Origin of the sequence: Scleromatobacter humisilvae (genome assembly GCF_023231945.1) — a bacterium.
In the GTDB taxonomy this organism is placed as follows: Bacteria; Pseudomonadota; Gammaproteobacteria; order Burkholderiales; family Burkholderiaceae_C; genus Scleromatobacter; species Scleromatobacter humisilvae.
Genome location: NZ_JAJLJH010000004.1, coordinates 222207 through 279077, shown reverse-complemented (window position 1 = coordinate 279077; position 56871 = coordinate 222207). Strand labels below are relative to the sequence as shown.

The 56871-nt window shown below is 68.7% G+C and carries 54 protein-coding genes and 1 pseudogene (2 of these 55 running past the window's edge); 41 read left to right on the top strand and 14 right to left on the bottom strand.

What is annotated here, in order from left to right; genetic code table 11:
* Both LPC04_RS17115 and LPC04_RS17110 read left to right on the top strand, forming a co-directional pair.
* Positions 1–321, top strand: partial view of a hypothetical protein gene (locus tag LPC04_RS17115; protein WP_275683468.1) — the 3' portion only. It extends 255 nt beyond the left edge of the window; the window shows 321 of its 576 coding nt (coding positions 256–576); its start codon lies beyond the left edge, outside the window; it ends in the stop codon at positions 319–321.
* Positions 322–841: 520 nt separating this feature from the next.
* A complete protein-coding gene (locus LPC04_RS17110; RefSeq protein WP_275683467.1) occupies positions 842–1312 on the top strand; it encodes a hypothetical protein in 471 nt (156 codons plus the stop codon).
* A gap of 159 nt (positions 1313–1471) precedes the next feature.
* Here the strand turns inward: LPC04_RS17110 and LPC04_RS17105 are convergent, their stop codons facing one another.
* A complete protein-coding gene (locus LPC04_RS17105; protein WP_275683466.1) occupies positions 1472–4549 on the bottom strand; it encodes a S8 family peptidase in 3078 nt (1025 codons plus the stop codon).
* Positions 4546–5172, bottom strand: a complete 627-nt coding sequence (locus LPC04_RS17100) for a PEP-CTERM sorting domain-containing protein (RefSeq protein ID WP_275683465.1) — start codon at positions 5170–5172, stop codon at positions 4546–4548. The genes LPC04_RS17105 and LPC04_RS17100 overlap by 4 nt, the downstream gene beginning before the upstream one ends.
* A gap of 378 nt (positions 5173–5550) precedes the next feature.
* Here LPC04_RS17100 and LPC04_RS17095 point away from each other — a divergent pair, with 378 nt between their 5' ends.
* A complete protein-coding gene (locus LPC04_RS17095) occupies positions 5551–5751 on the top strand; it encodes a hypothetical protein (protein WP_275683464.1) in 201 nt (66 codons plus the stop codon).
* A gap of 93 nt (positions 5752–5844) precedes the next feature.
* On the opposite strand, the pseudogene LPC04_RS17090 reads toward LPC04_RS17095, so the two are convergent.
* Positions 5845–6342 (bottom strand): annotated as a pseudogene (locus tag LPC04_RS17090) (transposase); the annotation flags it as partial.
* A 572-nt stretch (positions 6343–6914) separates the two neighbouring features.
* On the opposite strand from LPC04_RS17090, the gene LPC04_RS17085 reads away from it, so the two are divergent.
* The 7 genes from LPC04_RS17085 to LPC04_RS17055 all read left to right on the top strand — a co-directional run bounded on the left by LPC04_RS17085 (position 6915) and on the right by LPC04_RS17055 (position 10888).
* Positions 6915–7181 (top strand): CPCC family cysteine-rich protein, encoded by a 267-nt coding sequence (locus tag LPC04_RS17085; protein ID WP_275683463.1) that lies wholly within the window; start codon positions 6915–6917, stop codon positions 7179–7181.
* A gap of 41 nt (positions 7182–7222) precedes the next feature.
* A complete protein-coding gene (locus tag LPC04_RS17080; RefSeq protein WP_275683462.1) occupies positions 7223–7678 on the top strand; it encodes a hypothetical protein in 456 nt (151 codons plus the stop codon).
* 46 nt (positions 7679–7724) lie between these two features.
* Complete coding sequence (locus LPC04_RS17075; RefSeq protein ID WP_275683461.1) at positions 7725–8147, top strand: hypothetical protein; 423 nt, start codon at positions 7725–7727, stop codon at positions 8145–8147.
* 439 nt (positions 8148–8586) lie between these two features.
* On the top strand, positions 8587–8922 hold the full coding sequence (locus LPC04_RS17070; RefSeq protein ID WP_275683460.1) for a hypothetical protein: 336 nt from the start codon (positions 8587–8589) through the stop codon (positions 8920–8922).
* Positions 8923–9029: 107 nt separating this feature from the next.
* Positions 9030–9428 (top strand): DUF4844 domain-containing protein, encoded by a 399-nt coding sequence (locus LPC04_RS17065; protein ID WP_275683459.1) that lies wholly within the window; start codon positions 9030–9032, stop codon positions 9426–9428.
* Between the two features lie 121 nt (positions 9429–9549).
* A complete protein-coding gene (locus LPC04_RS17060) occupies positions 9550–10170 on the top strand; it encodes a hypothetical protein (RefSeq protein ID WP_275683458.1) in 621 nt (206 codons plus the stop codon).
* Positions 10171–10390: 220 nt separating this feature from the next.
* Entirely contained in the window at positions 10391–10888 is a 498-nt protein-coding gene (locus LPC04_RS17055; RefSeq protein ID WP_275683457.1) for a DUF3291 domain-containing protein, read from the top strand.
* 312 nt (positions 10889–11200) lie between these two features.
* Here LPC04_RS17055 and LPC04_RS17050 read toward each other — a convergent pair whose 3' ends face one another.
* Both LPC04_RS17050 and LPC04_RS17045 read right to left on the bottom strand, forming a co-directional pair.
* On the bottom strand, positions 11201–11512 hold the full coding sequence (locus LPC04_RS17050) for a hypothetical protein (protein ID WP_275683456.1): 312 nt from the start codon (positions 11510–11512) through the stop codon (positions 11201–11203).
* A 687-nt stretch (positions 11513–12199) separates the two neighbouring features.
* Positions 12200–13501, bottom strand: coding sequence for an aspartate aminotransferase family protein (locus tag LPC04_RS17045; protein WP_275683455.1), 1302 nt, complete (start codon positions 13499–13501; stop codon positions 12200–12202).
* 97 nt (positions 13502–13598) lie between these two features.
* Here LPC04_RS17045 and LPC04_RS17040 point away from each other — a divergent pair, with 97 nt between their 5' ends.
* The 7 genes from LPC04_RS17040 (at position 13599) to LPC04_RS17010 (ending at position 19101) form a co-directional block, all read left to right on the top strand.
* Positions 13599–14456, top strand: coding sequence for a LysR substrate-binding domain-containing protein (locus LPC04_RS17040; protein ID WP_275683454.1), 858 nt, complete (start codon positions 13599–13601; stop codon positions 14454–14456).
* Between the two features lie 92 nt (positions 14457–14548).
* Positions 14549–15445 (top strand): dienelactone hydrolase family protein, encoded by an 897-nt coding sequence (locus LPC04_RS17035; protein WP_275683453.1) that lies wholly within the window; start codon positions 14549–14551, stop codon positions 15443–15445.
* Positions 15446–15676: 231 nt separating this feature from the next.
* Positions 15677–16474, top strand: coding sequence for a MotA/TolQ/ExbB proton channel family protein (locus LPC04_RS17030; protein ID WP_275683452.1), 798 nt, complete (start codon positions 15677–15679; stop codon positions 16472–16474).
* Between the two features lies 1 nt (position 16475).
* Positions 16476–16901 (top strand): ExbD/TolR family protein, encoded by a 426-nt coding sequence (locus tag LPC04_RS17025; RefSeq protein WP_275683451.1) that lies wholly within the window; start codon positions 16476–16478, stop codon positions 16899–16901.
* Positions 16902–16906: 5 nt separating this feature from the next.
* The gene (locus LPC04_RS17020; protein ID WP_275683450.1) at positions 16907–17344 is read left to right on the top strand and encodes an ExbD/TolR family protein; all 438 of its coding nucleotides are present in this window, start codon (positions 16907–16909) and stop codon (positions 17342–17344) included.
* 7 nt (positions 17345–17351) lie between these two features.
* The gene (locus LPC04_RS17015; protein WP_275683449.1) at positions 17352–18119 is read left to right on the top strand and encodes an energy transducer TonB; all 768 of its coding nucleotides are present in this window, start codon (positions 17352–17354) and stop codon (positions 18117–18119) included.
* Positions 18120–18186: 67 nt separating this feature from the next.
* Entirely contained in the window at positions 18187–19101 is a 915-nt protein-coding gene (locus LPC04_RS17010) for an MBL fold metallo-hydrolase (protein ID WP_275683448.1), read from the top strand.
* 504 nt (positions 19102–19605) lie between these two features.
* Here the strand turns inward: LPC04_RS17010 and LPC04_RS17005 are convergent.
* From LPC04_RS17005 to LPC04_RS16975, 7 genes are all read right to left on the bottom strand, one after another.
* Entirely contained in the window at positions 19606–20316 is a 711-nt protein-coding gene (locus LPC04_RS17005; RefSeq protein ID WP_275683447.1) for a lectin, read from the bottom strand.
* Between the two features lie 5 nt (positions 20317–20321).
* On the bottom strand, positions 20322–20801 hold the full coding sequence (locus LPC04_RS17000) for a c-type cytochrome (RefSeq protein WP_275683446.1): 480 nt from the start codon (positions 20799–20801) through the stop codon (positions 20322–20324).
* 20 nt (positions 20802–20821) lie between these two features.
* Positions 20822–21232: a hypothetical protein gene (locus LPC04_RS16995; protein ID WP_275683445.1), complete on the bottom strand. Its 411-nt coding sequence runs from the start codon at positions 21230–21232 to the stop codon at positions 20822–20824.
* 1 nt (position 21233) lies between these two features.
* On the bottom strand, positions 21234–21611 hold the full coding sequence (locus LPC04_RS16990) for a cytochrome c (protein ID WP_275683444.1): 378 nt from the start codon (positions 21609–21611) through the stop codon (positions 21234–21236).
* Positions 21611–23038: a DUF1501 domain-containing protein gene (locus LPC04_RS16985; RefSeq protein WP_275683443.1), complete on the bottom strand. Its 1428-nt coding sequence runs from the start codon at positions 23036–23038 to the stop codon at positions 21611–21613. The genes LPC04_RS16990 and LPC04_RS16985 overlap by 1 nt, the downstream gene beginning before the upstream one ends.
* Positions 23039–23052: 14 nt before the next feature.
* Entirely contained in the window at positions 23053–25653 is a 2601-nt protein-coding gene (locus LPC04_RS16980) for a DUF1549 and DUF1553 domain-containing protein (protein ID WP_275683442.1), read from the bottom strand.
* A gap of 175 nt (positions 25654–25828) precedes the next feature.
* A complete protein-coding gene (locus LPC04_RS16975; RefSeq protein ID WP_275683441.1) occupies positions 25829–28471 on the bottom strand; it encodes a TonB-dependent receptor in 2643 nt (880 codons plus the stop codon).
* An 82-nt stretch (positions 28472–28553) separates the two neighbouring features.
* Between LPC04_RS16975 and LPC04_RS16970 the strand changes: the two genes are divergently transcribed.
* The 8 genes from LPC04_RS16970 to LPC04_RS16935 all read left to right on the top strand — a co-directional run bounded on the left by LPC04_RS16970 (position 28554) and on the right by LPC04_RS16935 (position 42499).
* Positions 28554–28676, top strand: coding sequence for a hypothetical protein (locus tag LPC04_RS16970; protein ID WP_275683440.1), 123 nt, complete (start codon positions 28554–28556; stop codon positions 28674–28676).
* 161 nt (positions 28677–28837) lie between these two features.
* The gene (locus LPC04_RS16965) at positions 28838–29374 is read left to right on the top strand and encodes a rhodanese-like domain-containing protein (RefSeq protein WP_275683439.1); all 537 of its coding nucleotides are present in this window, start codon (positions 28838–28840) and stop codon (positions 29372–29374) included.
* An 18-nt stretch (positions 29375–29392) separates the two neighbouring features.
* A complete protein-coding gene (locus LPC04_RS16960; protein ID WP_275683438.1) occupies positions 29393–30190 on the top strand; it encodes a cytochrome b/b6 domain-containing protein in 798 nt (265 codons plus the stop codon).
* 300 nt (positions 30191–30490) lie between these two features.
* Positions 30491–31696 (top strand): sigma-54 interaction domain-containing protein, encoded by a 1206-nt coding sequence (locus LPC04_RS16955; protein WP_275683437.1) that lies wholly within the window; start codon positions 30491–30493, stop codon positions 31694–31696.
* Positions 31697–31807: 111 nt separating this feature from the next.
* Entirely contained in the window at positions 31808–32818 is a 1011-nt protein-coding gene (locus LPC04_RS16950; RefSeq protein WP_275683436.1) for a sulfate ABC transporter substrate-binding protein, read from the top strand.
* Between the two features lie 103 nt (positions 32819–32921).
* Positions 32922–39056, top strand: coding sequence for an alpha-2-macroglobulin family protein (locus LPC04_RS16945; protein WP_275683435.1), 6135 nt, complete (start codon positions 32922–32924; stop codon positions 39054–39056).
* A complete protein-coding gene (gene pbpC, locus LPC04_RS16940; protein ID WP_275683434.1) occupies positions 39053–41332 on the top strand; it encodes a penicillin-binding protein 1C in 2280 nt (759 codons plus the stop codon). The genes LPC04_RS16945 and pbpC overlap by 4 nt, the downstream gene beginning before the upstream one ends.
* Positions 41333–41413: 81 nt before the next feature.
* On the top strand, positions 41414–42499 hold the full coding sequence (locus LPC04_RS16935) for a fatty acid desaturase family protein (protein ID WP_275683433.1): 1086 nt from the start codon (positions 41414–41416) through the stop codon (positions 42497–42499).
* Positions 42500–42507: 8 nt separating this feature from the next.
* On the opposite strand, the gene LPC04_RS16930 is transcribed toward LPC04_RS16935, so the two are convergent.
* On the bottom strand, positions 42508–43128 hold the full coding sequence (locus tag LPC04_RS16930; protein ID WP_275683432.1) for a cadmium resistance transporter: 621 nt from the start codon (positions 43126–43128) through the stop codon (positions 42508–42510).
* Positions 43129–43390: 262 nt separating this feature from the next.
* Between LPC04_RS16930 and LPC04_RS16925 the strand changes: the two genes are divergently transcribed.
* The 15 genes from LPC04_RS16925 (at position 43391) to infA (ending at position 56085) form a co-directional block, all read left to right on the top strand.
* Positions 43391–45484 (top strand): 3-hydroxyacyl-CoA dehydrogenase NAD-binding domain-containing protein, encoded by a 2094-nt coding sequence (locus LPC04_RS16925; RefSeq protein WP_275683431.1) that lies wholly within the window; start codon positions 43391–43393, stop codon positions 45482–45484.
* A gap of 9 nt (positions 45485–45493) precedes the next feature.
* A complete protein-coding gene (locus LPC04_RS16920) occupies positions 45494–45652 on the top strand; it encodes a hypothetical protein (protein ID WP_275683430.1) in 159 nt (52 codons plus the stop codon).
* A 42-nt stretch (positions 45653–45694) separates the two neighbouring features.
* Entirely contained in the window at positions 45695–46870 is a 1176-nt protein-coding gene (locus tag LPC04_RS16915; RefSeq protein WP_275683429.1) for an acetyl-CoA C-acyltransferase, read from the top strand.
* Between the two features lie 28 nt (positions 46871–46898).
* Complete coding sequence (locus LPC04_RS16910) at positions 46899–47315, top strand: PaaI family thioesterase (protein ID WP_275683428.1); 417 nt, start codon at positions 46899–46901, stop codon at positions 47313–47315.
* Positions 47312–49123: an acyl-CoA dehydrogenase gene (locus LPC04_RS16905; protein ID WP_275683427.1), complete on the top strand. Its 1812-nt coding sequence runs from the start codon at positions 47312–47314 to the stop codon at positions 49121–49123. The genes LPC04_RS16910 and LPC04_RS16905 overlap by 4 nt, the downstream gene beginning before the upstream one ends.
* Before the next feature lie 20 nt (positions 49124–49143).
* Positions 49144–49971 carry an SDR family oxidoreductase gene (locus LPC04_RS16900; protein WP_275683426.1) on the top strand — a complete coding sequence of 276 codons (828 nt, stop codon included), beginning with the start codon at positions 49144–49146 and terminating at the stop codon, positions 49969–49971.
* A gap of 4 nt (positions 49972–49975) precedes the next feature.
* Positions 49976–50500 (top strand): PaaI family thioesterase, encoded by a 525-nt coding sequence (locus tag LPC04_RS16895; RefSeq protein WP_275683425.1) that lies wholly within the window; start codon positions 49976–49978, stop codon positions 50498–50500.
* A gap of 41 nt (positions 50501–50541) precedes the next feature.
* Positions 50542–51561: an NADP-dependent oxidoreductase gene (locus LPC04_RS16890; RefSeq protein WP_275683424.1), complete on the top strand. Its 1020-nt coding sequence runs from the start codon at positions 50542–50544 to the stop codon at positions 51559–51561.
* Between the two features lie 22 nt (positions 51562–51583).
* Complete coding sequence (locus LPC04_RS16885; protein ID WP_275683423.1) at positions 51584–52036, top strand: GNAT family N-acetyltransferase; 453 nt, start codon at positions 51584–51586, stop codon at positions 52034–52036.
* Positions 52033–53709, top strand: coding sequence for an isovaleryl-CoA dehydrogenase (locus LPC04_RS16880; RefSeq protein ID WP_275683422.1), 1677 nt, complete (start codon positions 52033–52035; stop codon positions 53707–53709). Before LPC04_RS16885 ends, LPC04_RS16880 begins: the two co-directional genes overlap by 4 nt.
* Before the next feature lie 31 nt (positions 53710–53740).
* Positions 53741–54652 carry an SDR family oxidoreductase gene (locus tag LPC04_RS16875; protein ID WP_275683421.1) on the top strand — a complete coding sequence of 304 codons (912 nt, stop codon included), beginning with the start codon at positions 53741–53743 and terminating at the stop codon, positions 54650–54652.
* 224 nt (positions 54653–54876) lie between these two features.
* On the top strand, positions 54877–55089 hold the full coding sequence (locus tag LPC04_RS16870; protein ID WP_275683420.1) for a cold-shock protein: 213 nt from the start codon (positions 54877–54879) through the stop codon (positions 55087–55089).
* A gap of 76 nt (positions 55090–55165) precedes the next feature.
* On the top strand, positions 55166–55423 hold the full coding sequence (locus LPC04_RS16865; protein WP_275683419.1) for a hypothetical protein: 258 nt from the start codon (positions 55166–55168) through the stop codon (positions 55421–55423).
* A 44-nt stretch (positions 55424–55467) separates the two neighbouring features.
* Complete coding sequence (locus LPC04_RS16860) at positions 55468–55824, top strand: hypothetical protein (protein WP_275683418.1); 357 nt, start codon at positions 55468–55470, stop codon at positions 55822–55824.
* 18 nt (positions 55825–55842) lie between these two features.
* The gene (infA, locus tag LPC04_RS16855) at positions 55843–56085 is read left to right on the top strand and encodes a translation initiation factor IF-1 (RefSeq protein ID WP_275683417.1); all 243 of its coding nucleotides are present in this window, start codon (positions 55843–55845) and stop codon (positions 56083–56085) included.
* Between the two features lie 86 nt (positions 56086–56171).
* On the opposite strand, the gene LPC04_RS16850 is transcribed toward infA, so the two are convergent.
* Positions 56172–56576, bottom strand: a complete 405-nt coding sequence (locus tag LPC04_RS16850) for a DUF1761 domain-containing protein (RefSeq protein ID WP_275683416.1) — start codon at positions 56574–56576, stop codon at positions 56172–56174.
* A 105-nt stretch (positions 56577–56681) separates the two neighbouring features.
* Here LPC04_RS16850 and LPC04_RS16845 point away from each other — a divergent pair, with 105 nt between their 5' ends.
* On the top strand, positions 56682–56871 hold the beginning of the coding sequence (locus tag LPC04_RS16845; RefSeq protein ID WP_275683415.1) for a sensor histidine kinase. 887 nt of this gene lie beyond the right edge of the window; 190 of the gene's 1077 nt are visible here — the first part of the coding sequence; its start codon is at positions 56682–56684; its stop codon lies off the right edge, out of view.

The window sequence follows — 56871 nt, the reverse complement described above, 5'->3', positions numbered from 1 at the left end:
GGCGACAGCTGCGCCGGCGTCGACCTGGCCTCCTGGGCCACGGTCTCGGGCGTACCCGCCGCGCAGGGCACGCGCATCCGCCTCTCGGACATCCGCGTCGAGGACGTCGGCGATGCGAACACCCGCATCGTGCTGAACTCCGGCCTCGCGCCGACGCTGCCGGGGGCGTTGGATCTGGACGTGCTGAAGGCCGTGCGCGCGATGTTGCAGGGGGCGAGTGGGCAGTTGCAGGCCGACGTGCAGGCGTTGAACATCGAGTCGGTGCGGGTGGCGGACAACCGCTTGGCGGTGCGGTTTGATTTCAGGGTGGTGGGGCGGTGACCGATTGGCGGCAAAGTGAAGTTGGATTGCGGTCAGCACCGGCCGGTTGCTGACGACAGCTTTGGGGTGGGCTACCTGTCATGAGAGATCCAGCTCGAATTGGCGACGTTCTGGCTGCGCTGCGCGCTGCATGGGCGGAATCACCCGACCTTCGGCTTGGTCAGTTGATCGTGAACGCTGTCCTACCCACCAACCCGTGCGCTGAAGTTTTCTACACCGAAGACGAAACGCTCGTTCGAGGATTGAACAGACTTCGGGAGCTTCTGCAGGCGACCAAGGTTGCCTGAACTGGCATCGACCGCCGCTGACGGCCAGAAGCTGTCCTTGACCAAGGGCCGCTTTCGGCTAGCCTCCTCGCCCACGGACCCCATCGTTTCATCCTCCTGCGAACACGTTGTTCAGCTTGCGGCGCTACTGGAGGGTCTGGCTGCGCACGGGATCGGCTTGTACGAACACCGCTGTGACGCGTTGGTGTTCGGCAGCTTCCAACTCACGCTGGGGCGACCGCTCGAACGCGTTCGTGGTCGCCTCGCCGTCCCTGCGAATCGACCCGGCCGTCGCCGGCGCCGCGATCGGGGTGCCTGCTGACCGCTTCCGTCACATCGAGCCGAGCGGTCGCGACGACCCCGGTCGCGACGACCCCGGCGGCGACGTGCTCGGGCCCGACCAAGGCTGGGCTTTCTACCTCAACCTTCCGTATGCCGACCCGACGGGCACGAGGCAAGGCGCGCGCTTCTCCTTCACCATGGAATGGCCCGTCCACCGCACCACGGCGCTGCCCATGTGCATCGACGCCGATCGCGCGCGCGTCGACATCACGGCCGCAGGCTGGGGCCATCTTGGGAAGACCCACGACTGGAGCGGCAAGCCTTGGCCGTCCTACATCACCGCACGTTCGAGCGGCAGGTTGCGGGCTCGAAGGAACAGATCCTTGTCTTCTACCACCCCGTCTCGGATGCGGATGACCGGCACGGTTGCCTCTTCCGCCTGAAAATCGACACTGACCTGATTCCGGAGGACGCGAACCGCTGAGGAACGGGGAGCAACGCGCCCAACTGAGTTGCGGCTGCTAGCCGCTGGATCGCGAGGGCGCGTTGCGAGGATGTCGGGGCGATCGAGATGTTCTGAGCCAACCGGATCGCCCCTCGGCTCATTGGAAAGGCAGCAAGGCGGCCTGGCTCGCACCCGAGACGTTGTCCGGTGCCAGCACCATGACGCCGAGCGCGGTTGAGTTGTTGATTTCGCTGTTCACGCTGTACGACGCCACCCCTGATCCGTTCGGAGCCACGGTCGGCGCCGCGCTGAAGGTGACGGCCGGCGTGAACGCATTGAACGAACCGGTTCCCGGCATCGACGCGCCGGTGCCGTCGGGGCCGAAGTAGTTCATCCTGTATTTGAAGCGAGGGTTGGCCGACGTCAATCCCAGCCCGGGAGTGCCTGTCGGAACGGGCAACAGCAGGGTGGAGTTGTCCGTTGGCTGCGTGATCGTGAACAAGACGGTGCCGCCACCAGTGATTGTGCAGTTGGCATCGGTGGGGAAAATGGCCGTCGCGAAAGTCGATTTGGCCAGGCTGCTGCTCAACAACGAGCCGTTGATTCCGATCAGAATCATGTTTGGCGTGAATCCCGCCCCGCCGCTGGTGTCGATGCACATGTCGAACTCTTGGAATCCCAAGGTGGTCGAGGTGCGGTTGTGCGTGTTGACGCCGAAAATCACAGTGCTTCCCGCAATTCTCGCGCCCACCGCCCTGACATCGGCTTGGGTGACGCCTTGAGGTGTGGGCTGGTACAGCCCCAAGGTATAGAACCCCGGGGTTCCCGCGATCGCCCCGCCCGCGTTGCTGAAGTTCAACGTGCCGCCACTCTGACTCACTGCCAAGTTGGAACGGCTGTGCGCGACCAGGTAGTACGGAACCGACAGTTTGACGTTGCCGTTGAGACGCGAACTGGAAGGCGTCAGTTGGACATAACCCCCGATGTCCTGGAACCCTGTACCCCCACCGACCGAACTGGCCGGCACGTTCAGGCTGACCGGGAACGTGGCGTCGCTGTTGGCGTTCACGATCACGGAAGGCGGCGTCGTCACGGTCGCGCCCGCGGGCCCGGAGACCTTGGTGGTCGTGATATTGAACTGGACCGCCTTGGGGCCCGTGTTGTGCAGCGTGAGGGTCTTCGTTCCGCTGAAGTCGGCGAGGAGATCCGCGAACCCGAACGACGCGCTTTCGTCCGCCGTGCGCACCACGGCTTGTGTGGTGGTCGCGCCCAACGCTTGCACCAGTCCGGCGCCCTCGTTGCGTTCCAGGAGGTCCAGCATCATGCTCGGGCTTGCCGTTTGCACGATGGCCGCCCGCAGATCCGCCTGCGACCAGGTGGGGTGGGCCTGCTTGGCCAGGGCGGCGACGCCGGCGACGCCGGGCGTGGCCATCGACGTTCCGGACAGGATTTCGAACCCGTTGCCGCTTCCCGAAGCCGTCGAGGCCACCGAGACCCCAGGCGCCGTGACGCCTGGCCGCAAGACGCTGTCGCCGATCCGAGGACCCTGCGACGAGAAACTGGCGATCCTTTCGAATCCGGGGTTCGCGAGGGTCGCGGTGTTGTTGGCGATGGCGCTGACCGCCGAGGGAGCACTCAGCGACGGGCCGTCGGCCAATGCGACGCCGAAGAACGGAATCGTCACCGGTTCGTAGACGTTTCCGGCGCTGGGGTCGGCGGCACCTCCCGGGATCGGACCTTCATAGGGCGGCAACCCCGCTGAGGAGTTGATCATCGCCGCGGCGGCGGCCCCGAAATGCTGGGCCGCACCGGCGCGATAGACGCGCGCACAATTGCCCCGCACAGTCACGACCATTTTGCCGGTGAGGCTGACGCCGGTCACCGCGGGGTCGTATTCATTCGGGTTACAGCCGAGCGACACCGTCCCGTCGGGATTTCGCAGAACTCGAATCGGGTAATTGCTGCCGTTCGCAAAAACACCGCTGTTCGAGTTCTGCACGGTCAGCGTGGGACCTCCCGAAAGCGCCAAGCTGGCGGTCGGAAGGCCGGGGAGCGCATCCGTGGCGGCGACCGAGATGGCGCCCTCGAAAACCGCTGGCGCACTCGTGATGTAAGGCACCGGGCCGGAGTTGCCCGATGCGGCGACGACCAGGATTCCGGCGGCAGTTGCATTGGCGACTGCGGTGCTCTCTGCCAGGCTGCCCGCATCGACACCGCCGGCATTGCCGAAATCCGACCCGAGCGACATGCTGATCACGTCCACGCCGTGGGCCACGGCCCAGTCGATCGCCTCCGAAACGACATTGGTATTGCCGGAGCAGCCAAATACCCGAACCGAATACAAATCGGCCTTGGGCGCCACGCCCGGGCCGATCCGGAACGCGCCGGGCGTGTAGGCTGCGGCGGTGTAGGGCCCGGTATAGGTTGTTCCGTCGGCCGCGACCCCGAAGCCCGTGGCCGTGCCCGCCACGTGGCTGCCGTGGCCGACGCTGCCGGAGGTGTACGCGCAATCGAGCGGATTCGGGTCCGGCACGGGGGTGTTGCTTCCGGTGTAGTCGTCACCCACCAGGTCGATGCCGCCTTTGACCTTCGGCGCACCGGGCCCGAACATCGACGGGTCGGCGGGCAAGGTATCCGTCGCCTTGGCGGCGTTGAAGGCGGCCACCGTACCCGGCCCCCCGAAATTGGCGTGGGTATAGTCGATACCGGTGTCGATGATCGCGATCTTCACCCCCTCGCCCCGATAGTTGCCCGGCGCTTGCCAAACCTGCGGCGCACCGATCAGCGGAATGGCGTTGACGTTGAGCCGCTGGTAAGTGCCCACGGCCTGGACGTCGACGACGCCAGGAAGCGCGCGCAGGGCCGCGATCCGATTCCTCGGGATCTTGATCTTCACGCCGTTCAGCGCGCTGTGGAAATGAGCGAGAACCTTGCCCCCCAGACGTTCGATGGACGGCCGCAGCGTTTCATGCTCCGAAGCGCGCGCGGCGATGACCGAATCGCGTTCGCCTTGGACAAGTTTTCTGCCGAGTTGTCTTTGTACCTGCGCCACAGGCTCGCCGCTCAACAGCACGACCACGGTGACCGGCGTCGAATCCGCAGAACGTGACACGAAGGGCTTGATCGGCGTGTTGGCGGGAACCGCTTGGAACAGCTCCGCCGACTGGGCCCCAGCGGTAGATCCCGTCACGACCATTGCGGCGCAAAGCCCCGCATTGCGAACAGAGCTTCTCATTTCCGGCTCCCTTGCTGACCTGAATGGCGGCGCACGTCGATCGCCGAACGCCGCTTGGAAACGACCAGGGCCAGCGCGCCGGCCAGGGCCACCAATGCGAAGGTGCCCGGTTCCGGAACCGTTCCACCCGCGGCGAGTTCGACGTCGACCGAATCGAAGTCCCAGAACGCAGCGGCCTGGCTGAACTTGAACGTCAGATCGGTCGATGGTGAACCGGCCAAGAGCGTGTATTGGTAGTTCGTGTATCCGAAGACAGGCGCATTGGTCAGCGACATCTCGGTCGCGCCGCCCCAATCGAATTCGAAGCTATTGGGCTGCGCGACACCGTTGACGTCGGCTTCGTTCATCAGCCAGAACGAGATGGTGTACGCCAGGCCAGCCTGCGTGGCCAAGGATTGGCTGATCGAACTGACGGAAGCGTTGCCGAAGTAAGCGGCATATGTTCCGGCTTGAGGCGCGAGTGTATCGACTGCGTCCCAGCTTGGGTCGATCGTTGTCGTCCAACTCGAGAAATCCCCGGTTTCGAATCCGCCGTTGCTCACTGGACCGGCAAAGGCCGGCCCGCAAACGAGTAGCGCGGCGACCCAAGCGGCGGCACGTGACGTCGATGTCCCAACTTCCATGGTTCATTCTCCGTGTTGGGACACCGCCATCGGCCCAAGACCAATTCCGAGGTCGGTGGTGTCCGGATCGAGCAACTGGCAATCGCCGAGACGTGCATTGCGATTACCGTGCCAGGCATTCAAATGTGAACGAGATCAACGGTTTAGCTGCGAGTGCTGGCATTGCGTGTGTTCACGCTGTAAATTCGGTCGACAACGGGTTAACCCGTGTCAAGCGCAATTGCGGCTGGCGGAGGGCATGGGGTTCGAACCCCACGGAGGGCGGGAGCCCTCAGCAGTTTTCAAATTTAAGCAAGGAGAGCCGGAGGAGACTTGGCATCTTGGCCAGGCCTATCAAACTGGAAATGGCGTACCGAAGAGCGATATCGAGGCATACGCTTGGTGCAGGTGTGCAGTGGCGAGTTCGCGCGCCGCTGGACCGACCAAGAGCTCGAGGCGGAAATTCTGAAGGACGCCAACGACTCGCTGTCGAAACTGATGGCGGAATTTCCTTCGGACAAGTTTCAAGCGGCCCAGGAAATTGCAGTGCGGTACGTTGCGACCTACGCCAAGAAACAGAGGGAAAACGGCGCTCATTGAACTGGACGTTGAACTTGGAGTCGCCCTTCGGCGGCGGATTCAACTGGTCAACGCAACACATTGGCTGAACATCTCAGCCGGGGTCTGGAAGCCGAGGGTCTCGTCGCTCGGATAAGTATGCTTGAGCCAACCTGCGATCTGTTCTGGCGACCAGAGCATCCTCAGCTTGTCAGCCACGATGCGGGCCAGCGCACGGTTCCTCGTCGACTTACAGCGCTTTGGGCGACGCGCTCGGTCCCATGCGGCCTCCTCAGCCTGGCTTGCACGATAAGCTTCACGGTCGCCGTTGCGTTTGATCTCTCGACTGATCGTCGATGGCGCTCGCTCAAGCGGTGCAGCAATTGATCGGATAGATTCGCCCGCCACGATCGATCGCGAGATTTCCTCGCGCTCGGCCGGCGTCAATGCTGTTGCTGCGCGACGTCGGTCAGCTGGCCGAATGCCGCCGGCTCGGGCGAGGATTTTCTGAATCGATGTGTGCGGTCGATCGAAGAGCTTGCCGATCTCCTGCAGCGTCCAGCCTTCTTTCCAGCGCTCCCACATCTGCGCCTTCTGGCTGTCTGAATAGTAGATCCGTGGTCGTCGCTTCATCTGCAACACTCCTACCGCCTACGCGGTGGCTAGTGTGTTGCATCGACCGGTTGAATCCGCCGCCAGGAGCAGACCTCGGCCAACGTCCGGTTTCGGGTAACCTAGCTCGATGACGAAAGCGCTTGTTGCCTGCCTCCTGTTGGCCATGCTCACAAAGGGCGCCTTTGCGGGCGATGAAACATGCGAAGAGGCTGCCAGGCGAGCCGGCGCTAACCCGACGCTACTTGTTCCACGCGTCTACTTCGCCGTGACAGACGGGCCACGCCTCTTCTTCTATTCAGCGCCGGACGCAGCGTGCAGGCTAGCAGACAAGTTTGTGATCGCCGGCGATTCACTAATTGGATATTCTGAGTTCGAAGGCTGGACTTCTGTGATGTTCACGAAGCCGAACGGTGATCCAGTCACGGGTTGGGTGCGCGGTGAGCGGCTCCGAGCAAAGGGCAGGCTTGGAGGCCAATAGGCCGCCCGACTGTGGCGCGCGTGTACCGTCTCGCCTGCAACCGGCCAGCAGCTGACGATCGCGAGAGTCAGCTATCGGGTAGGCTGGCAGGCCCCAAACGAAGAATCGACCTTTGACCTCTCCGCTGCTTCAGTGCCCCTGTTGTGACCATTTCAGCCTCGACGACGGCGATTGGGAGATCTGCCCGGTTTGCTTCTGGGAGGACGATGGCTTGGGAATCAGCGAGCCTGACGAAGAGTCAGGCCCCAATCACATCACGCTTCGTCAGGCACGGGCAAACTTCGCAGCCTTCGGCGCGTGCGATCGCCGAGTGCTTCCCAACGTCGTCACGATCGAGGAACGCGGGCGCTATGCTGTCGAACATCGAAACCTTCCGTAGACGAGCTTTCGGCCAGGAGCAGTCCTTCACCAGAGACGGCTTTGTGGCGCGGCAATTTCAGCGAACTGGATCGGTATTCGCTCTGGGAGGAGCAAGTGGAGGCTCACAAGATCTATCTCATCGGTGGAGATGACGATGAAGTCGCCACGATCGTCGAGCATGACGCGGACGAAGTGTGCAAGCTGGCCTGCAGCTACCGTGGCAAGGAGGTCTCCGCCAGCGCTTCCGATTTCTTCGAGGCGTTGTGCCAGATTCGGCTTCAACTTGAGACGGAGGGGCTGCGATTGTTTTGTTACGGCTCTAGCCTCAACGTCTATCCATCGCCGATGGCGCGTGACATGGGCGCTGGCCGGAAGGCCTACAAAATGCGCGATGGTCGGCATGCGTCAATTTCCGACCTGGTCGACATCTTCTCGGAAGGTCCGGATGTGATTCCCGCCAGCGTTTCCCAGCAGCGAGAATTCTTCGAACAATGGGTCGCCAGCGATCGCCGGTAACGGCCAGAAGCGGGCATCGGCTGGAGTCTGCTTTCGGGAGAGCAAATTGAAGGCTTGTTTCTGGGATCGAGAGGCCGCCGCGGTGTTGTCGCCAGCGGTCGGTGGCGTCGCGCCGGCGCTCTGGTTCTGGCTGCGCAACGGCGCGGGTTTCGATGCCATTTCTGTCGGTGGCCCGTGCGTTTGGGCAATCAGGGACATGCTCATCTCGTATGCCGTCGCACTCCCCGTATTGGTGTTGTGTCGGCGTTTTGGAATTCGAAGCCTCATCTCCCTATGGCTCGTCGCCGCGTTGATAGGTGGCCCGATGGGCTATGCGCTGGCAAATCCCGTGGAATTCGCATGGGCGCCAACGGAGGCGGACTTTACGCACGGCCCGTACTGGGGCCTGATGCTTGGTTACATGACACTTTTCGGCCTCACAGGGCTGTTATTTGCTGCGGTATCGAAGCGTGAGGCCGCGCGCGCGTAGGTCGCATTGCGGCCATGAGCAGTCGGTCACGAAGGTCGGCTTTGGGGCAGGCACAATCGAGCGATGGCGCGAACGAACAAGCATACGGATGGGACGCTATGCCCGGAGGGCACGGCGTTGTTGCCGTCCCGCTTCCGGGCCTGCTGCGATTTTTTCGAGGCACACACACGGGCTTGCTACTTCGATCTGCGGTTTGAATGGTGGCCGAAGGCACGCGGTTGGTTCGTCGCTGTCGCTCCACAAGCTGGCGGCGGCGGAGTCGCGATCCATTACTGCCCAAATTGCGGCTCAGCACTGACAGCAAAAGCGCGACGTGCTGCTACGTCGCGGCAAGACGGTGCGGAGCGGCCGTAGCCGGCCATTTGCTGCCGGTTGCGAATGGCAGCTTCGGAGCAGACTAGCAACTCGCGACAGCCCGATGCTGGCGGAGAATTGACCCATGACAACGCGCGCTCCTCGAATCGGAAAGAAACTGCATAGGCGCTGGCTGGCCGAGTGCGCCAGTGATGCAACCCAAGCGTCGTACTGGCGGAAGCGTCTGCTGGACTCAGCACCGGGTGAGGTGTTCGAACTGTCGCGAGCCGATTTGTCAGGGCTTTCGCGAGGCTCTGCGCTCGCAGTGCAAAGGTACGGCTTGCGTTACTCCGCAACGGTTGTCGACGCGAAAGAGGCAGAGCCGTGGCTGAGCGAGAACGGCTGCGTCGTATTCAGGTTCTGGGCGACCGACTTCCCGATGGTCAGCTTCTTCAGCGGGAACAACCCGGCGAGCCGGTAGCATCGAGCGGGGCGGCGCGGAAGTCGCTGACCGGCCATAACCAGTCGCTCGCGACTGGCTGCTATCGAGTAGGCTAGCTACCTTCTTCATGCCAGGACAAGTTGCACGTGGCTCAAGACCGAACTGAATCTGATCAGCATCCGAAGCGGTTGGCCCTGCGAGCTTTCATAGGCAAGAGAAAGTTTCTCGCTGAGCCTCTGTATCCCGGGGCAACCAACGAGGCTACCCGCGAGAAGTGCCAGGCGGTGATCGACGCTTTGGCGGAGAGGCTGATCCCTCTCGCTGACGCACCCGTCGATCAACGTATATTCGCCAAGGAGCTGACGCAGACAATGCTGGATTTCGGGTCTGCTGACTCCGAGGAGCGCGAACGCGCCGCCAGCTATGTCGAGGAAGTGATGGACATGCTCGAGATCGAATCTTCGGGCGGTCTGCTGAACATGTGGGCTTACGGCTTCGATCCTGCCGAGTTGCTCGCCAAGTCGCCCAATGTGCCGCCACGATAACCTCAGGACCGGCCAAGGAGCGGACCGAGTCGCTGCTGTCGGCCACTAGCTGTCATCGGCGAATGTCCGCTTTCAAGTAGGCATCCTTCACGACCGAACATCAAACCCAACTGAGTCAAGCGTGCGCGAATTCCCTCCGATTGACCGTGCGACCGAAGCGGCTGCGGCCCAGACGGTTTTCTTCACCGACGCGGAGTTCGAGGGACGACAAATTCGAAAAAGCAGGGCCAACTACCTCGCTTTCTTGTCAATGCGAGGAGCGGAGGTTGAGGGCGAGATCAAAAAGTTGCGAGCACTGTTTTCTGAGCACCCGGCCGAGGTGCTTGAGCGGGATGTTGTGTGTCTGCTTGCCGCGGTAAATTGGCGTGTCCACAACATCGCGTGTGCTGTTATAGCGGCGGGCTTCGTCACTGACCTGTCGTTGGCATCGCTTTGGCAGCGCATCCACGACGGAAGTTGGACATCCCCGCAGTTGGTCGCGACTGCGGCCTACGTAGACTCCGAGTTTGCGAAGAAGGCGCTACAGATGTTGTCCGATCGCTCGACCTACTTCAAGTCGATTGTCCCGTTGGCAGAACTACTTCTCGCCGAGCACGGCATGACCGAAGTAGACATCGGCGCGGCGGTTGCTAATGTGCAAGAGGCTCGAACGATTGATCGTGATAACTCTGGTGCCATCGGCTTGACTTGGCTGGCGAACCTGCGGACAGCATTCGGCTCGACGTTCGAGCGGCGGATCTGAACGACCGCTTTTCGGCGTCGAGAGCACCGACCCGAATGTCGCAGATGGGTCGACATCCGTCCACCACATCACTTCAAAGCAGTCATTGCTCCGGCTCGGAAACGCGAGATTCCAACCCATGCCCCCCCGTGCGAGCGGCCGCGCGTCGAGGCCCGTCCGCGAGGGGCGCGGATATTTCGATCCTGCTAGCCTCGCCGCATTCGATCCACGAAAGCCCTCCATGTCCGCCTACGAACTCGCCCAGCTGAATGTCGGAGTCGTGAACGGGCCGCTGGACTCTCCGGTCATGGCCGATTTCGTGGCGAACCTCGATCGCGTCAACGCGTTGGCGGAAGGTTCGCCGGGTTTCGTGTGGCGGCTGCAGACCGAGGAGGGGGATGCGACGGCGCTGCGGCCGATGGGGGACGACGTGCTGGTCAACATGTCGGTCTGGCGCGATGTCGAGTCCTTGAACAACTACGTCTACGGCTCGGCGCACGTCGAGATCATGCGGCGTCGCAAGGAGTGGTTCCAGCGCCTGAAGGACGCCTGGGTCGTGCTCTGGTGGGTTCCCGAGGGTCATCGTCCGTCCGTGCAGGAGGCGGTCGCGAAGCTCGAACTGCTGCGCAAGGCCGGGTCGACCGAGGCGGCCTTCACCTTCCGCCGCGCATTCCCGCCGCCGGATGCACCGAAGGCGGAAGCGGCTCGGGAATTCGGGGACGAGTGTCCGGCGACCTAGTCGCCACGCCAGCGAGGCGGCCCGCGAGGGCAACGGCCAAGGTGCGACCCGGCGAGACCTGGCGCCCACCAGAAGCGATCGGACGCCTGGCGGGAGTCGAGTTCACTCCAATGGCAACCAGTTCCACCGCGAGACCAATCAGTTTCACTCCGAGTGGAACTGGTTGGTGTCTGAGCGAGGCCAGTTGGTGTTTGAGTGAAACTGGTTGGTGTTCGAGTCGAACTGGTTGGTGTCTGAGTGGAGCGGATTGGTGTCTGAGCGGAACTGGTTGGTGCCTGAGTGGAACTGGTTGATCTCCGAGTCGAACTGGTTTCACTCAAACACCAACGAGTTGCCTCCCGAGTGCAGTCCGTTCCACCAGCCGGAGCCTGTCAGAATTTCTGTGTCCGAGGCATTGGATGACCAGGGGATGTCAGGATTTCTGTGTGCGAGGCGCGTCGACGCTACCCCCTGCTTCATCTGGCTGAGCCGGAGGTCGATCTCCGCATCACGGACCGTCAACGGCGGCACGATCCGGAATTCGCAGCCCCATGCCGGCAACAGCACGACCTTCATGCCGAGCCCCGGCCCGAGGATGGCGATCGTCGCTGTGCAGCGCCAGGCGAGGAACTCTTTAGATACCACGCGGCGTCATTTCGCTGGCTTGGCGCGGGTTCTCTGCTCAAATTGTTCGATCGCTGGCTGGTTCGTCGAATCGATCCCACGTGCGGGTGCAGGCGATCTCGCGAATCGCGACGAGAGCCAGGCAACGACGGTTCGCCCAGGTCGTGCTTCACCAGGACCCATGCTGCCATGAGGCGCACGGTCATCCGGTCGAGGCGCTGCGCCCTGCAAGTCCTGGCGGCGATGGTCGGCCCGGGGGCTCCTCTTGATGTCGACAAGGGCGCCCCCGAAGGGCTCGTCTTTCCATCAATCGACAAGGATTCCTGGAATGAAATGGTCACTGTGTACTGTCCTGCTCATGGGACTGGCGGCCTGTGCAGACCAGCCTGAAACGAGCGCGCAACCGGCTACGGAGGTCGCGTCAGTTCCCGCCGCCCAGGTGGTCTGCGAACGCATCTCACCCACCGGATCGAACCGCTTGGTGACGCGTTGCGCCCCGCCCGCCACGGCGTTCGACCACATGGACGCCCGAGATGCGGTCCGCGCCATGGCAGGACCGGGCGCGCCCGCTGCCGGTCCGAACGGCGCGACTGGCCACTGACCTGGATCCAGGCGCACGGACGCCGCCGTCAAGGATGCGACGCTGCCCCGGGGCGGCGAACGACAGCCCGGGATCGGCAGCGTCGCGACGGGACCTGCGCTCCTTGCTCAGGCCACCGACTCGATCGCCTGCTTCAGCAACCCCAGCCCGAGGTCGATCTCCGCGTCGCTGACCGTCAACGGCGGCGCAATGCGGAACACGCCGCCCATCGCCGGCAGCTGCACGATGTTCATGCTCAGCCCCAGCCGCATGCACTCCCGCGAGATGGCCCAACCGAGATCGGGCGCCGCCTGCCTGCCGGTGCGATCCTTGACGATCTCGACGCCCAGCAGCAGGCCGCGGCCGCGGACATCGCCGATGCAGTCGAACTCGCGCTGCAGCGCACGCAGGCCGTCCTCGAGGCGCTTGCCGGCGACGCGGGCGCGGTCGACGAGGCCGTCGCGGGCGACGATGTCCAGCACCTTCAGGCCGACGGCGGCGGGCAGCGGGTCGGAGATATGCGTCGTGTAGAACAGGAAGCCGCGGGCGTGGCAGTTCTCCTCGATCGCCTCGGACGTGATCACCGCCGACAGCGGCAGGCCGGCGCCCAGGGTCTTGGACAGCACGAGGATGTCGGGCACGACGCCGTCGCGCTCGAACGCGAACAGGGTGCCGGTGCGGCCGACGCCGGTCTGCGCTTCGTCGAGGATCAACAGCATGCCGCGCTCCTCGCACTTTTTCTTCAGCGCGGCGAGGTAGCCGAGGGGCAGGTCGATCAGGCCGCCGGAGCTGAGGATGGGCTCGGCGATGAAGGCCGCGAGGTTGCCGCTGGACTGGCGGTCGACCAGGTCGAAGCCGTAGTCGAGCTCGGCCTGCCAGTCGAAGCGACCGTCGCGCTCGAAGCGCGGGCGATAGGGGTAGGGCGCGTTGATCGCGAACGAGCCGACCGCGGCCGGGCCGTAGCCCTTGCGGCCGGCGCTGTAGGTGGCCGAGGCGGCGCCGCCGGTCATGCCGTGCCAGGACTGCGCGAAGCTCACGATCTCGAACTTGCCGGTGTGCAGCTTGGCCATCTTGATGGCGGCCTCGTTGGCCTCGGCGCCGGTGCTCAGGAGCATGGCGCGATCGAGTCCGGGCGGCGTGATCTCGGCCAGCCGCGTGGCGAGGTCGACGACCGGACGACTCAGCATGCCGCTGAACAGGTGGGCTAGGCGCTGCGCATGGTCGGCGACCACCGCGGCGATCTCCGGATGCACGTGCCCGAGCAGCGCGCTCATCTGGCCGGACGTGAAGTCCAGGATGGCGCGGCCGTCGGCGTCGTGCACGAAGCTGCCCTGGGCGCGCTCGATGATCAGCGGCTCGAAGACACCGCCGTAGCGGATCAGGTGGCGGCGGGCGTTCTGCCAGAAGTCGGGGTCGTCGTTGCGGGACATGGCGGGCTCCGAGGGGGCGATGCCTGCCAGCGTAGGCGCGAACGTCCTCGAAGAAAAGCTAATATTGTTGACTCCAGGGTTCAACGGAACTTATGGCGTGAGCGGCCACCTCGACATCGACCTGCTGCGCACCTTCGTGGCGATCGCGGAGGCGCGCACGCTCGTGCGGGCCGCGGAGAAGATCGGCCGCACGCAGGCTGCGGTGAGCATGCAGGTCAAGAAGCTCGAGGGCCTGCTGAACCAGCCGCTGCTCAATCGCACCGGGCGCGGCGTGACGCTCACGCTGCACGGCGAGCGCCTGCTGGCCCACGCGCGCACGATCCTGCGCCACCACGACGCGGCCCTGGCCGACATCTCGGGCTCCGGCCTGACCGGCACGCTGCGCTTCGGCTGCCCGGACGACTACGCCGCGGCCTTCCTGCCGCACATCCTGCGCAGCTTCGCGAGCCAGCATCCGCAGGTGCTCGTGGAGGTGCTGTGCGCGCCCACGCCGCGGCTGGTCGAGCGGCTGCGCAAGCACGCGCTCGACCTGGCGCTGGTGTCGACGAACGAGGCCGCCGACGCGAGCCGCGTGATCCGGCGCGAACCGCTGGTGTGGGTGGGCAACCGGCAGGACGACGCCATCGGCCGCGAGCCGTTGCAGCTCGCGCTGTCCGATCCGGACACGCTGGACCACCGCGCCGCCTGCGAGGGCCTGGCCGCGATCGGCCGGCCCTGGCGCGTGGCCTTCGCCAGCGGCAGCATGGCCGGCCTGCTGGCGGTCGTGCGATCGGGGCAGGCGATCGCGGTGCTCACGCAGGCGGCCGTGCCGGACGACCTGCAGGTGCTCGCGCCCGGCCGGCGCCTGCCCGCGTTGCCGGCCGTCGGACTGATGGTGAAGTTCGACCTGCCGCGCCCGCCGCCGCTGGTGGCGGCCTTCCACGAGCACCTGCGCCGCATCCTGCCGACGCTCTGACCGCGCGGGCCCGCGAAGTGCCCCTGGTCGCGACGTGCACCCACGCCCAGGTATAAACACACGCGCATCGACTCACGATGGAGACACGATCCATGCCCACGCAGACCGCCGGCGATTTCGCCCCTGAAGTCCTCAAGCTCTTCGACCAGTATGTCCACGGCGGCATCTCGCGCCGCGGCTTCCTCGATGGCGCCGGCAAGTACGCGGTGGGCGGCATGACCGCGGCGGGCCTGCTGGAGGCGTTGTCGCCCAACTTCGCGCAGGCGCAGCAGGTGTCGCCGGGCGACGCGCGGATCGTCGGCTCGACATTCGGCTTCGACTCGCCGCAAGGCCACGGCAAGGGCAGCGGCTATCTCGTCAAGCCGGCGCAGGCGGCGGGCAAGGACATCCCGGCCATCCTGGTCATCCACGAGAACCGCGGCCTCAATCCGCACATCGAGGACATCGCCCGCCGGCTCGCGCTCGAGGGCTACCTCGCGTTCGCGCCCGACGCGCTGTTCTCCCTCGGCGGCTATCCCGGCGACGAGGACAAGGCGCGCGAGCTGTTCGGCAAGCTCGACCCGGCCAGGGTCAAGGCCGACTTCCTCGCCGCGGCGCAGCTGCTGAAGACGCACGCCGGCACCAACGGCCGCGTCGGCGCGGTGGGCTTCTGCTTCGGCGGCGGCGTGGTGAACTGGCTCGCCACGCAATGGCACGACCTCAACGCCGGCGTGCCGTTCTACGGTGTCGCGCCCGAACTCGACGCGGTGCCGCGCATCCGCGCGCCGCTGCAGCTGCACTTCGCGGGCAACGACGACCGCGTCAACGCCACGTGGCCGCCCTACGAGGCCGCGCTGAAGGCGGCGCACGTCAGGTACGAGGCCTTCGTCTACCCGGGTGTCGAACACGGCTTCAACAACGACACCACGCCGCGCTTCGACGCCAGGGCCGCGGCGCTGGCGTGGCAGCGCACGCTGGCGTTCTTCGCGCAGACCCTGCGCGCGGACTGATATCGAGCGGCGCAACAGGCCACTGCGCCGATTGCAGCAGCGGCGGTTGCCGATCCAACATCCGGCCGGCGTCGTGACGGCCTGACGCGCGCGCGCCGCAGGTTCGCGGCGCGCATCGCCCGAGGGCGCGTGCGCGACCGCAAGAGCGCAGAAGCTCATGCACTTCGCGTGGCACGGAAGCTGCGACCTGCGAAGGGGTCAACCACCTCGACGCAGGCATTGCGCAGTTCCATGACCACGACCTTCTCCTCCCCATCCGCCCGCGGCCTCGTGGCCGTCGCGGCCTTGCTCGCCTGGCCGCTGGCGCATGCCCAGGGCGGCGCCGACAACCCGTACGGCGTCGGCGCCCTCTGGCAGGGCAGCGACGTCGTCGCCCGCTCGGTGCTGCTGATCCTGGCGGCGTTCAGCGCCGGCAGCTGGTACGTCATCGTCACCAAGGTGCTGGAGCAGTTCCGCATCGCCGGCCATGCGAAGAAGGCCTCGACGACGTTCTGGGACGCCGGCACCGTGCAGGCGGGCGCCGGCAAGCTGCACGAGACGAGCCCGTTCCGCGACATCGCCGAGGCCGGCCTGGACGCGACGCGCCGCCACGGCGGCCTGCATGCCAAGGTCGACTTCAACGACTGGGTCGACCTGACGCTGCATCGCGCCACGGAGCGCGTGCAGCGCCGGCTGTCGGTCGGGCTGAGCTTCCTGGCGACGGTCGGCTCGACCTCGCCGTTCGTCGGCCTGTTCGGTACGGTCTGGGGGATCTACCACGCGCTGACGGCCATCGGCCTGGCGGGGCAGGCGTCGATCGACAAGGTGGCGGGGCCGGTGGGCGAGGCGCTGATCATGACGGCGCTGGGCCTGGCCGTGGCCGTGCCCGCGGTGCTGGGCTACAACTTCCTCCTGCGGCGCAACAGCGCGGTGCTGGACGAGGTGCGCGACTTCTCGAGCGAGCTGCATGCGGTGCTGCTGGGCTCGAGCGCCGCCGCGGGGTCGCCTGCGAACGCCGGCGCGGGCGTCGCGGCAACAGCGGCGGCCTGACATGGCGATGAACCTGCCGTCGGCCGGCGGCGAAGACCAGGCGGTGTCGACGATCAACACCACGCCGCTGGTCGACGTGATGCTGGTGCTGCTGATCATCTTCCTGATCACGATTCCCGTCGCGAACTTCTCGGTGCCGGTGGCGCTGCCCAAGCTGCGCAACCAGGTGCGCGAGAGCACGCCCCGGGACATCGTGATCTCGGTGGACGCCCGCGGCGCCACGTTCTGGTTCGACAGCCGCGTCGCCGGCGACGAGGCCCTGGCCGACAGGCTCAAGGCCGTCGCCGTGCAGGATCCGCAGCCCGAGATCCACATCCGTGGCGACGCGCACAGCGACTACGCGCCCGTCGGCCGCGTGCTCTACGCCTGCCAGCGCGCCGGCATCCGGCACGTCGGCTTCATCACCGAACCGCCGCCCAAGGGATGACCGCGATGCCCAACAGGACTCGCGCGCGCCGCCGCGCCGTCGTCGACGACCTGCCGGTGGCCGACATCAACACCACGCCGCTGATCGACGTGATGCTGGTGCTGCTGGTGATGATCATCATCACGATCCCCGTGCAGCTGCACGCGGTCAACCTGCACCTGCCGGTGGGCGATCCGCCGCCGGCCGCGCGCAAGCCCGAGGTGGTGCAGATCGACATCGCGCCGGGCGGGGCGCTGAGCTGGAACGGCACGCCGCTGGCCGGCGCGGCCGACCTCGAGGCGCACCTCGTCGCCGCCGCGGCGCAGCCGGAGCAGCCCGAGATGCACGTGCGTCCCGACCAGGGCGCGAAGTACGACGCGTTCGCCGCCGTGATGGTGGCGGCCAACCAGGCCGGGCTGACCAGGGTCGGCGTCACCGGCAGCGAGCAATTCATTCCGAAATGAGGACGTCATGAGCGCTGTACTCGATTCACTGGAGCCGCGCGGCGTCGCGCTGCGTGCGCCGCTGCCCATCCCCGTGCGCGCGCCGCACGAGCCCGCCGAGGTGCTGGCGTTCCCGCGGCTGGCGCGCCCGGCCGCGCGCGCGAAGGCGCAAGCCAGGGGGCGCGGCACGGGCCTGGCCATCGTCGCGGGCATCCACGTGCTGTTCGGCTGGGCGCTGGTGTCGGGCCTCGCGCAGCACGTCGTCGACGCGGTCCGCAAGCCGATCGACATGGCCATCATTGCGGAGACACCGCCGCCCCCGCCACCGCCGCCGCCGAAGATCGAGAAGGTCGTCGACCGGCCGAAGGCCGCGACGCCGCCGCCGGCCTACGTGCCACCGCCCGAGGTGGTGCCGCCGCCCGCGCCGCCCGCGCCGACGATCACCGCGACGGCCTCGGTGCCGCCGCCCGAGCCGGTCGTCGCGGCGCCGCCGGCCCCGACGCCGGCCCCGGCGCCCGCGCCGCCGGCGGTCGTGCGTCAGGAGGTCAGCCTCGCGTGTCCCGGCTACCAGTCGGTGCTGGCCGCCGTGCTCGAAGAGGCGATCGACCGCGTCGGCATCGCCGGCACGGTGCGCACGCGGCTGACGGTACGCGGCGGGCAGGTGACGGACGTCGCGTTCCTGTCCGGGCCGAAGGAATACACGAAGTATGTGCAGGCGGCCGTCAAGCGCATGCATTGCTCCGCGGGCGGCGCGGAGGAAGTGCAGGTGCCCTTGGACGTCAACTTCGCGAGATAGACCCTGTGCTGACCGCGGACGCGGACTGCCGTAGCATGGCCGTCCCGTCCGCCAACACGCTTTCGACATGACACGCCTCGCTCATTCGTTCGCCGCCTTGACCCTGGGACTTTGCGCCGCGCTGCCGGCCCTGGCGCAATCCGACCCGGACTACAGCAAGATCGAGATCAAGACGACGCAGCTCGCACCGGATTTCTGGACGCTCGAGGGCCTGGGCGGCCGCATCAGCGTGCTGGCCGGGCCCGACGGCATCCTGCTGGTCGACTCGCAGTTCGCGCCGCTGACCGACAAGCTCGTCGCCGCGATCCGCCGCGTCTCGGACAAGCCGATCCGCTTCCTGGTCGACACGCACGTGCACCCCGACCACGTCGGCGGCAACGCCAACTTCGCGAAGCTGGGCGCGACGATCTTCGCGCGCGACCAGCTGCGCTGGCGCCTCGAGCACCCCGCAGCGGCCGCCGACGGCACGCCCGGCAAGCCGGCGGCCGAGGAGGCGCTGCCCGTCGTCACGTACAACGCGTCGCTGTCGATCCACATCGATGGCGAGGACGTGCGCCTGCTGCCGGTCGAGGCCGCGCACACCGACGGCGACACGGTGATCTCGTTCCCGCGCCACGACATCCTCGCCGTCGGCGACATCTACCGCAGCGTCGGCTATCCCTACGCCGACCTCGCCAACGGCGGCTCGCTGGCCGGCATCCTCGAGGGCCTGAGCGAGATCGTCGACCGCGCAGGTCCGACCACGAAGATCATCCCCGGCCACGGCCCGATCGTCACCCGCGACGCCGTGCTGGCGCAGCGCGACCTCATCGTGGCGCTGCGCGGCCGCGTGCAGAAGCTCGTCGAGGAGGGCAAGACGCTGGACGAGATCATCGCCGCGCATCCGACGGCGGACTTCGACGCGCACGTGCCGCAGGGCACGCCGGCGACGCGCGATCGTTTCGTGACGTGGGTCTACAAGGAAGTCGTCGCCAATCGCTGAAGGCCGAGGGATCTGGCTCCGCCCGGGTTCGCGTTGGGGGCGCACGCGTTGCAGGCACGCGTTGGGGTCACGCGTTGGGGTCACACGCGTTCGCGTTGGGGTCAGGTCTTGCCTTTTGCCTCCTCGTTGGGGTCAGGTCTTGCCTTTTGCCTCCTCGTTGGGGTCAGGTCTTGCCTTTTGCCTGCAGTTTTCAGAGCGCCACAGTCGTGCGAATGGGGGCTGTCAGCCGGTACTTGCTGGTCGCGTTCGAGGCCCTCACGCAAGCTCGTTGCTCCGTACCTTGCAGTTGCTCATGCGACTGAGCGGCGATTTCGCAGAGGTGAATTCGTCCTCTTTTCCGCGGGCGCCCCGGGCAAAAGGCAAGACCTGACCCCAGTAAATGGGCAAAAGGCAAGACCTGACCCCAATCCGCGACTGACCCCAATCCGTGTGACCCCAGTCCGAGACCCCAATCCGGTCGTCAATCGCTCACGGTCTCCGGTGGCGGCGCCTCAACGACCGCGTTCAATTCGCCGCGAAGCAGTAGAGGTCGCCCGCGCCGCCGGTGCTGACCAGGTTGTCCTGGCTGCAGCCGCGGCTCTTGTGCGCGGAGTTCCACGACGTGTTGCCGCCGCCGGCGCGGTCGAAGTGGCCCAGCTGGGTCGACGCGTCCGGGGCGCTGCTGGTGTAGTTGTGGCACGTGTGGTCGGCGGCGTCGGTGTACGCGCGGCCGTCGGGCAGCGAGCCGGTGATGATGTCGTGCTGGTTGGGCTTGTCGCCGAAGCCGGGGCGGATCTCGCCGGTCTCGGTGTAGGCGGTAGCCTTGCTGAGGTTGTTGCCCAGCTGCGCGAGTTCGACGGTGTCGCCGTGCAGCTGCGCGACGTCGCGCGCGATGACCGCGCCGCGCGCGTTCGTCCACGGGCCGGCGCCGATGCGGTCGCGCGCGTTGATCGCGGGCTGGCCGTCGGCCGCCTGCGTGCTGAGGTAGGCGCGCCAGGTGCGCTCGCCGTGGCCCACGGCCGTGGCGAGCTTCTGGCAATGCGCGTCGGCGCCGGCCAGGCCGCCGAGGTTGCCGCCCTGGCCGATGGGCTGGCTCGTGACGAAGAAGCTGAAGTCCTTGGGCAGCGCGCGCGGCGCGGGCGCCGCGGCCGCGGCGGCGGGCGCGTTCTGCGCGTGCGCGCCCGCGAGGGCCGCGAGCGCGACGGCGGCGAGGGTGAATCGTGTCGTGTTTTTCATGGCGTTCAATTGGCGTTGCGGAATTCGTCGTGGCAGGACTTGCAGGTCTTCTGCAGCTTGCCGAACTGGTCCTTCACGGCCGCGGCGTCCGCGCCCGAGGACACGACGCGCACCAGCTCGCCCGACTCCTTGCCGAAGTCCCCGCCCAGCTCGGCGAACTTCGCGCTGTTGGCGAACAGTTCGGCCTTGGCCGTCGTGTCGTGCCAGCCCTTGCCGGTCTCCGTGCCGGCCGGGAACAGGCTGCCGAGGCCGGAGTTGGCGATCGCCGCGATCGCGGTCGCGGCCTTGAGCACCTGCTCCTTGTTGTAGCCCGAGTCGAGGCTGGACTTGATGCGCCCGGAGTTCCAGGCGACGACCTGGAACGCGGACTGGCGCCACTTGATGAGGTTCTCGGGCTTGGGCGCCTGCTGCGCGATTGCGGCGGCGGCGCCGACGAGCGCGCCCGCGATCACGGCGAGGCGAAGGGATCTCGGAATCGATGTCATGTGGGGACGATGGTTGAGGGTCACTGGAACGGCTTGTGGTTGTCGTGGCAGTCGTTGCAGGCGTGCGCGAGATCGAGCGCGGACTTCGCCGCGCCGTCGACGTCCCGGGCCGCGAGCGCGGTCGGGATCGCGGCGGCCAGCGCCTTGCCGCTCTGCGACATCGTCACCGCGTCCGGCGCGTGGCCGTCGTCGACGAAGTACGCCTCCATCAGGCCGTACAGGCGCGCGAGCTCCTGCGCGTCGGCGACCGCGGCGTCGGTCCTGTTGGCGGCGATGTTCTTCTGCACGTCGACGCTGTGCTTGTCGATGGCCCGCATCCAGACGTCGAAGTCGAGCACGCTCGCGGCGCGCGCGGCCGTGACGACGGTCGCGGCGAGCGGGATGACGACGACGGCGGCGAACGTCGCGCGGGCGCGCGAACTGGATCGCATGTCAATCCTTCTTGTAGACCTCGTGGCAGCTTTTGCACGAGCGGGTGAGTCGGGCCACGGCATCGCCGGCGGCGTCGAAGTCGTTGGCCTCGATGGCCTTGAGGGACTGCGCGGCGAGCTCCTGCGTGTGGTGGGCGAAGGCCGCGGCGTCGGCCGTCTCCGGCTTCTCGCCGTAGTGCGACTCGACGTGCGCGAAGGTGTCGACCAGCGAGCGCGCGTCGGCGGCCGCGGCCTTGGCGTCCTTCTGCGCGACGTTCGAGTCGAGGCTCTTGGCGGTGTCGTCGATGCCGCGCATCAGGTCGCCGTCGACGTCGAACGTGGCGCACAGCGCGCCGCCCGCGAGCGCGAGTTGCGCGGCGGCGATGATCAGTCGGCGCATCAGGTGACGATCTCCTTGATGACGTCGCCGAACACCGTGGTCGGACGCTCCTGCCGGCCCTGGTACTGGAACGTGACCTTGCGGTTGTCCAGGCCCAGCTGGTGCAGGATGGTTGCCTGCAGGTCGTAGGTGTCGACGATGCCGGTCTGCGCGCGCAGGCCGATCTCGTCGGTCGAGCCGTAGCTGCCCGGCTTGATGCCGCCGCCTGCGAGCCAGCTCGTATACCCCCACGGGTTGTGGTCGCGGCCGTTGCCGCTCTGGCCGTAGGGCGTGCGGCCGAACTCGGACGTCCACACGACCAGCGTCGAGTCGAGCAGCCCGCGCGACTTCAGGTCCGCCAGCAGGCCGGCGATGGGCTTGTCGACCGACCGGCTCATCACGGCGTGGTTCTTCTCGAGGTTGTTGTGCGCGTCCCAGCTGTCGACCGAGTTGTCCGGCGCGCCGGAGATCACGTGGATGAAGCGCACGTTGCGCTCGACCAGCCGGCGCGCGCGCAGCAGCGCGGTGCCGAACTCGTCGGTCTCCTTGGCGCCGATGCCGTAGAGCTCGCGCGTCGCCGCCGTCTCCTTGGCGAGATCGACCGCCTCCGGCGCCGACTTCTCCATGCGGTACGCGAGTTCGTAGGACTTCGAGCGCGCGGCCAGCTCGGTGTCGCCGGTGCGCGTGATCGCGCCGTGTTCGTTGAGCGCGGCGATCAGGTCCAGCGTGTTGCGCTGCTCGGTGTCGATGACGCCTTCGGGCCGCGCCAGGTGCAGGATCGGCGAGTCGCCCTTGCGGAAGGCCGTGCCCTGGTAGGCCGCGGGCAGGAAGCCCGAACTCCAGATCACCGCGCCGCGCCCGCCGCCGGCCGCGCCGGTGCCGGTGGGCAGCACGACGAAGGCTGGCAGGTCGGGGTTGGCCGAGCCGAGCGCGTACTGCACCCACGAGCCCAGCGCCGGACGTCCCGGCACCAGTCCCGCGGTGTGCAGCTTCAGCGACGAGATGATGTGCGTCGCGCCCTCGGTCTTGCAGCCCTTGAGGAAGGCGATGTCGTCGACCTGCTTCGAGAGATTGGGCAGGAAGTCCGACACCCACGCGCCCGTCTCGCCGTACTGCTTCCACGTGCGCTTGGTGGCCAGCAGGTTGCCGACGCCGCCATCGGTGGCCGTCTTGAGGTTCTTGGCGAACGAGTCGGGCAGCGGCTTGCCGGCCAGCTTGACCAGCTCGGGCTTGTAGTCGAACAGGTCCAGCGTGCTGGGCGCGCCGGCCATGTGCAGCCAGATGACCGACCTGGCCTTGGCCGGGAAATGCGGCTGGCGCGGGGCCTGCGGATCCTCCAGCTCGGCGGCCGAGGCCACGTCGAGCTGCAGGCCCAGCCCGCCGAGAGCGGCGGCGCCGAGGCCGAGGCCGGCGTGGCCGAGGAAGTCGCGACGCGATGAATGGCTCATGGTGATCTCCGTGTTCAGAAGCGGTAGAGGAAGTCGTTGGCGTTGGCCAGCGCGTGCACGAGGTCGACGAAGGCGGCGGCGTGCGCGGCCTCGGGGTCGTTCCTCAGGCTGTCGTCGCTGGCGGAGGTGGCGTCGTCGGCGGGCGGCGGCGTGTTGGCGGCGGCGTTCGCGGCCGCGGCGGCCGAGGCCAGCGCCACCGGGTCGTAGTTCGGGTTCGGCGCGGTGGCCCACCTCGTTTCCCTGGCCTTCTGCTTGTCGATGAACTCGACGAGCGCGGCCTGCTCGAAGCGATCCGGCGCGCGCCCGTAGGCGACCTTGTAGAGCCTGGCGACCTCCGACTCGAGTGGCGGAGCGACGCCGAAGCCATCCGGCAGGTTCACCTTCTTGCCGGCCGCGATCTGCCTGGCCTGCACGTCCTGCTGGCTCTCGAGGAAGGCCAGCAGGCGCGTCTTCTCGAACGCGTCGGGCTGGCGCGCGTAGAGGATCTCGTAGACGCGAGCGATGCGCGCCGCGTCGCCGCCCTTGGGCACTTCCTTGATCACGCGGCCGGCGAGCGACTTCGACCAGCTGTAGACCAGGTCGCTGTTGATCAGCGCCAGCGCCTGCGGCGCGGTCGTCGTCACATCGCGCTTGTTGTGCACGATCTGCGGGTTGGCCCAGTCGAAGGTGTCCAGCAGCGGGTAGGGCAGGTTGCGGCGGATGAAGACGTAGACGCTGCGGCGGTTGACGTCGTGCGGGTTGTCCGACGTGATCCAGAAGTTGCGGTTCGGCGCCGTGGTGCCGGCCGGCAGCGGCGGGAAGACGGACGGGCCGCCCAGCTTGTCCTCGAGCAGGCCCGAGGCCTCGAGCAGCGAGTCGCGGATCTCCTCGGCCTCCAGGCGCTGGCGCGGGAAGGCCCACAGCAGCTTGTTGGTCGGGTCGATCTTCTCGGCCTCGGAGCGCGGCGCCGAGGCCTGCCGGTAGGTGTGCGACAGCAGGATCTCGCGCTGCAGCTTCTTCACGCTCCACCCGTCCTGCACGAACTCGGCCGACAGCCAGTCCAGCAACTCGGGGTTGGTCGGCTTGACGCCCATCTTGCCGAAGTCGCTCACCGATTCGACGATGCCGTTGCCGAACACCTGCGCCCACTGGCGGTTGACGAACACGCGCGCGGTCAGCGGGTTGTCCGGCGAGGTGATCCACTCTGCGACCGCGGTGCGGCGGCCCGAGGACGTCGCGGTCGGCACGATGTTCGGCTTGGCGCTGGTCAGCAGCGCCGGGAAGCCGGGCTGCACCTCGTCGAGCTTGCGGTCGTAGATGCCCTTGAACAGCACATACGTGGGTGGGGCATCCGAATGTCCGAGCTCGGACATCGTCGAGATGTTGCCCGGATCCTGCGGCTTGATCGCGTCGAAGGCTTTCAGCTGTTCCTCGAGCGCCTGGTACTTCGCGTAGCCGTCCTTGTCCTTCTTCTTCAGGTCGGCGACCGCGTTGCGCGTGCGGCCCGACAGCGTCCACAGGTTGCGGTGGTAGATCCAGCGGTCGTAGGCGTCGCGCTCGGCCTCGGGCTTGGTGATGGACGTGCGCGTGTCGGGCACGAAGCCGGACAGGCGGTCGCTCTCGAGCTTCTCGATGACGGGCTTGAGCAGCGCGTCCTGCTGCGCGCGGATGTCCTTGGTCGCCTCCTCCCACTTCGCCTGCTTGACGATCCACTCGGCGCGCGTCGGTCCTTCGAGCGCCTTGACGTCGTCGTTCCAGCTCGCGTTCACGAAGAAGGCCTGGAACTGGTAGTACTCCTTCTGCGAGATCTTGTCGAACTTGTGGTCGTGGCACTGCGCGCAGCCGAGCGTGGTTCCGAGGAAGACGGAGCTGACCGTGTCGGTGAGGTCGTTGGCGACCTCCTGCTTCTTCAGGTTGAGGTCGCGCGCGTTGATCTCGTCGGGGAAGTTGCGCAGGAAGCCGGTGGCGACGAGCGCCTCGTTGCGATCGGGCCAGAGCTCGTCGCCGGCGATCTGTTCCTTGACGAAGCGGTCGAAGGGCTTGTCGCTGTTGAACGCCGCGATCACGTAGTCGCGGTAGCGCCAGATGTTGGGCCGCGTGCCGTCGGCGTTGTAGCCGTCGGAGTCGGCGTAGCGCGTCAGGTCGAGCCAGCGCCGGCCCTGGCGCTCGCCGTAGTGCGGCGACGCGAGCAGGCGGTCGACGAGCTTCTCGTAGGCCTTGGGCGACTTGTCGTTGACGAAGGCGTGGACGTCCTCGGGCGTCGGGATCAGGCCCCACGCGTCGAGCGTCGCGCGGCGGATGAAGGTGGCGCGGTCGGCGTCGGGCGAGGGTGCGAGGCCCTTCTCCTCGAGCCTGGCAAGCACGAACGCGTCGACCGGCGTGCGCACCCAGGCCCTGGCCTTGACGGTCGGCAGCGCGGGCCGGTTCACGGGCGTGTACGCCCATGCGCGCGCGATCGCGGCGCTGGCCGGCGAGGCGGCGGCGAGCACGGCGGCGGTGGCGGTCGACGGCAGCGTGGGATGCGCGGCCGGCAATGCCGGGACGCCCGGCGCGTCGGCGGCGGTCGAGCCGGCGGCGACGAATCCGAGCGAGACGAATCCGAGTGAGAGAAGGGCGGCGGTGAGGGATTTGTTCATGGGCGACTCGGTGTCGGTGAAGAAGCGGACATGCCGTGGGTGCTTACGCAAATGGCGCGCCAGCTTTCCGGCGTGCGCAGAGGCAGGTTTCGATGCTTTCGAGGCAGTGGAGGCGGCGGACTGTTGCCTGGCGAACAGCGCGCTCCACGCGCTGTTGGGAACGAGGCAGCGAGCCTCAGAGTCGGCCGGTGAACTGGATGCCCCAGGTGCGCGGATTCGCCGGCGTGACGCTGTTCCACGTGCGCGCCTGCGGCGTCTCGTTGTTGAACAGGTTCTTGACGATCACGCTGACGTCGAAGCTCTTGTCGTGCTTGCCGGCGCCCACCGCGAGGTCGACCAGCGCCTGCGCGCCGACGACCGCGTACTTCGACAGCGCCACGTCCGTGTTGTAGCTGGTGCTGTACGCGAGATTGGCGCTGACGTGGGCGTCCTTGTCGGCGCTGACCGGCTGCGCATAGTCGGCGCCGACGTTGAACGTGAAGCGCGGCGCGCCCGCCAGCGTCTTGCCGTTGACGCTGCGATACGGCTCGGCCGGATGCACGAACCCCGTGACGGTGGACGCCGCGGTCAGGTCGCCGTTCTCCACCGGTTGCGCGGAGTTCGGGAAGTCCTTGTAGACCGCCCTGTTGTAGGCACCCGAGAAACGCAGCGTCGTGCGCGGGATGCCGGCATAGACGCCGTCGACCTCGAGGCCGGAGACGCCCACCTTGGGCGCGTTGCCCGTGGCCGACGTGTAGGCCACGACGTTGCTGCCCGCGGCCTGGTTCAACGCCGTCGTGTACTGGTCGACGACCTGCACCGCCTGCTGGTAGTTGTGGATCAGCGTGTCGAAGATGTCGGCGTTGAGGATCAGCGTCTTGTCCAGCAGCGCCGACTTCAATCCGAGCTCGAAGGAGTTGGTCTTCTCGGCCGCCGCGGGCGTCGAGATGCCGTTGACGAGCTGCGCGATGCCGGCCTTCTCGCCGTGCTGGTAGGACGCGTAGGTGGTGATGTCGGGCGTCAGCTTCAGGCTGGGGCTGAGCACGAACGCGGGCTGGTTGGCGCGATAGGGCTTGGCCGCGGTGCTGGGGAACAGCACCCCGAAGTTGGCCTTGCGGATCGCTTGCGCCGCCGAGACCTGCGCCAGCTCCGCCGTCGTCAGGCTCGCGTAGGTGCGGCCGGGGCCGAAGTATTTCGCGGCTGCGGCGTCGCGCTGCGCGGTCGTGCCGGTGCTGAAGTTGGCGAGGTCGACGCCGTCGCCCGGGTTGATCACGTACGAGCTGCTGACGTTGGTGCGGTTCTCGTGCGTCAACCGCGCGCCGGTGGTCAGCGTGAAGTCGCTGGTCAGGTGCCAGTTGGCCTGCGCGAACGCGGCGCCGCTCTTGTTCTCGATCGTCTGCTTGCCGGCCGGCGAGTTGTAGGCGGTCGAGGCGTTGGCCAGCGAGTCCTCCATCAGCAGCTGGCCCGCGGGCGTCGCGGCGAGCGTCGAGTATTGCGAGTTGCTGGCGAACCAGGCGCCCGCGTCGTTGCCCCACGACCGGTTGTACGTGGCCGAGATGTTGACCTTGATGAAGTAGAGGCCCGCCTGGTAGTCGACGAAGCCGCCCGTGGGCGAGCTGATGCGCAGCTCCTGGCTGGCCTGGTGGTAGTCGTTCCAGAAGCCGCCGGAGTTGCGGTAGACGTCGAACGGCGTGCCTTCGTCGTTGACCGCGTCGAAGTGGTACGAGCGCCAGGCCGTGATGGACGTCAGCGTGTGGCCGCTGGCGAGCTTCCAGTCCAGCTCGGTGCTCGCGCCGTTGCTGCCGGTGACGAGCGCGTGCTGCGCGTCGTTGTTGATGGCGCCGTACCAGGACGCGAGGCTGTAGCCCGTGTTGTTGGCGAACCAGCTGCGCGCGAGCCGGGTGGATGCGTCGGTGGTCAGCGGATTGGCGGCGCCGTCGGCGTACTTCGCCGGCGTGGGCGTGTTGATCGTGTTGCCGTTGGTGGTCTCGCCGGCGCGCGGCTGCACGTCGCCTTCGAGGCGGGCGCTGAAGTCGTCGCTGGGCGTCAGCAGCAGCTGCACGCGGCCCGAGACGCGATCGGTGTTGGTGTAGGTCTGGTCGCGGTTGTAGGCGTTGGCGCGCGGGCCTTGCTGGCGGTCGACCGAGAACGTGCCGCGCCAGGCCAGCAGGTTGTCGATCACCGGGCCGCCGATCGCGGCGACGCCCAGCACGCCGTTGTTCTTCTCGAACGCCAGCGTGTAGTCGGCGGTCGGCGTGAACGACGGCCGCTTGTAGTTGATGGTGATGCTGCCGACGCTCGCGTTCTTGCCCTGCAGCGTGCCCTGCGGGCCGCGCGCGACCTCGACGGTGTCGACATCGACGAAGTCGAAGCTGGAGGTCAGCGCGTTGTAGGCATAGCTGACGCCGTCGACGATCACGCCGACGCTGGGGTCCTGCGCCTCGGTCTGGCCGATCTTGCCAATGCCGCGGATCGACAGGCTGCTCGTGCGCTGGTTGCCCTGGTTCCACGAGACGTTGGCCGCGCGCTTGGCGATGGCGTCGACGCCGTAGGCATCGAGCCGCGCGAGCTCGGCGCCCGTGGTGACGGACACCGAGATCGGCACGTCCTGCAGCCGTTCGATGCGGTTGCGGCTGTGGACGGTGACGGCGTCGAGCGCGGGGGCCTCGTTCGCGGCCTCGGCGCTGCTGGCGGCTGGCGCGGCCGCGGCGGCGGCGGCGGATTGCGCGTTGGACGCGCCGGTCATGGTAAGCGCGATGATCGCGGCCGCGACGGGCGCGATGGTGAAGCGGGTCTTGGCGTGTTCTTGTTGTTGCAGGCGAAGGAACGATCGGCTCACTGAGACTCCTCGATGGCGTTGGAACTGGAAAGGGTGATGCCCCTCCAATGCAGCGCCTGTGCCATCGGCGTCGGATAAACAAATGCGTTGCGTGATCGAACTCGCGGCCGCCTGCGCGGTCGACGGATCGAGCAAGGCGGCCTGCGCGCCGGGCCGCATGCGATCGCGCGGCGCGGCGCTGTTGAAGGTGCAGCACGTTCGATGAAGCATTGCGCGGAATGCAGCGCGGGTTGGTGGACATCGAACTCGCCGCCAGCCCGATGCGGGGCGCAGGCCGCTGGCACGCTTGCTGCAGATGGATGGCCCAGTGCGTGCCGTCTCGCGGCATTGCGCGACGTCCACTTCCTTCCAGAGAAAGCTTCCGACATGACCGCCCATCGTCTTCTGTTCGCCGCGCTGTTCGCCGGCGCCTTCGTCTCCGTTTCGGCGCAGGACGCCGAGTCCCCGCTGGCGCCGCCGATCCATGTCGCAGGCGGCGCGTCCGATCCGGCGGCCGTCAAGCGCGTGCAGCAGTTCCTCGCGCAGCCCTGGAAGTTCAAGGCGAAGCGACTCGGCAAGGCCGACGTCGATGCGCTGCTGGCCAGGCCCGACTCGGTGTTGTTCATCGACCTGCGCGCGCCGGCCGAGTTCATCGAGTTCGGCAGCTTCCCCGTGTTCCTCAGCGTGCAGAACAAGGATCTGGAGAAGGAACTCGCGTGGCTGCCGAAGGATCGCGCGATCGTCACGGTCTCGAACCATTCGCAGCGCGCGGGCGCGGCCGCCGACCTGCTGGCGGCCAAGGGCTTCAACGTCGTCGGCGCGACCGGCGCCGAGGAGTACGAAGTGGAGGGGGGCACCGCGGTGGCGCACATCGTGCCGCGGCCGCGGCGCGTGGCCGGTGCCGCTTCGGCGCCGCGCTCCTGAAGCCGTGCGGAGGCCGGCATGACCCCGCCCGAGCTGCTGTCCGACTTCGGCGCCGTCGATGGCGCCGTCGACCTCGCGCCCGCGTCCCGCGCGGGCGCGCGGCGCTTCCTGTTGTGGGACCTGCCGCTGCGCGTGTTCCACTGGTCGCTGGTCGTGGCCGTCACCGCCGCGATCGTCACCGGCGAGCTCGGCGGCGCGTGGATGCCGTGGCACGGCCGCGCCGGGCTGGCCATCGTCGGCCTGCTGGTGTTTCGCATCGTCTGGGGCGTCGTCGGATCGGCGACCTCGCGCTTCGCGCACTTCGCGCCGTCGCCCTCGAGCGTGATCGCCTACCTGCGCGGACGGTGGCGCGGCGTCGGCCACAACCCGCTCGGCGCGCTGTCGGTGTTCGCGCTGCTGGGCCTGCTGTCGCTGCAGGCCGCCACGGGCCTGTTCGGCAACGACGACATCGCCTTCGCCGGCCCGCTCAACCATCTCGTCGGCGACGGCGCCGGCTCGCGCGCGACGGGCTGGCACCGCCTGCTGGCCGACGGCCTGTTCGTGCTGCTGGCGCTGCATCTGCTGGCGGTCGCGTTCCACGTGGTCGTCAAGCGCCACCGGTTGATCCGGCCGATGATCACGGGACTGCAGGACGTCGAGCCCGGCACGCCGTTGCCGAGGCCGGCGCGCAGCCTCCTGGGTCGCTTCGGGCTGCTGGCGGCGGTGTCGCTCGCCGCGGTGGCCGTGCTCGCGCTCGCGGGCGCGGGCGAGGCGCCGGTCGCGACGGCCAGCGCCGCGGCGGGCGCGAAGCCGGCAGCGTCAGCGCCCGCCTGGTAGATCGCTCATGCGCCAGCCGCTGCACGGCGGCCAGCACGTGGCCGACGGGGGCGTGTGTTGTTCATCCGCGTCGCGTTCCAAGCCGCGCGCCAGCGCGAAACGCAGGCCGCGCGACGGTTCTGCTGCGAATGAAGCGCGCGCAAGCGACAGGCTGCTGCATTCGATGCAGGCAGGCGCGCGAATGCGCATTGCGCGCCGCGAGCTGTCGATTCCTTCATATCGACAGACGAAGAGATTGCTTGGTGCGACGCAACACTGCACGTAACTTTGCACTCCCGCAACCCAGACTCACGACCCCAAGTGGCAAAGATTCTGACCCTGCCGGACTCGCACACCGCCCCGTTGACGATCCGTGCCAAGGCGCTGGTGTTCCATGACCCGCAGTCGCGCCTGCTGCTCGATCACGTGGAGCGGCTCGCGCGCAGCGACGCCACCGTGCTGGTGACCGGCGAGACCGGCACCGGCAAGGAGCTGATCGCGCGGCACATCCACGCCACCAGCGGCCGCGCCGGCCCGTTCGTGGCCGTCAACTGCGGCGCGTTCAGCGAGACGCTGATCGACGCCGAGCTGTTCGGCCACGAGGCCGGCGCCTTCACGGGCGCGAGCCATGCGCGCGCCGGCTGGTTCGAGTCCGCCAACGGCGGCACGCTGTTCCTCGACGAGATCGGCGACCTGCCGATGGCCTTGCAGGTCAAGCTGCTGCGCGTGCTGCAGGAGCGCCAGGTGGTGCGGCTCGGCTCGCGCCGGCCGATACCCCTGGACGTACGGCTCGTCGCCGCGACCAACATCGACCTCGCGCGCGCCGTCGCCGCGCAGCACTTCCGGGCCGACCTCTACTACCGCCTCAGCGTGGCCGGCGTGCGCCTGCCCGCGCTGCACGCGCGCCAGGCCGACATCCTGCCGCTCGCCGAGCACTTCATCGGCGTCTACTGCAACCGGCTGGGCATCCGCACGATCCCTTTGAGCCATGACGCGGGCGACGCGCTGCGCCGCTACAGCTGGCCCGGCAACATCCGCGAGCTGGAGAACGTCATCCACTACGCGCTGATCGTGTGCGCGGGCGACGAGATCCAGGCGTCCGACCTGAAGCTCGTGCCGCTGCTGCCGCCGGTCGATCGTCGCGCGGGGGCGGCGAGTCCGGAGCCGGCGCCCGGCTACGGCGGCTATCGACCGCCGGTCGCCGAGGCCGCCTCGCCGCCCAGCGCGCCGGTCCCGGCCGCCGATGCGCGCTCGCGCCTGCCGGCCGTGTTCGACGAACTGCTGCGCGAGGGCGGCGACGGGCTGTTCGACGCCGTCGAGCGCGCGCTGGTGCATGCCGCGTTCGAGCATGCCCAGCGCAACCAGGTGCGCTCGGCCCGGGCGCTGGGCGTCACGCGCAACATGGTGCGAACGCTGCTCAAGCGCCACGGCCTGCTGGCGGCGGGCGCCATCGAGCTGGACGGCGAGGGCGAGTCGGTCGACGACGCCGCGTCCGCCGGCAGCCCCTTCACGCTGTCGGCCGCCTAAGCAACGACGTTTATGTTCTTTGCCGCCGCCGAGCAGCGTCTCCAGAATGACGTTCAGCCTGTGCTCAGCTCGCAAGACCTTTCCGAACCGAAACCCCGAGGACATTTCCCGATGACGACCCCCCGCCTCCTTGCCCGAACGTTCCTGGCCGTCGCGCTCGCCGCCACCGCCGCCGTGTCGTTCGCCAAGGACATCACGCTGCTCAACGTCTCCTACGACCCGACGCGCGAGCTCTACCAGGACATCGACGCCACGTTCCCGAAATACTGGAAGGCGAAGACGGGCGACGACCTGAAGATCAACGCGTCGCACGGCGGCTCGGGCGCGCAGTCGCGCGCGGTGCAGGACGGCCTCGACGCCGACGTCGTCACGCTGGCGCTGGCCTACGACATCGACGCGCTGGCCAACAAGGGCCTGCTCGGCAAGGACTGGCAAGGCAAGTTCAGGAACAACAGCACGCCCTACACGTCGACCATCGTGTTCCTGGTGCGCAAGGGCAACCCGAAGGGCATCCACGACTGGAGCGACATCGCCAAGCCGGGCGTGGCCGTGGTCGTCGCCAACCCGAAGACCTCGGGCGGCGCGCGCTGGGCCTACCTCGCGGCCTACGGCTGGGCGCTGCACCAGCCGGGCTCGACCGACGCGACGGCGCGGGCGTACATCAAGAAGGTCTACGAGAACGTGCCGGTGCTGGACTCGGGCGCGCGCGGCGCGACCGTCACGTTCGCCCAGCGCGGCGTCGGCGACGTGCTGCTGGCGTGGGAGAACGAGGGCTACCTGTCCGAGAAGGAATTCGGCGCCGACAAGTTCGACATCGTCTACCCGCCCAGCAGCATCCTGGCCGAGCCGCCGGTCGCGATCGTCGACAAGGTGGTCGACCACAAGGGCACGCGCGCGGTCGCGCAGGCCTACCTCGAGTACCTGTACACGCCGGAGGCGCAGGAGATCGAGGCCAGGAACTTCTATCGCCCGATCGATCCGGCCGTGGCCGCGAAGTACGCGAGCAAGTTCCCGAAGGTCAACACGTTCACGATCGCCGACACCTTCGGCGGCTGGAGCAAGGCGCAGGCGACGCACTTCGCCGATGGCGGCGTCTTCGACCAGATCTATTCGAAGAAGTGAATCCCGTGAGACCGCGCTCCGGCGCGTGAGACTTCGCTCACGAGGCCTGCGCGTCGCGACGAGGCCGGCATAGACTGCCTCCCCACAAGCGGGAGAACAAGTCATGCGGTGGAGCCGAAGTCTGGTCACGGGTTGGATCGCACTGGTCGCGGCGGGATCGCCGCTGCTCGCCCGCGCCGACGCCACGCTGAAGACGATGTCGCCGGTGGGCGAGGTCGCGCTGGTGCGCCAGGTGCGCGCCACGTTCGGCGAGTCCATGGTCAAGTTCGGCGACCCGCGCCTGCCGGCGCCGCTGGACGTCGCCTGCACGCCGGCCGGCACGCAGGCGGGCACGGCGCGCTGGGTCGACGACAAGACGTGGGTGTTCGACTTCGCCAAGGACCTGCCGCCGGGCACGAAGTGCAGCGTCGCGCCGCATCCGGGCATCAGGTCGGTGGCCGGCGCGGCGATCGCGGCCGACGCGAAGTTCGCGTTTTCCACGGGCGGCCCGGCCGTCGTGCGGGCCTACCCGTCGCCGGGCGAGTGGCAGAAGATCGAGGAGCAGCAGGTCTTCGCACTGCTGCTCAACGGTCCGGCCACGACCGACAGCATCGAGCGCTTCGCGTATTGCGAGTTCGCGGGCGTCGGCGAGCGCGTGCCGGTCAAGGTCATCGCCGGGGCGACGCGCGACGCGATCCTCAAGGCCGTCAACCTCGTGCCGCAGCAGGCGCGCAGCGTCACGTTGCAGTGCGCGCGGCCGGCGGCGCCCGAGGCCAAGGTCTCGCTCGTCTGGGGCAAGGGCATCGCCACCCCCAACGGCGTCGCCAGCACGGACGACCGCCGCTTCAACTACGCGGTGCGCCCGGCCTTCACCGCCAGCTTCACCTGCGAACGCGTCAACTCGCGCGCCGACTGCCTGCCGATGCGGCCGCTGCGCGTCGAGTTCTCCTCGCCGGTGCCCAGGCGCGTCGCCAGCAAGGTCGTGCTGGTCGGGCCCGACGGCAAGCACGCGCCGCAATTCGAGCAGCACCGCGGCGAGACCGCCGATGCGCTGGTCGACCTGCACGAGTCCGGCCTGCACAAGTTCATCTACTTCTTCGGCCGCAGCAAGGGCACGGTGGGCGACGACCAATCGGACGAGGGCGTCACGGCAGTGCAGTTCTCGGACCAGCTGCCCGAGAAGGCCGACCTGCGCATCGAGCTGCCGCCCGACTTCGCCGACGACTCGGGGCGCAGGCTGGACAACGCCGAGCAGTTCCCGTTGAAGACGCGCACGTCCGAGGCACCCGCGCTGGCGAAGTTTCCGGCGGCCACCTTCGGCGTCCTCGAGCTCAACGCCGAGCCCGTGCTGCCGCTGACGGTGCGCAAGATCGAGGGCAACCTCGGCATCAAGGCGATGACGCTGGGCGGCGCGCCGGCGCGCGAGCTCACGCTGGCGGACGACCCGTCCATCATCGAGTGGTTCGCGAAGCTGGTGCGCTACAACGAGACCTCGCTCGATCGCACGTCCGTCGAGAGCGAACTGGGCATCAAGCTGCCGCCGCCGGTGGCCGTCAGGAACCAGCGCGCGGCCAAGGATCACGGCCGCACGAAGACGCAGCAGGAACAGGACGAGGACGCCGACGAGTCCGACGTCAACGCGCAGGATCCGAACGCCGTGCAGACGCGCACCGTGAGCCTGCTGAACCACGCCGCGAACGTCCGCACGGTCAAGCTGCCGGCGGAGTCGCAGACCGAGCCGCATCCGTTCGAGGTGATCGGCATCCCGCTGCCGCAGCCGGGCTACCACGTCGTCGAGATCGAGTCGCCGCGCCTGGGCCAGGCCCTGCTCGATCGCGCGGCGCCGATGTACGTGCGCACGGGCGTGCTCGTCACGAACCTGTCCGTGCATTTCAAGTGGGCGCCTGTCAACTCGGGCGTGTGGGTGACCACGCTGGACAAGGGCAAGCCGGTGGCGGGCGCGGCGGTGCAGGTGTCCGATTGCGAGGGCCGGAAGGTGTGGAGCGGGCAGACCGACGCGCAGGGCTTCGCGCGCATCGACGAGCAGCTGACCAACCCCGGCATGCTGCGCTGTGGCGAGAGCGAGGGCGGCCGCTGGGCCGGGCAGACCGGTCTGCCGAACGGCTATTTCGTCAGCGCGCGCAAGACCGACGCCCAGGGCCGCGCCGACATGGCCTTCGTGTGGTCGACCTGGCAGGAGGGCATCGAGGCCTGGCGCTTCAACCTGAACTCGTGGGGCGGCGGCGAGGTGTCGCGCGAGCTGTTCCACACGGTGATGGACCGCACGCTGCTGCGCGCGGGGCAGACCGTCTCGATGAAGACGCATGCGCGGCGCGAGCTGCTCACCGGCCTCGCGATGGTCGATGCCGGCGCGCTGCCGCCCACACTGCACATTCAGCACGAAGGCTCGGGCGACCATTTCGACTTCCCGCTGGAGTGGCGCGCGGGCCGCTACGCAGAGACGGTCTGGAAGATCCCCGACGACGCCAAGCTGGGTGTCTACGACGTGACGCTGCTGCGGCCCGGCCTGGCGCCGGTGGGCACGGGCTCGTTCCGCGTCGAGGAATTCCGCCTGCCCGCGATGATCGGCCGGCTCGTGCCGCCCGCCGGGCCGCAGGTCGACCCGCGCGAGCTGACGATGGACGTGATGGTCAACTACGGCAACGGCGGCGGCGCGGCCAACCTGCCGCTGAAGGTGTCGGCGCAGGTGCGCGACGTCGACATCGCCGGCGTGGTGCCGGTGGCGCGCTATCCCGGCTTCCACTTCGAGCCGCCGAAGGCCTCGACCGCCGCCGACAACCCGGGCGACGGCGCGATGTTCAGCGAGGAGTACGTCGACGAGGACGACGCCGACAGGATGGTCTCGCAGCGCGACACGCATTCGAAGCTCGTGGCCGACAAGCTGTCCGTCACGCTCGACAAGTCCGGCGCCGGCAAGGTGACGCTGAGCAAGCTGCCGCCGGTCACCGCGACCAGGGAGCTGCTGGTTCAGGCCAACTACGCCGACCCGAACGGCGAGGTGCAGACGCTGAGCCAGACGCTGCCGCTGTGGCCGGCGGCCGTCGTGCTGGGCGTGCGCACCGACGACTGGGTCTCGGTGCACCAGAAGCTGCCGGCGCAGGTCGTCGCGCTCGACACGCACGGCAAGCCGCAGGCGGGCGTCGACGTCAGCGTGCGCGCGGTCGTGCATCGCGAGATCTCCGCGCGCAAGCGGCTCGTCGGCGGCTTCTATGCCTACGACAACAAGAACGTCGACGAGGATCTGGGCGAGGTCTGTTCCGGCAAGAGCGACGCGCGCGGCCTGGTGCTGTGCGAGGCGACGCTGGAAACCTCGGGCCAGGTCGAGCTGATCGCGCAGGCCAAGGACGCGCAGGGCCACCTCGCGCGCGCGGCCTCGAGCGTGTGGGTGACGCGCGCGGGCGAGGTCTGGTTCGGCAGCGCCAACGACGACCGCATGGACGTGCTGCCCGAGCAGCGCGCCTACGAGCCGGGGCAGACCGCGAGGTTCCAGATCCGCAGCCCGTTCCGCCACGCCACCGCGCTGGTCGCGATCGAGCGCAACGGCATCCTCGAGACGCGCACCGTCGAACTCGATGGCCGCGATCCGACCGTCGAGATCCCGGTCAAGGCGGAATGGGCGCCCAACGTGTTCGTGTCGGTGCTCGCGGTGCGCGGGCGCGTGCGCGAGGTGCCGTGGTATTCGCTGTTCACGTGGGGCTGGAAGTCGCCGGTCGAATGGTGGCATGCGTGGCGCGACGAGGGCCAGGACTGGCAGGCGCCGACGGCGATGGTCGACCTCGCCAAGCCGGCGTTCAAGTTCGGCATCACCGAGATCTCGGTCGGCGACGCGGCGCACCGGCTCAAGGTGGAAGTGGTGCCGGACAAGTCCACGTACCCGATCCGCGCGACGAGCCAAGTGCGCATCAAGGTGACGTTGCCCGACGGCCGCGCGGCGCCCGCCGGCACCGAGGTGACGCTGGCGGCGGTCGACGAGGCGCTGCTTTCGCTGAAGGCCAACGACAGCTGGAACCTGTTCGACGCGATGATCCAGCGCCGCAACTACGGCGTGGAGACGGCCACCGCGCAGATGCAGATCATCGGCAAGCGCCACTTCGGCAAGAAGGCCGCGCCCCCGGGCGGCGGCGGCGGCCAGTTCCCGACGCGCGAGCTGTTCGACACGCTGCTGCTGTGGAACCCGGGCGTGGTGCTCGATGCGAAGGGCGAGGCCGTCGTGTCCGTGCCGCTCAACGACTCGCTGACCAGCTTCCGCATCGTCGCGGTCGCCGACGTGGTGCAGGGCGCGCAGGCCGCGCTGTTCGGCACCGGCTCGGCGACGATCGCGGCAACGCAGGACCTGCAGATCGTGTCGGGCGTGCCGCCGCTGGTGCGCGAGGGCGATCATTACCAGGCGATGTTCACGCTGCGCAATACGTCGAAGGCGGCGATGAACGCGTCGCTGGCGGCGTCGGCGGGCGAGCGGTCGCTGGCGACGCAGACGGTGGCGATCGCGGCGGGCGCGGCGGCGGACGTCGCGTTCGACGTCGACGTGCCGTTCAACGTGAAGAGCGTCGCGTGGACGGTCGCCGCGGACGCCGGCTCGGCGCACGACCGCATGAAGTTCGCACAGAAGATCGCCGAGGCCGTGCCGGTGACGGTTCAGCAGGCCACGCTGATGCAGTTGGACAAGACCGTGCGCATCCCGATCGCGCCGCCGGCCAACGCGCTGTCCGATGGCACCGGCAAGCTGCGCGGCGGCATCGACGTCGCCCTGAAGCCCAGGCTGGGCGACGGCCTGCCGGGCGTGCGCGACTTCTTCTCGGTCTACCCGTGGAACTGCTTCGAGCAACGGGCCTCGGTCGCGATCGGCCTGCGCGACACCGCGCAGTGGCACGCGCTGGTCGACCAGATCTCGCTGTACCAGGACGAGGACGGCGTGCTGAACTACTTCCCGGGCTCGACGCCGCACTCCGGCAGCGACAGCCTCACCGCCTACGTGCTGGCGATCAGCGACGAGGCGACGAAGCTGGGCTACGACTTCGCGCTGCCCGCCGATGCGAAGGCGAGCATGGAACGCGGGCTGATCGGCTTCGTCGAGGGCCGCGTCAACCGCGACTTCTGGCGGCCGGCCTTCCTGAAGAACGGCGACCTGGACGTGCGCAAGCTCGCCGCGATCGAGGCGCTGAGCCGCGACGGCAAGGTGCAGCCGCGCATGCTGGACTCGATCCAGATCCTGCCCAACCAGTGGCCCACCGGCGCGGTGATCGACTGGCTGCAGATCCTCGATCGCGTGCCGGCGATCCGCGACCACGACAAGCGCGTCGCCGAGGCCGAGCAGATCCTGCGCGCGCGCCTGAACGTGCAGGGCACGCGCCTGGGCTTCTCCACCGAGCGCGACGACAGCTGGTGGTGGCTCATGGTCAACGGCGACGTCAACAGCGTGCGCATGACGATGGCGGTGCTCGATCGCAAGGACTGGGTCGAGGACGTGCCGCGCATCGTCACCGGCACCTTGCAGCGCCAGCAGTTCGGCCGCTGGTCGACGACGGTGGCCAACGCGTGGGGCAGCGTCGCGATGGAGGCGTTCTCGAAGAAGTTCGAGTCGGTCCCCGTCAAGGGCGTCACCCGCGCGGGCTTCGGCGTGCCGGGCGCGGCGACGTCGTTCGACTGGGCCAGGATCCCCGCCGGCGGCTCGCTGCCGCTGGGCTGGCCGGCCGGCTTCGCCGTCAACGGCAACAAGGCCGACGCCAACCTGCAGGTCGACCACGACGGCACGGGCAAGCCGTGGGTGACGGTCACGTCGCGCGCGGCGGTACCCGTCACCGTACCCTTCGGCAGCGGCTATCGCATCGCGAAGACGATCACGCCGGTCGAACAGAAGGCGGCGGGCAAGTGGTCGCGCGGCGACGTGGTGCGCGTGCACCTCGACATCGACGTGCAGGCCGACGCCACCTGGGTCGTCGTCAACGACCCGGTGCCCGGCGGGGCGGCGCTGCTGGGCACGGGCCTGGGCAACGACGACCAGATCAGCACCGGCACCGAGAAGGACGACCAGCGCGGCTGGCTGGCGTACCAGGAGCGCAGCTTCGAGGCCTTCCGCGCGTACTACCGCTACCTGCCCAAGGGCGCGTTCAGCATCGAGTACACGATGCGCCTGAACAACCCCGGCCGCTTCGGCATGCCGCAGACGCGTGTCGAGGCAATGTACGCGCCGGAGATGTTCGGCGAGTCGCCCAATGCGGCGTGGACGGTGCAGCCGTGACATCGCACCTGCTGCGCACCAGCGTGCTCGCGGCCTGCCTGGCTGTGTCGCTGGGCGCGCGCGCGGCGACGCCGTCTTTCGAGCAGGTGCGCGGGTCGTATCGCAGCTCGGAGACCGTGCTGCTCGATCGCCACGGCCAGCCGGTGCAGACCGTGCGCACCGATGCGCACGCGCGGCGCGGCGCCTGGGTGCCGCTGGCGCAGATCTCGCCGGCCCTGCGCGCGGCGGCGATCGCGTCGGAGGACCAGCGCTTCCTGCAGCACGCGGGCGTCGACTGGACGGCCGTCGCCGGCGCGGCGATCGGTCGCGCGAACGCCGGCGGCACGCGCGGGGCGTCGACCATCACGATGCAGCTCGCGGGACTGCTCGATCCCGATCTCGCGCTGCCCAGGGGCGGCCGCTCGGTGACGGCCAAGATCGAGCAGGCGGCCGCGGCGCTGCGCATCGAGCGCACGTGGAGCAAGGAGCAGATCCTCGAGGCCTGGTTGAACCTGGTGCCGTTCCGCGGCGAGCAGGTGGGCGTGGCGGCGATGTCGCAGGCCTTGTTCCAGAAGGCGCCGTCGGGGCTCAACGCCGAGGAGGCGGCGATCGCGGCGGCGCTCCTGCGCGCGCCGAACGCGGCGCCCGCGCTGGTCGGCCAGCGCGCGTGCGGCGTGCTGAAGGTGCAGGGCCGTGGCGACGCGTGCGCCACCGCGCAGGGCTTCGCCGAGCTGGTGCTGTCGCGCGCGCCGACGGCGACGGTGGACGCTGGCGACCAGCTCGCGCCGCACTTCGCGCGCCAGGTGCTGAAGACACTGGGCAAGGCGCCGCCGCCGGGCGCGCTGCGCACGACGCTGGACGCCGGCACGCAGCGCCGCGCGCGCGACGCGCTGCGCCAGCAGCTCGCGGAGCTGCGCGATCGCGACGTCGAGGACGGCGCGGTCATCGTGCTGGACAACGCCACCGGCGACGTGCTCGCCTGGGTCGGCTCCAGCGGCGAGCTGTCGCAGGCCGCGGCGGTCGATGCCGTGGTCGCGCCGCGCCAGGCCGGCTCCACGCTCAAGCCCTTCCTCTACGAGCAGGCGATCGAGCAGCGCTGGCTCACCGCGGCCTCGGTGCTGGAGGACACGCCCGCGCGCCTGCACACGCCGTCCGGCCTCTACATCCCGCAGAACTACGACCACGACTTCAAGGGCGCGGTGACCGTGCGCACCGCGCTCGGCTCGTCGCTCAACGTGCCGGCCGTGCGCACCGCGGTGATGGTGTCGCCCGACCGCTTCGCGCGGCGGCTGGTCGCGCTCGGCCTGCCGATCCGCAAGCCCGGCGACTTCTACGGCTACAGCATCGCGCTCGGCTCGCCCGAGGTGACGCTGCTGTCGCTCGCGAACGCGTACCGCGCGCTGGCCAACGGCGGCGTGGTCGGCGCGCCGCGCCTGCGGCCGTCAGATACGGCACCGGGTACCCGCGTGATGGCGGCGGCGCCGTCGTTCATCGTCGCCGACATCCTGGCCGACAACGGCGCCCGCGTGCCGACCTTCGGCCTCGACAACGCGCTGGCCACGCGCTACTGGTCGGCCGTCAAGACCGGCACCAGCAAGGACATGCGCGACAACTGGTGCGTCGGCTTCAGCGCGCGCTACACGGTGGGCGTGTGGGTGGGCAACGCCGGCGGCGCGCCGATGCATGCGGTCTCGGGCGTGACCGGCGCCGCGCCAGTGTGGCGCACGGTGATGGACGCGCTGCAGCGCAGCGATGTCGCGGCCGATCACCCGGGCCGCGTCTTGCGCGCGGGCACGGGGGACGCGCGCGCGCCCGCCGCGCTCGCGTCGGGCGTGCCGACGCCGCCCGACGGCCTCGTGGCGCAGCCCGTCTCGTTCGACGGCCAGCTCGAGGCGCCGCGCACCGAGTGGTTCCTTGCCGGCACCGAGACCGCACGCGTGACGCCGGCGAGCCCGGCCGGCGCGGCGCAGCGGATGATCGTCTCGCCGGACGACCGCTCCGTCGTCGCACTCGATCCCGACATACCGCCCGCGGTGCAGCGCCTGCGCTTCGAGGCGGTCGCACCGGCGCCGGCGGGCGCGGCGTGGCGGCTGGACGGCAAGCGCCTCGGCGCCGCGCGGCCGCTGCCGTGGTCGCCGTGGCCGGGCCATCACGTGCTGGAACTGGTCGACGCGCGGGGCGTGGCGCTGGACACGGTGTCGTTCGACGTGCGCGGCGCGCAGGCGAAGACTCCCGGGGCCGCGGCCGTTCGCGGCGGCACGAAGACGTCGCGCCTGCCGGCGAAACCGGTCTCCTGAGTGCGACAGCGCACATGGCGCTGTCGAGCTTCACATGAACGTGAGATAGTCCGTCCTACTTAACCGCCAGCAAGGCCGTAAATGATTACCCCGGCCGAATGGCAGACGCGCAAGCGCGCGATCGTGGATGGCTACGCGACGCCCAGCAACTGGCGCGGGCTCCTGCAGATGCTGTCGGTGTTCGCGCCGCTCGCCGCGCTGTGGTGGGCGATCCGCCAGGGCGCGCCGCTTTCGCCGTGGATCGCGGTCGCGGCGACCCTCCTGCTGAGCCTGTTCCTGCTGCGCGGCTTCGTGCTGATGCACGACTGCGGGCACATGAGCCTGTTCCGCAGCCGGTCGCTGAACCGCATCGGCGGCTTCCTGCTGGGCGTGCTGGCCGGCATGCCGCAGCCGGTCTGGGCGGAGAACCATCGCTACCACCACGTCACCAACGGCAACTGGGCGAAGTACCGCGGCCCGTTGAACGTGGCCTGCGTCTCCGACTACCTGGCCATGGACGCCGCCCAGCGGCGCCGCTATCGCTACACGCGCGACATCCTGCTGTCGCCGGTGGCCGGCTGCCTCTACTTCCTGGTCAATCCCCGCATCACCTGGCTGCGCGCGAGCGCGCACCTGCTGCGCCGCCTTGCCGCGCGGGGGGTGGGCCGCGATGTGCCGGCCGAGGTGAAGCTGCCCGGTTGCCCGTCGATGGCGCACTATCGCCACATGACCTGGAACAACCTGCTGCTGCTCGCGGGCTGCGCCGCGATGGCCTGGGCCGTCGGCCCGTGGCTGTTCCTCGCCTGCTATGTCGTGAGCGGGTCGCTGGCCGGCGGCTACGGCATCGTGCTGTTCACGGTGCAGCACAACTTCGAGCACGCCTACGCGAGCGCGGACGAAGGCTGGGACCGCGACGCGGCTGCGTTGCACGGCACGAGCTTTCTCGTCTTGCCGCGCTGGCTGAACTGGATCACGGCCGACGCCGCCTATCACCACGTGCATCACCTGTGCGCCAGCGTTCCGAACTATCGCCTCGCGGCCTGCCACCGGGAACATGCGCTTTTCTTCTCGGGCGTGACGCGCGTGGGCCTGTTCGAGATCCCCGCGGCGCTCAAGCATGTGCTGTGGGACCTGGCGGCTCGCCGGCTGGTGTCGGTCGAGGAAGTCATGGCACGCGGCGCCGCGTAGGCGTCACGTCACGCCGCGCGCAGCCAGCTTGCCAGCAGGGCGAAGCTGCCTGCGTCGTGGAGGATCCAGGCCCCCAGCGCCACGAGCACGAACGGCGCCACGCGCCGTCCGTGGCGCTGGATCGGCGGCCCGATCGTGGGGTGGCGGGTGAGCCAGAACGCGGCGCCGACCCACGCCATCGTCATCGCCGCGAACACCACGCCGATGGCCGCGATCTCGACGCCGGAGCGCGTCGCGAAGACGGGCGTGTAGATGCCGAGGTTGTCGCCGCCGTTGGCGATGGTCGTGGCCGCCACGACGAGGACGTTGGCCCGCCCGCCGGCGCGGTCGGCGTCCGGGGCCGCGTCGTCGTCGTCGGAATCGTCGCCGCGCTGGCGCCGGGCGAACGCGTGCAGGCCGATGGCGATGGGCAGCACGCCGAGCAAGCCGATCCAGGCGGGCGCGACGACGAGCGAGAGCAGCGAGAAGACGACGCTGGCGGCGTAGAGCGCGGCGAGGCCGGCCAGTTGTCCGGCGACGATCTGGCGCGGCCTGACGCGCGCGTCGGAGAAGAAGGCGACGAGCATGAAGAGGTCGTCGAGGTTGGTCGTGACGAAGAGGCCGACGGCCAGGGCGACGAGGGCCGTCACTCGTGGCCTTCCGGCGTCTCGGGATGCGGCGTCCTGGTCATGGCAGGGTTGGGCATCGGCCGAGGCTACCATCGGCGCCAGCGCCCGGCGCGGCGGCGCGTATCCTGCGGGTCTACCCGCACTGCCGCCGGGCCGGCACGTCCCTTGTCGCAGCCGGGACAGTCCGCGTCGCGCGAACAGTCCTAGAATCGAACGATCGTTCTATTTTCGGTTCGAACCCCCGTCGAACGCTTTGTGAACTGACATCACGGAGACCCTTCCCATGAGTGCGAGCTACGAAGTCCGCGGCGGCATTGCCGTCATCACGCTGAACAACCCGCCGGTCAACGGCCTGGGCTACGACACGCGCAAGGCGGTGGCTGAGGGCCTCGAGAAGGCGGAGGACGACGCGGCCGTCAAGGCGATCGTCATCACCGGCGCCGGCAAGGCGTTCTCGGGCGGCGCCGACATCAAGGAATTCGGCTCGCCCAAGGCGCTGGCCGAACCCAACCTGCTGAGCCTGATCGCGCGCGTCGAGGGCGCGTCCAAGCCGGTCGTCGCCGCGATCCACACCGTGTGCATGGGCGGCGGGCTGGAGCTGGCGCTGGGCTGCCACTACCGCGTGGTGTCGCCGGGCGCGCAGATCGCGCTGCCCGAGGTCAAGCTGGGCATCCTGCCGGGCGCCGGCGGCACGCAGCGACTGCCGCGCGCGATCGGCGTCGAGGCCGCGCTGAACATGATCGTCAGCGGCGAGCCGGTCAAGAGCGAGCTGCTGGCGCAGATCCCGGGCCAGAAGCTGTTCGACCGCGTCATCGAGGGCGACCTGATGCAAGGCGCGATCGCGTTCGCCAACGAGATCGCCGCCGCGCGTCCGCTGCCGATGGTGCGCGACCTCAAGGCCAAGCACCACGACGGCGACGCCTACTTCGGCTTCGCGCGCAACACCGTCAAGGCGATGGCGAAGAACTTCCCGGCGCCGGTGCGCTGCGTCGACGCTGTCGAACAGGCCACCAAGGCGAAGTTCGACGACGGCATGAAGCACGAGCGCGAGGCCTTCGCCGCGCTGATGATCACGCCCGAGAGCAAGGCGCTGCGCCACGCGTTCTTCGCCGAGCGCGCGGCCTCCAAGGTGCCGGACGTGCCCGAGGACACGCCGATCCGCGACATCCGCAAGGTCGCCGTGATCGGCGCCGGCACGATGGGCGGCGGCATCTCGATGAACTTCCTCAACGCCGGCATCCCGGTGGTGATCCTCGAGATGAAGCAGGAGGCGCTCGACAAGGGCATCGCCATCATCCGCAAGAACTACGAGGCGCAGGTCAAGAAGGGCAAGTTGAAGGAAGACAAGTACGCCGAACGCATGGCGCTGCTGTCGACGACGCTGTCGTATGCCGAGCTGGGCGACGCCGACCTGGTGATCGAGGCCGTGTTCGAGGAGATCAGCGTCAAGCAGAAGGTGTTCGAGTCGCTCGACGCCGTGATGAAGCCGGGCGCGATCCTGGCGTCCAACACGTCGACGCTGGATCTCGACAAGATCGCCGCGTTCACGAAGCGCCCGCAGGACGTGATCGGCATGCACTTCTTCAGCCCGGCCAACGTGATGAAGCTGCTGGAAGTGGTGCGCGGCGCCAAGACCGCGCCCGACGTGCTGATGACGGTCATGAAGCTGGGCAAGAAGATCAAGAAGACCTGCGTGGTCTCGGGCGTCTGCGACGGCTTCATCGGCAACCGCATGATCGAGCAGTACAGCCGCCAGGCCGGCTTCCTGCTGGAAGAGGGCTGCACGCCGCAGCAGGTCGACAAGGCGGTCGAGAAGTTCGGCTTCGCGATGGGCCCGTTCCGCATGGGCGACCTCGCGGGCAACGACATCGGCTGGGCGATCCGCAAGCGCCGCTACGTGGAAAAGCCCAACCTGCGCTACTCGAAGACGGCCGACCTGCTGTGCGAGCTGGGCCGCTACGGCCAGAAGACCGGCGCGGGCTGGTACGACTACGTGCCGGGCAAGCGCGACGCGATCCCGTCGGAGCTGGTCAACGACATGCTGGGCAAGCACCGCGCGGCGCTGGGCATCACGCCGCGCAAGATCAGCGACGACGAGATCGTGCACCGCCTCGTCTATTCGCTGGTCAACGAGGGCGCGCGCATCGTCGAGGAAGGCATCGCGTCGCGCGCGTCCGACATCGACATGGTCTACCTCACGGGGTATGGCTTCCCGCTGTGGCGCGGCGGCCCGATGAACTACGCCGACACGGTCGGCCTGTGGAACGTCGTGCAGGCGATGAAGAAGTTCGCCAAGAACCCGGCCGACGACGCCGGGTTCTGGCAGCCCGCGCCGCTGCTGGCCAGGCTCGCGGCCGAAGGCAAGAGCTTCAGCTGAGGCGTGCCGGTGAAGCGCTTCCTGACCCGCACGCTGGCCATCCTGGCCGGCATCGTGCTGGGCATGCTGATCGTCGCGGGCCCCGGCCCGTGGCGCGCGCTCAAGAAGCCCGACGCCGCCCCGTCCGCCCCGATCCAGCGCGAGCGCGCGCCCGACCAGCGCGTGTGACCCCCCGATTCGTTCCTTGATCCAGATTCCAGGAGTTCCCAAATGACCGACGCCGTCATCGTTTCCACCGCCCGCACGCCGCTCGCCAAGAGCTGGAAGGGTGCCTTCAACATGACGCACGGCGCGGAGCTGGGCGGCCACGCCGTCAAGGCGGCGCTCGAGCGCGCCGGCATCGAGGGCGGCGAGGTCGAGGACGTCCTCATGGGCTGCGCCAACCCCGAAGGCGCGACCGGCGCCAACATCGCGCGCCAGATCGCGCTGCGCGCCGGCCTGCCGGTGAGCGTGGCCGGCGCCACCGTCAACCGCTTCTGCTCCAGCGGCCTGCAGACCATCGCGATGGCCGCGCAGCGCGTGATCGCCAACGAGGGCGACGTCTACGTGGCCGGCGGCGTGGAGAGCATCTCGTGCGTGCAGCAGGAGATGAACCACCACATGCTGCGCGACATGTGGCTCGCGCGGAACAAGCCGGCCGTCTACATGTCGATGCTGGAGACCGCCGAGACCGTGGCCAAGCGCTACAAGATCTCGCGCGAGCGCATGGACCAGTACGGCGCCGCCAGCCAGCAGAAGGCCACTGCGGCGCTGGAGGCCGGCCTGTTCAAGGACGAGATCGCGCCCATCACGGTCACGGCCGGCGTGGCCGATCCGAAGAACGGCATCCGCACGAAGGAAGTGACCGTCGAGAACGACGAAGGCATCCGCCCGGGCACGACCTACGACGGCATCAAGGACCTGCGCTCGGCGCTGCCCGGCGGCCTGATCAGCGCCGGCAACGCGAGCCAGTTCAGCGACGGCGGCGGTGCCTGCGTCGTCGTCTCCAGCCAGTACGCGGAACGCAAGAACCTCAAGCCCATCGGCCGCTTCCTCGGCTTTGCCGTGGCCGGCTGCGAGCCCGACGAAATGGGCATCGGCCCCGTGTACGCGGTGCCCAAGGTGCTCAAGCGCCTGGGCCTGACGGTGGCCGACATCGACCTGTGGGAACTCAACGAGGCCTTCGCGGTGCAGGTGCTCTTTTGCGCCGACACCCTCGGCATCCCGATGGACCGGCTCAACGTCAACGGCGGCGCGATCGCCGTCGGCCATCCTTATGGCGTCAGCGGCCAGCGCCTGACCGGCCATGCGCTGATCGAGGGCAAGCGTCGCGGCGCGAAGAAGGTCTGCGTGACGATGTGCATCGGCGGCGGCATGGGCGCCGCGGGCATCTTCGAAGTCCTCTGACCGACAGCCTGGCGCGAAGGAGCGCGACGTGCTCGATCTCGATTCCGTCCGCGACTTCTTCGCCCGGGCGCCGTTCATGGTCGATCTCGGCGTGGTGCCGACGGCGGTGTCCGAGGGCCGGTGCGAGACCGAGATGGTGCTGCAGCCGCGGCATCTTCAGCACACCGGGCAGGCACACGCCGGCGTCGTGACCTCGCTGGCCGACCACACCGCCGGCGCCGCGGCGCAGAGCGTGGTGCGCGGCGGCGGCGTCGCGATCACCGCCGAATTGAAGACCAGCCTGCTGCGTCCCGCGATCGGCAACAAGCTCGTGTGCATCGGCACCGTCGTCAAGCCGGGACGCTCGCTGATCTTCGCGGAGGCCGAGGTCTTCGCCCTTCTCGGCGAGCAGCGCGTGCTGGTCGCCAAACTGAGCGCCACGCTGGCCGTGGTGCAACCGACATGAGCTCACGCCAAACGCTTGATTTCCTGCTGTACGACTGGCTCCGGGCCGACGAGCTGACGACGCGCGAGCGCTTCGCGGAGCACTCGCGCGCCACCTTCGACGCGGTGCTCGACACCTGCGAGCGCCTCGCCCGCGACAAGTTCGCCCCGTTCAACCGCCTGCTCGACACCCAGGAGCCGCTGTTCGACGGCCAGCGCGTGCAGCTGCCGCAGGCCACGCACGACGCGCTGCACGCGTATACGGCCACGGGCATGCTGGCCGCGGCGCAGGACGCGGAGATCGGCGGCATGCAGCTGCCGTGCGTCGTCGAGATGGCGGCCAACGCGTTCTTCTCGCAGGCGTCCATCGCCATCGGCGCGTACAACATGCTGACGCGCGGCAACGCCAGCCTGCTGATGGCGCACGGCACCGACCGCCAGCAGCAGGTGTTCGCCGCGCGCGAGTTCGCCGGCGAGTGGTTCGGCACCATGTGCCTCAGCGAGCCGCAGGCCGGCTCGTCGCTGAGCGACATCGTCACCCGCGCGACGCCCGATGGCGAGGATTTCGAGTCCGACCCGCTGGGCCCGCGCTACAGGCTGGTCGGCAACAAGATGTGGATCTCGGCCGGCGAGCACGAGATCACGCCCAACATCGTGCACCTGGTGCTGGCGAAGATCCCGGGGCCGGACGGCAGGCTGCCGGCGGGCGTCAAGGGCATCTCGCTGTTCATCGTGCCCAAGCATCGCGTCGATGCCGAAGGCAAGCTGACGGGCGAGCGCAACGACGTCAGCCTCGCCGGCCTGAACCACAAGCTGGGCTTCCGCGGCACCACCAACACGCTGCTGAACTTCGGCGAGAAGGGCGGGGCGGTCGGATACCGGGTGGGGCAACCGGGCGACGGCCTGCGCTGCATGTTCCACATGATGAACGAGGCGCGCATCGGCGTCGGCCTCGGTGCGACGATGCTGGGCGCCGCGGGCTACGACGCGAGCCTCGAGTACGCGAAGCAGCGTTCGCAGGGGCGTGCCGTGGGCGCGGGCGGCAAGGACGCCGCGGCACCGCCGGCGCGCCTCATCGAGCACGCCGACATCCGCCGCATGCTGCTTGCGCAGAAGGCCTACGTCGAGGGCGGCATGGCGCTCGCGTTGTACTGCGCGCGGCTGGTCGACGAGCAGCACACCGGCGACGCCGGATCGTCGGCGGCGGCCGTCACGCTGTTGGAGATGCTGACGCCGATCGCCAAGAGCTGGCCCAGCGAGTGGGCGCTGGAAGCCAACAGCCTCGCGATCCAGATCCACGGCGGCTACGGCTACACGCGCGACTTCCCCGTCGAACAGCACTGGCGCGACAACCGCCTCAACATGATCCACGAGGGCACGCACGGCATCCAGGCGCTGGACCTGCTGGGCCGCAAGGCCGTGATGCAGGGCGGCGCCGGGCTGAAGCTGCTCGCGCATCGCATCGACGCCACCGTCGCGCGCGCGCTGCCGCAGGCGCGCCTCGCGACGCACGCGAACGCGCTCGCGCAGGCCCTGCAACGACTCGGCGCGGCCACGCGCTCGGCATGGGCCACGGCCTCGCCGGAGGACGCGCTCGGCAACGCGACGCCCTACCTGCAGGCCTTCGGCCACACCATCCTCGCGTGGCTGTGGCTGGACGTCGGCGCCGCGATCCTCGAAGGCGGCGCCGCCGACTCGACCGCCAACGTCGGCCGCCTCGCCGCGCTCGACTACTTCATGCGCTACGAGCTGCCGAAGACCGATGCCTGGCTGCGCGTCGTCGAGTCGCGCGACCGCACCTGCCGCGACGTGCCCGAAGACGCGTTCTGATCACCACGACAAGAGACACGATGACCGACTCCGCGATCCCCACCACCGCCTACGCCGACCGCCGCAGCATCCACAAGCTGTTCGACCTGACGGGCCGCACCGCGCTCGTCACCGGCGGCTCGCGCGGCCTGGGCCTGCAGATCGCCGAGGCGCTCGGCGAGGCCGGCGCGCGCGTCGTGCTGAGCGCGCGCAAGGGCGCCGATCTCGAGGCCTCGGCTGCGGCGCTGAAGGAGCGCGGCATCGCGGCCGACTGGATCGCCGCCGATTCGAGCAAGCCGGAAGAAGTGCAACGCCTCGCCGACGAGGCGATCGCGACGCTGGGCCACGTCGACATCCTCGTCAACAACGCCGGCGCCACCTGGGGCGCGCCGGCCGAGGATCATCCGCTGGACGCCTGGGACAAGGTGATGAACCTCAACGTGCGCGCGATCTTCCTGCTGTCGCAGGCGATCGCGAAGGCCAGCATGATCCCGCGCAGGCGCGGCCGCATCATCAACGTGGCGTCGATCGCGGGGCTGTCCGGCAACTCCGGGGCGATGACGACGGTGGCCTACAACACGAGCAAGGCCGCGGCGCTGAACCTCACGCGCGCGCTGGCCGGCGAGTGGGGCGTGCACGGCATCAACGTCAACGCGCTGGCGCCGGGCTTCTTCCCCAGCAAGATGACCGCGGGGCTGCTGGCCCACGTCGGCGTCGACAAGATGCGCGCCCACGTGCCGCTGCGCCGCCTCGGCGACGACGAGGACCTGAAGGGCGCCGCGCTGCTGCTGGCCAGCGACGCGGGCAAGCACATCACCGGGCAGTTCATCGCCGTCGACGGCGGCGTCAGCGCGGTGCACGGCGCCTGAAGCCATGACCGAACGCACGCCACTGCAGTTCGCGCTCGACATCCCGTTCGTGCAGGCGCTGGGCATGCAGCTGTGGCGCTTCGACGGCGGCTTCGCCGAGATCAGCCTCGACGTGCGGCCGGAGATGCAGAACTCGTGGGCCGTCGCGCACGGCGGCGTCGTGATGACGCTGCTGGACGTGGCGATGGCGCACGCCGCGCGCAGCGTCCGCCAGGATGACGACCCGGCTCGCTGCGCTCCCCACCCCCATGGGGCTCACGCCGGCTTGCTCCGAAGCGACCGAGCGCGCGGCGGCGAGGCGCCGCGGGACGCGCCGGGCATCGTCACCGTCGAGATGAAGACCAGCTTCATGCGGCCCGCCACCGGCCGCCTGATGGCCAGCGGCCACCTGCTGCACGGCACGAAGAGCATGGCCTTCTGCGAAGGCAGCGTGCACGACGAGAGCGGCGCGCTGTGCGCCCACGCGACGGGCACGTTCAAGTTCCTGCGCGCCCTGAAGCGCGGCGCCGAGATCGACGCCGCATCCTGAATACCCAAGCACGTATCCCGTTACTACAAGGAGACACCACCATGTCCGCCATCAATCGCCAGATCCTGCTCGCGTCGCGTCCGAAGGGCGAGCCGAGCGCCGAGAACTTCAAGCTGGTCGAGACGCCCGTCGCGCCGCTGGCCGACGGCCAGGTGCTGGTGCGCCACCACTTCCTGAGCCTGGACCCGTACATGCGCGGCCGCATGAGCGACGCCAAGAGCTACGCCGCGCCGCAGCCGCTGGACCAGGTGATGATCGGCGGCACGGCCGGCGAGGTCGTCGAGTCGAAGAACCCGCACTTCAAGGCCGGCGACAAGGTGGTCGGCATGGGCGGCTGGCAGGAATACGCGGTCGTCGACGCCGACCAGCGCGGCGTGCTGCAGAAGGTCGACACCACGCACGTGCCGCTGTCGGCCTACCTCGGCGCGGTGGGCATGCCCGGCGTCACCGGCTGGTACGGGCTCGTGAAGATCATCGCCCCGAAGGCGGGCGAGACGGTGGTGGTCAGCTCCGCGGCCGGCGCGGTCGGCGGCGCGGTCGGCCAGCTCGCCAAGGCGCGCGGCTGCCGCGTCGTGGGCATCGCCGGCGGCCCGGACAAGTGCCGCTCGGTGGTGGAGGAACTCGGCTTCGACGAGTGCATCGACTACCGCCAGTTCACCGACCTCAAGGCCATGAGCGGCGCGCTGAAGGCCGCCTGCCCGGACGGCATCGACGGCTACTTCGAGAACGTCGGCGGCATGCTGCTGGACGCCGTGATGCTGCGCGCCAACGCGTTCGCGCGCATCGCGATGTGCGGCATGATCGCCGGCTACAACGGCGAGCCGATCCCGATGACGCTGCCGCAGCTGATCCTGACCAACCGCATGAAGGTCGAGGGCTTCATCGTCAGCGAGCACATGGAAGCCTGGCCCGAGGCGCTGAAGGAACTCGGCACGCTGGTGGCCACCGGCAAGCTGAAGTACCGCGAGACCGTCGCGCAGGGCATCGCGAACGCGCCGGAGGCCTTCTTCGGATTGCTCAAGGGCAAGAACCAGGGCAAGCAGCTGGTAAAACTCGTCTGAGACCAACCACGGGACGAGACGGATGCTGACCTGGCAATGGACCCGCTTCGCGGGCTTGAGCGGCGACGACGTGTACGACATGCTCGCGCTGCGCTCGACGATCTTCGTCGTCGAGCAGGACTGCGTCTATCTCGACCCGGACGGCCTCGATCGCCAGTCCTGGCACCTGCTGGGGCGTGACGCCCGCGGCGCGCTGCTCGCCTACGTGCGCGTGTGCGACCCGGGCGTCAAGTACGAGCCGCCGTCGATCGGCCGCGTGGTCGTCAACCCGTCGCAGCGGGGCACGGGGCTGGGCCACGTGCTGATCGCCGAGGCACTGCGGCGCTGCGACGACACGTGGCCCGGCCGGCCCAACCGCATCGGCGCGCAGGCGCACCTGCAGGGCTTCTACGGCCGCCACGGCTACGTGGCCGTCGGCGAGACCTATCTCGAGGACGGCATCGTCCACATCGACATGGAGCGACCCGCATCATGAGCGTCGATTCACTGCATGGCGCGACGCACGTCGTGCTCAACCAGGTGCCGCCGTTCGAGAACGTCAACCTGTTCGAGACGAACGCGGCGTTGCGCGAGGCGGTGAAGTTCAACGACCCGGGGCTGGCGCCCGATTCGCTGGCGATGCTGGGCGCGATGGCCGGCAGCGCGCACATGCAGCAGCACGCGCGTCTGGCCAACGTGAACACGCCGACGCTGCATTCGCACGACCGCTTCGGCCATCGCATCGACGAGGTCGAGTTCCATCCGAGCTACCACGCGCTGCTGGGCGCGGCGTTGCAGCACCGCCTGCACGGCTCGCCGTGGGCCGCGGACGGCCCGAGCCACGTCGAGCGCGCGGCCGGCTTCATGCTGTTCACCGAGCTGGAGCCGTCGGTACTGTGCCCCGTATCGATGACCTATGCCGTCGCGCCGGCGCTGCGCGCGAACACGGCGCTGCAGAACACCTTCGCCGGGCTTCTTGCGAGCCCGCGCTACGACGCCCGCTTCCAGCTCGCCAGCGCCAAGACGGCGATGACGATGGGCATGGGCATGACGGAGAAGCAGGGCGGCTCCGACGTGCGCGCCAACACGACGCAGGCCATTCCCGACGGCCAGGATCAATGGGGCGAGCGCTTTCGCCTCGTCGGCCACAAGTGGTTCATGTCGGCCCCGATGAGCGACGCCTTCCTGGTCGTCGCGCAGACGCCCGCCGGCCCGACCTGCTTCTTCCTGCCGCGCTGGCTGCCGGATGGCTCGTTGAACGCCATCCGCATCCAGCGGCTCAAGGACAAGCTCGGCAACAAGGCCAACGCCAGTTCGGAAGTCGAGTTCGTCGACGCCTTCGCGTGGCGCGTCGGCGACGAGGGCCGCGGGCTGCCGCAGATCCTCGCGATGGGCGCGTTGACACGGCTCGACTGCGCGCTCGGCACCGCGGGGCTGATGCGCGGCGCGCTGTCGCTGGCCTTGCACCACGCCACGCATCGCATGGCCTTCGGCAAGCGCCTCGTCGACCACGCGCTGATGCGCAACGTGCTGGCCGATCTTGCGCTCGAGAGCGAGGCGTCGACCGCGCTGGCGCTGCGGCTCGCGCGCGCGGTCGACCGCAGCGAGGACACCGGCGTCGCCACCGCCGAGCGCGAGCACGAGGCGCTGATGCGGCGCCTGCTGACGCCGGCCGCCAAGTACTGGGTCTGCAAGCGCGGCAGCCACTTCGCGCAGGAGGCGATGGAGTGCCTGGGCGGCAACGGCTACGTCGAGGGCGACGGCGAGGGCGTGATGGCGCGCATCTACCGCGAGATGCCGCTCAACTCGATCTGGGAGGGCGCCGGCAACATCATGGCGCTCGATCTGCTGCGCGCGCTGCGCAGCGGCCCCATCGCCGATGCGATCGCGCACGAGACGCGCGCCGCCAAGGGCGCGCATCCGCTGCTCGACCGCGCGACGCAGCGCCTGCTGGCGCGCGTGGAGAACGGCGTCGACGAGATCGACGCCCGCCGCTTCGCGCGGGACCTGGCGCTGGTCACGCAGGCGTCGCTGCTGGCGCAGACGGCGCCGCCGCCCGTGTTCGCCGCGTTCTGCGAAAGCCGCCTCGACGGCGCGCCCGATGCGTTCGGCCAGCTGGGCGCGTCCACCGATTTCGATTCGATCCTCCGGCGCGCCGCCCCGCAGTGAGCGCGTCTCCCACACACCACGAGACAACGACATGAGCACCACTTCCTGGCAAGGCCGCACGGCCGTCATCACCGGCGCCGCCTCCGGCTTCGGCCTCGAGACCTCGCGCCTGGCCGCGCAACGGGGCATGAACGTCGTCATGGCCGACGTGATGGACGGGCCGCTCGCGGCCGCCGTCAAGGAGATCGAGGCGCTGGGCGCGCAGGTGCTGCCGTTCCGGTGCGACGTGCGCAACGCCGCCGAGATCGAGGCGATGGGCGCCGCGACGCTTGCGCGATTCGGCGCGCCGCATCTCGTGTTCAACAACGCGGGCGTCGGCGCCGGCGGTCTGATCTGGGAGCACAGCGCGCGCGACTGGGACTGGGTGATGGGCGTCAACGTGATGGGCGTCGCGCACGGCGTGCGCGTGTTCACGCCGATGATGCTGGCCGCCGAGAAGGCCGACCCGGCGTACTCGGGCCACATCGTCAACACCGCGTCGATGGCGGGGCTGGTCAACATGCCCAACATGGGCGTCTACAACGTCAGCAAGCATGCCGTGGTGAGCCTGAGCGAGACGCTCTACCAGGACCTGCGCCTCGTCAGCGACCGCGTGCACGCGCACGTGCTCGCGCCGTATTTCGTGCCCACCGGCATCGCGCACAGCGAGCGCGCGCGGCCGGACGACGCGCAGGAAGACGGCCGCCAGGCGACGACCAGCCAGCGCGTCGCGCAAGGGCTGATCGAGAAGGCCGTGGCCGGTGGCCGCGTGACGGCGGCGGACGTCGCCCAGTTCGTGTTCGACGCGCTGGAGGCCGGCCGCTTCTACATCTACAGCCACCCGAAGGCGCTGGCGCCGGTGGGCACGCGCGCCGAGGACATCCTGGCCACGCGCAACCCGACCGACCCGTACCGCGAGCGTCCGGAACTGGGCGAGCAACTGCGGGCCGCGCTGCGGCGCTGAGCAGTCTTCAGGGTTCGTCCGGAGCGAAGAGCAAGCGTCCCGGGGCCAAACAGTGTATGATGTCGGAGTAGGCAATACATAAGACCGTCGTCCAGAAGGACTCCTCCGGCACCCCGTCGTGTGAACGACTCGGCTTGGTCGAACTCTCCAGTTTGATTTTCTTGCGTAGTACCTGCACTGCGTTGGCATGTGCTGCGCATGATTTTGAAATTAGGATTTAGAGTATGACGACCGAAACTGGTATCGTGAAGTGGTTCAATGACGGCAAGGGCTTCGGGTTCATCACCCCGGACTCCGGCGGCAAGGATCTGTTCGCCCACTTCAGCGAAATCCAAGGTTCCACGGGCTTCAAGAGCCTGGCGGAGAACCAGCGCGTTGAATTCGAAGTGAAGCAAGGCCAGAAGGGTCTGCAGGCTTCGAACATCAAGCCGCTGTAATGCGCGGTCTGCGCGCTCAAACCGGGCGCGCAGCGTGACGGCCGCGAACCGTTCCCCCCGCAAAGCAGGATCCCCCATGAGCAAATCTGCCAAGGGAATGCTGGAAGCCTCTCTCAAGGAGGAAGCGGAGCGGAAGGAACGTTTGCGGCAGGCACTGCCGGCTGCCGTGGAGCTCTTGCGCACCCGGCAAGCCGGTTTGATAGCCCCCAGGGAAATCGATGAGTTCATCGCCCTGAACTGGCTGGAATGGCACGGTGGCACGCTGCGGCTGACCGTCACCGGATCGAACGTGGTCTCGCAAAGCCGAGCCAACTCGACCCAGGCCCGCGGATGACCGTGAGCCGGACGCGACGTCCCGGACGTCGCCATGCCTCGACAATGAATGCGCCCGTCATGGGTGCGGCGATCCCCCTCGAAGCAGGCAAGAGGCAACGAGCAACGGATCGCTCAGAAAGCAATAAAATAAGTACTGACATCCCTATCGGCAAGTACGTGGTTTGCCCCATCGCAAAGCCACAAGCCGACGGCGGCTACACCGCCACTGTTTCCATCGGCACGGGTCGCGGCAACGCGGCCCATGCCCGCGTGATGCGCTTCGCACCGCTCTTCGAGACGTCCGAAGCTGCACTGCGCTACGCCACCTCCGAAGGCCTGAACTGGGCGCGCCAACAGCCGGCGTGGTCCACCTCGCGGCCCCTCGCTCCGCGTGGCACCGCTGGTCTTTCTCTCGCATAAATTTCAGGAGCGTTTTCAATGGCAAAAGAAGAACTGATCGAGATGCACGGGGTGGTCGAGGACGTGCTGCCGGACTCGCGCTACCGTGTGAAGCTGGACAACGGCCACCAGCTGGTCGCCTACACGTCCGGCAAGATGCGCAAGCACCACATCCGCATCCTCGCGGGCGACAAGGTGTCGCTGGAGCTGTCGCCGTATGACCTCACCAAGGGCCGGATCACGTTCCGCCACATCGAGCGTCGCGGCCCCGGCCCGAACTGAGCGATGACGCGCGGGCTCGCCCCGCCTCGCTCCCACAGCAGAAAAGCCCGCGGCGACAAGCCGGCGGGCTTTTTTTCGTCCGCGCGTCAGTGCCAGGCCCCCAGGATGCCGCCCATCAGCGTGTACGACACCACCTGGTAGCCGCTGTCGATCAGCCACAGCTTGAGCGAGCGCTGCTCGAACAGGTAGATCACGCCCAGGGACATCGCGACCCAGCCGATGCCCGTCGCCGCGCCGGCGAACAGGCCGAACGACAGCGTCGCCTTCGCGCCCAGGAAGGCCGCCAGGTTGACCGACATCACCAGCGCGGCGAGCGCGGACAGGCCGAACACGCGCCCCATCGGCGCGGAGCGGGCCTGCTCCTCGGTCAATCCGCATTCGCGCATCCAGGGCCTGGCGAACAGGATCGGTGAATACCAGAGGCCGCCGACGGCGAACGTGACGAGCGCCGCGGTTACGATCGCGAAGAGGTTGAAGTGAGGTGCGTCCATGGCGGGTGTTCGAAGGGTGGCTGAGGCCTGCGATGCTGCGTCCCGCGCCGCCCGCCGGCCATCGGGAGTGCGCTCAAGCGCGACATTCGCGCGCCGGAAGTCGACATGGCCTGGCTGAAGCCGCCGCCGGCCGGCGCCGGCGAGGTCGGGTTCGACGATCGGGCGACGCTCGTCGTCGGCAGCATCGGCTTCGGCCTGGCCATCCCGCGCCTGACCGGCCTGTTCGGCCCCTACGGCACGCGCGACGGCGTGTTCTGGCTCGGCTTGGCGGGCTTCGTCGCGCTGGCCACGGCGA

Excerpts from the sequence above, each read along its gene's own strand:
- LPC04_RS17005 (WP_275683447.1), bottom strand. The coding sequence starts at position 20,316 with ATGAAAAACACGACACGATTCACCCTCGCCGCCGTCGCGCTCGCGGCC.
- LPC04_RS16905 (WP_275683427.1), top strand. The coding sequence starts at position 47,312 with ATGAGCTCACGCCAAACGCTTGATTTCCTGCTGTACGACTGGCTCCGG.
- LPC04_RS17030 (WP_275683452.1), top strand. The coding sequence starts at position 15,677 with ATGACCACGACCTTCTCCTCCCCATCCGCCCGCGGCCTCGTGGCCGTC.
- LPC04_RS17020 (WP_275683450.1), top strand. The coding sequence starts at position 16,907 with ATGCCCAACAGGACTCGCGCGCGCCGCCGCGCCGTCGTCGACGACCTG.
- LPC04_RS16860 (WP_275683418.1), top strand. The coding sequence starts at position 55,468 with ATGAATGCGCCCGTCATGGGTGCGGCGATCCCCCTCGAAGCAGGCAAG.
- LPC04_RS17070 (WP_275683460.1), top strand. The coding sequence starts at position 8,587 with ATGACAACGCGCGCTCCTCGAATCGGAAAGAAACTGCATAGGCGCTGG.
- LPC04_RS17045 (WP_275683455.1), bottom strand. The coding sequence starts at position 13,501 with ATGTCCCGCAACGACGACCCCGACTTCTGGCAGAACGCCCGCCGCCAC.
- LPC04_RS16960 (WP_275683438.1), top strand. The coding sequence starts at position 29,393 with ATGACCCCGCCCGAGCTGCTGTCCGACTTCGGCGCCGTCGATGGCGCC.
- LPC04_RS16995 (WP_275683445.1), bottom strand. The coding sequence starts at position 21,232 with ATGCGATCCAGTTCGCGCGCCCGCGCGACGTTCGCCGCCGTCGTCGTC.
- LPC04_RS16885 (WP_275683423.1), top strand. The coding sequence starts at position 51,584 with ATGCTGACCTGGCAATGGACCCGCTTCGCGGGCTTGAGCGGCGACGAC.
- LPC04_RS16970 (WP_275683440.1), top strand. The coding sequence starts at position 28,554 with ATGCGTTGCGTGATCGAACTCGCGGCCGCCTGCGCGGTCGACGGATCG.
- LPC04_RS16880 (WP_275683422.1), top strand. The coding sequence starts at position 52,033 with ATGAGCGTCGATTCACTGCATGGCGCGACGCACGTCGTGCTCAACCAG.
- LPC04_RS16990 (WP_275683444.1), bottom strand. The coding sequence starts at position 21,611 with ATGCGCCGACTGATCATCGCCGCCGCGCAACTCGCGCTCGCGGGCGGC.
- LPC04_RS16945 (WP_275683435.1), top strand. The coding sequence starts at position 32,922 with ATGCGGTGGAGCCGAAGTCTGGTCACGGGTTGGATCGCACTGGTCGCG.
- LPC04_RS17000 (WP_275683446.1), bottom strand. The coding sequence starts at position 20,801 with ATGACATCGATTCCGAGATCCCTTCGCCTCGCCGTGATCGCGGGCGCG.
- LPC04_RS17105 (WP_275683466.1), bottom strand. The coding sequence starts at position 4,549 with ATGAGAAGCTCTGTTCGCAATGCGGGGCTTTGCGCCGCAATGGTCGTG.
- LPC04_RS17035 (WP_275683453.1), top strand. The coding sequence starts at position 14,549 with ATGCCCACGCAGACCGCCGGCGATTTCGCCCCTGAAGTCCTCAAGCTC.
- LPC04_RS16915 (WP_275683429.1), top strand. The coding sequence starts at position 45,695 with ATGACCGACGCCGTCATCGTTTCCACCGCCCGCACGCCGCTCGCCAAG.
- LPC04_RS16900 (WP_275683426.1), top strand. The coding sequence starts at position 49,144 with ATGACCGACTCCGCGATCCCCACCACCGCCTACGCCGACCGCCGCAGC.
- LPC04_RS17010 (WP_275683448.1), top strand. The coding sequence starts at position 18,187 with ATGACACGCCTCGCTCATTCGTTCGCCGCCTTGACCCTGGGACTTTGC.
- LPC04_RS16865 (WP_275683419.1), top strand. The coding sequence starts at position 55,166 with ATGAGCAAATCTGCCAAGGGAATGCTGGAAGCCTCTCTCAAGGAGGAA.
- LPC04_RS16935 (WP_275683433.1), top strand. The coding sequence starts at position 41,414 with ATGATTACCCCGGCCGAATGGCAGACGCGCAAGCGCGCGATCGTGGAT.
- LPC04_RS16850 (WP_275683416.1), bottom strand. The coding sequence starts at position 56,576 with ATGGACGCACCTCACTTCAACCTCTTCGCGATCGTAACCGCGGCGCTC.
- LPC04_RS16870 (WP_275683420.1), top strand. The coding sequence starts at position 54,877 with ATGACGACCGAAACTGGTATCGTGAAGTGGTTCAATGACGGCAAGGGC.
- LPC04_RS16980 (WP_275683442.1), bottom strand. The coding sequence starts at position 25,653 with ATGAACAAATCCCTCACCGCCGCCCTTCTCTCACTCGGATTCGTCTCG.
- infA (WP_275683417.1), top strand. The coding sequence starts at position 55,843 with ATGGCAAAAGAAGAACTGATCGAGATGCACGGGGTGGTCGAGGACGTG.
- LPC04_RS17015 (WP_275683449.1), top strand. The coding sequence starts at position 17,352 with ATGAGCGCTGTACTCGATTCACTGGAGCCGCGCGGCGTCGCGCTGCGT.
- LPC04_RS17100 (WP_275683465.1), bottom strand. The coding sequence starts at position 5,172 with ATGGAAGTTGGGACATCGACGTCACGTGCCGCCGCTTGGGTCGCCGCG.
- LPC04_RS16875 (WP_275683421.1), top strand. The coding sequence starts at position 53,741 with ATGAGCACCACTTCCTGGCAAGGCCGCACGGCCGTCATCACCGGCGCC.
- LPC04_RS17025 (WP_275683451.1), top strand. The coding sequence starts at position 16,476 with ATGGCGATGAACCTGCCGTCGGCCGGCGGCGAAGACCAGGCGGTGTCG.
- LPC04_RS16895 (WP_275683425.1), top strand. The coding sequence starts at position 49,976 with ATGACCGAACGCACGCCACTGCAGTTCGCGCTCGACATCCCGTTCGTG.
- LPC04_RS16925 (WP_275683431.1), top strand. The coding sequence starts at position 43,391 with ATGAGTGCGAGCTACGAAGTCCGCGGCGGCATTGCCGTCATCACGCTG.
- LPC04_RS16950 (WP_275683436.1), top strand. The coding sequence starts at position 31,808 with ATGACGACCCCCCGCCTCCTTGCCCGAACGTTCCTGGCCGTCGCGCTC.
- LPC04_RS16890 (WP_275683424.1), top strand. The coding sequence starts at position 50,542 with ATGTCCGCCATCAATCGCCAGATCCTGCTCGCGTCGCGTCCGAAGGGC.
- LPC04_RS17055 (WP_275683457.1), top strand. The coding sequence starts at position 10,391 with ATGTCCGCCTACGAACTCGCCCAGCTGAATGTCGGAGTCGTGAACGGG.
- LPC04_RS16965 (WP_275683439.1), top strand. The coding sequence starts at position 28,838 with ATGACCGCCCATCGTCTTCTGTTCGCCGCGCTGTTCGCCGGCGCCTTC.
- LPC04_RS16985 (WP_275683443.1), bottom strand. The coding sequence starts at position 23,038 with ATGAGCCATTCATCGCGTCGCGACTTCCTCGGCCACGCCGGCCTCGGC.